The 43,761-nt window shown below is 69.2% G+C and carries 64 protein-coding genes (1 of these 64 running past the window's edge); 55 read left to right on the top strand and 9 right to left on the bottom strand.

Features of this window, described 5'->3' with window-relative positions:
* The 34 genes from ACFYOY_RS35995 to ACFYOY_RS36160 form a co-directional block, all read left to right on the top strand.
* Positions 1-520, top strand: partial view of a hypothetical protein gene (locus tag ACFYOY_RS35995; protein WP_388591748.1) — the 3' portion only. Its footprint begins 242 nt before the window's first position; 520 of the gene's 762 nt are visible here — the last part of the coding sequence; its start codon lies off the left edge, out of view; its stop codon occupies positions 518-520.
* A gap of 305 nt (positions 521-825) precedes the next feature.
* The gene (locus tag ACFYOY_RS36000; protein ID WP_388591750.1) at positions 826-1,281 is read left to right on the top strand and encodes a hypothetical protein; all 456 of its coding nucleotides are present in this window, start codon (positions 826-828) and stop codon (positions 1,279-1,281) included.
* 122 nt (positions 1,282-1,403) lie between these two features.
* Entirely contained in the window at positions 1,404-1,682 is a 279-nt protein-coding gene (locus ACFYOY_RS36005) for a hypothetical protein (protein WP_388591752.1), read from the top strand.
* A 373-nt stretch (positions 1,683-2,055) separates the two neighbouring features.
* Positions 2,056-2,538 carry a hypothetical protein gene (locus tag ACFYOY_RS36010; protein WP_388591754.1) on the top strand — a complete coding sequence of 161 codons (483 nt, stop codon included), beginning with the start codon at positions 2,056-2,058 and terminating at the stop codon, positions 2,536-2,538.
* 91 nt (positions 2,539-2,629) lie between these two features.
* Positions 2,630-3,124 (top strand): hypothetical protein, encoded by a 495-nt coding sequence (locus tag ACFYOY_RS36015; RefSeq protein WP_388591756.1) that lies wholly within the window; start codon positions 2,630-2,632, stop codon positions 3,122-3,124.
* Positions 3,125-3,152: 28 nt separating this feature from the next.
* Positions 3,153-3,281 carry a hypothetical protein gene (locus ACFYOY_RS36020; protein ID WP_388591758.1) on the top strand — a complete coding sequence of 43 codons (129 nt, stop codon included), beginning with the start codon at positions 3,153-3,155 and terminating at the stop codon, positions 3,279-3,281.
* Between the two features lie 147 nt (positions 3,282-3,428).
* A complete protein-coding gene (locus ACFYOY_RS36025) occupies positions 3,429-3,704 on the top strand; it encodes a hypothetical protein (RefSeq protein WP_388591760.1) in 276 nt (91 codons plus the stop codon).
* A gap of 128 nt (positions 3,705-3,832) precedes the next feature.
* A complete protein-coding gene (locus tag ACFYOY_RS36030) occupies positions 3,833-4,141 on the top strand; it encodes a hypothetical protein (protein WP_388591762.1) in 309 nt (102 codons plus the stop codon).
* Between the two features lie 56 nt (positions 4,142-4,197).
* Positions 4,198-4,404 carry a hypothetical protein gene (locus tag ACFYOY_RS36035; RefSeq protein ID WP_388591764.1) on the top strand — a complete coding sequence of 69 codons (207 nt, stop codon included), beginning with the start codon at positions 4,198-4,200 and terminating at the stop codon, positions 4,402-4,404.
* A 91-nt stretch (positions 4,405-4,495) separates the two neighbouring features.
* On the top strand, positions 4,496-4,708 hold the full coding sequence (locus ACFYOY_RS36040) for a hypothetical protein (RefSeq protein ID WP_388591766.1): 213 nt from the start codon (positions 4,496-4,498) through the stop codon (positions 4,706-4,708).
* 18 nt (positions 4,709-4,726) lie between these two features.
* Positions 4,727-5,137 carry a hypothetical protein gene (locus ACFYOY_RS36045; RefSeq protein WP_388591768.1) on the top strand — a complete coding sequence of 137 codons (411 nt, stop codon included), beginning with the start codon at positions 4,727-4,729 and terminating at the stop codon, positions 5,135-5,137.
* A 3-nt stretch (positions 5,138-5,140) separates the two neighbouring features.
* The gene (locus tag ACFYOY_RS36050) at positions 5,141-5,782 is read left to right on the top strand and encodes a hypothetical protein (RefSeq protein ID WP_388591770.1); all 642 of its coding nucleotides are present in this window, start codon (positions 5,141-5,143) and stop codon (positions 5,780-5,782) included.
* Between the two features lie 308 nt (positions 5,783-6,090).
* Positions 6,091-6,675: an AAA family ATPase gene (locus ACFYOY_RS36055; RefSeq protein ID WP_388591772.1), complete on the top strand. Its 585-nt coding sequence runs from the start codon at positions 6,091-6,093 to the stop codon at positions 6,673-6,675.
* 90 nt (positions 6,676-6,765) lie between these two features.
* Positions 6,766-7,479, top strand: a complete 714-nt coding sequence (locus tag ACFYOY_RS36060; RefSeq protein ID WP_388591774.1) for a hypothetical protein — start codon at positions 6,766-6,768, stop codon at positions 7,477-7,479.
* Positions 7,479-7,751: a hypothetical protein gene (locus tag ACFYOY_RS36065; RefSeq protein WP_388591776.1), complete on the top strand. Its 273-nt coding sequence runs from the start codon at positions 7,479-7,481 to the stop codon at positions 7,749-7,751. Before ACFYOY_RS36060 ends, ACFYOY_RS36065 begins: the two co-directional genes overlap by 1 nt.
* A 92-nt stretch (positions 7,752-7,843) precedes the next feature.
* Positions 7,844-8,086, top strand: a complete 243-nt coding sequence (locus ACFYOY_RS36070) for a hypothetical protein (RefSeq protein ID WP_364013902.1) — start codon at positions 7,844-7,846, stop codon at positions 8,084-8,086.
* A complete protein-coding gene (locus ACFYOY_RS36075) occupies positions 8,083-8,574 on the top strand; it encodes a hypothetical protein (protein ID WP_388591778.1) in 492 nt (163 codons plus the stop codon). The genes ACFYOY_RS36070 and ACFYOY_RS36075 overlap by 4 nt, the downstream gene beginning before the upstream one ends.
* Positions 8,571-8,831 carry a WhiB family transcriptional regulator gene (locus ACFYOY_RS36080; protein ID WP_388591780.1) on the top strand — a complete coding sequence of 87 codons (261 nt, stop codon included), beginning with the start codon at positions 8,571-8,573 and terminating at the stop codon, positions 8,829-8,831. The genes ACFYOY_RS36075 and ACFYOY_RS36080 overlap by 4 nt, the downstream gene beginning before the upstream one ends.
* A gap of 260 nt (positions 8,832-9,091) precedes the next feature.
* Entirely contained in the window at positions 9,092-10,243 is a 1,152-nt protein-coding gene (locus ACFYOY_RS36085) for a hypothetical protein (RefSeq protein WP_388591782.1), read from the top strand.
* A 14-nt stretch (positions 10,244-10,257) separates the two neighbouring features.
* The gene (gene dnaN / locus ACFYOY_RS36090; protein ID WP_388591784.1) at positions 10,258-11,397 is read left to right on the top strand and encodes a DNA polymerase III subunit beta; all 1,140 of its coding nucleotides are present in this window, start codon (positions 10,258-10,260) and stop codon (positions 11,395-11,397) included.
* Positions 11,398-11,488: 91 nt separating this feature from the next.
* Positions 11,489-12,178 carry a hypothetical protein gene (locus ACFYOY_RS36095; protein ID WP_388591786.1) on the top strand — a complete coding sequence of 230 codons (690 nt, stop codon included), beginning with the start codon at positions 11,489-11,491 and terminating at the stop codon, positions 12,176-12,178.
* A 169-nt stretch (positions 12,179-12,347) separates the two neighbouring features.
* Positions 12,348-12,647 carry a hypothetical protein gene (locus tag ACFYOY_RS36100; RefSeq protein ID WP_388591788.1) on the top strand — a complete coding sequence of 100 codons (300 nt, stop codon included), beginning with the start codon at positions 12,348-12,350 and terminating at the stop codon, positions 12,645-12,647.
* A gap of 171 nt (positions 12,648-12,818) precedes the next feature.
* Positions 12,819-13,154, top strand: a complete 336-nt coding sequence (locus tag ACFYOY_RS36105) for a hypothetical protein (RefSeq protein WP_388591790.1) — start codon at positions 12,819-12,821, stop codon at positions 13,152-13,154.
* Between the two features lie 133 nt (positions 13,155-13,287).
* Positions 13,288-13,638, top strand: a complete 351-nt coding sequence (locus ACFYOY_RS36110) for a hypothetical protein (protein WP_388591792.1) — start codon at positions 13,288-13,290, stop codon at positions 13,636-13,638.
* Positions 13,639-13,734: 96 nt separating this feature from the next.
* Complete coding sequence (locus tag ACFYOY_RS36115; protein WP_388591794.1) at positions 13,735-14,475, top strand: NUDIX domain-containing protein; 741 nt, start codon at positions 13,735-13,737, stop codon at positions 14,473-14,475.
* 97 nt (positions 14,476-14,572) lie between these two features.
* On the top strand, positions 14,573-14,848 hold the full coding sequence (locus tag ACFYOY_RS36120) for a hypothetical protein (RefSeq protein ID WP_388591796.1): 276 nt from the start codon (positions 14,573-14,575) through the stop codon (positions 14,846-14,848).
* A 376-nt stretch (positions 14,849-15,224) separates the two neighbouring features.
* Positions 15,225-15,554: a PadR family transcriptional regulator gene (locus ACFYOY_RS36125; RefSeq protein ID WP_388591798.1), complete on the top strand. Its 330-nt coding sequence runs from the start codon at positions 15,225-15,227 to the stop codon at positions 15,552-15,554.
* Complete coding sequence (locus ACFYOY_RS36130; protein ID WP_388591800.1) at positions 15,551-16,339, top strand: hypothetical protein; 789 nt, start codon at positions 15,551-15,553, stop codon at positions 16,337-16,339. Before ACFYOY_RS36125 ends, ACFYOY_RS36130 begins: the two co-directional genes overlap by 4 nt.
* Positions 16,340-16,438: 99 nt before the next feature.
* Entirely contained in the window at positions 16,439-16,699 is a 261-nt protein-coding gene (locus ACFYOY_RS36135) for a hypothetical protein (RefSeq protein WP_388591802.1), read from the top strand.
* Positions 16,700-16,701: 2 nt separating this feature from the next.
* Positions 16,702-17,073, top strand: a complete 372-nt coding sequence (locus ACFYOY_RS36140) for a fic family toxin-antitoxin system, toxin component (RefSeq protein ID WP_388591871.1) — start codon at positions 16,702-16,704, stop codon at positions 17,071-17,073.
* 345 nt (positions 17,074-17,418) lie between these two features.
* Entirely contained in the window at positions 17,419-17,859 is a 441-nt protein-coding gene (locus ACFYOY_RS36145) for a hypothetical protein (protein ID WP_388591804.1), read from the top strand.
* A 25-nt stretch (positions 17,860-17,884) separates the two neighbouring features.
* Positions 17,885-18,937 (top strand): DUF6292 family protein, encoded by a 1,053-nt coding sequence (locus tag ACFYOY_RS36150; RefSeq protein ID WP_388591806.1) that lies wholly within the window; start codon positions 17,885-17,887, stop codon positions 18,935-18,937.
* Positions 18,934-19,227: a hypothetical protein gene (locus ACFYOY_RS36155; RefSeq protein WP_388591808.1), complete on the top strand. Its 294-nt coding sequence runs from the start codon at positions 18,934-18,936 to the stop codon at positions 19,225-19,227. Before ACFYOY_RS36150 ends, ACFYOY_RS36155 begins: the two co-directional genes overlap by 4 nt.
* 79 nt (positions 19,228-19,306) lie before the next feature.
* Positions 19,307-19,771, top strand: coding sequence for a hypothetical protein (locus ACFYOY_RS36160; RefSeq protein ID WP_388591810.1), 465 nt, complete (start codon positions 19,307-19,309; stop codon positions 19,769-19,771).
* A gap of 230 nt (positions 19,772-20,001) precedes the next feature.
* Here the strand turns inward: ACFYOY_RS36160 and ACFYOY_RS36165 are convergent, their stop codons facing one another.
* The 3 genes from ACFYOY_RS36165 to ACFYOY_RS36175 form a co-directional block, all read right to left on the bottom strand.
* Positions 20,002-20,346 (bottom strand): hypothetical protein, encoded by a 345-nt coding sequence (locus ACFYOY_RS36165; RefSeq protein WP_388591812.1) that lies wholly within the window; start codon positions 20,344-20,346, stop codon positions 20,002-20,004.
* Positions 20,347-20,355: 9 nt separating this feature from the next.
* The gene (locus ACFYOY_RS36170; protein ID WP_388591814.1) at positions 20,356-20,541 is read right to left on the bottom strand and encodes a hypothetical protein; all 186 of its coding nucleotides are present in this window, start codon (positions 20,539-20,541) and stop codon (positions 20,356-20,358) included.
* Positions 20,542-20,689: 148 nt separating this feature from the next.
* Entirely contained in the window at positions 20,690-21,160 is a 471-nt protein-coding gene (locus tag ACFYOY_RS36175; protein ID WP_388591816.1) for a DUF6233 domain-containing protein, read from the bottom strand.
* Positions 21,161-21,601: 441 nt separating this feature from the next.
* On the opposite strand from ACFYOY_RS36175, the gene ACFYOY_RS36180 reads away from it, so the two are divergent.
* From ACFYOY_RS36180 to ACFYOY_RS36200, 5 genes are all read left to right on the top strand, one after another.
* Entirely contained in the window at positions 21,602-23,191 is a 1,590-nt protein-coding gene (locus ACFYOY_RS36180) for a hypothetical protein (RefSeq protein WP_388591818.1), read from the top strand.
* A gap of 185 nt (positions 23,192-23,376) precedes the next feature.
* Positions 23,377-24,933 carry a hypothetical protein gene (locus ACFYOY_RS36185; RefSeq protein WP_388591820.1) on the top strand — a complete coding sequence of 519 codons (1,557 nt, stop codon included), beginning with the start codon at positions 23,377-23,379 and terminating at the stop codon, positions 24,931-24,933.
* An 87-nt stretch (positions 24,934-25,020) separates the two neighbouring features.
* Entirely contained in the window at positions 25,021-25,398 is a 378-nt protein-coding gene (locus tag ACFYOY_RS36190) for a DUF6409 family protein (protein ID WP_388591822.1), read from the top strand.
* 121 nt (positions 25,399-25,519) lie between these two features.
* Positions 25,520-26,788 carry a phosphoadenosine phosphosulfate reductase family protein gene (locus tag ACFYOY_RS36195; RefSeq protein WP_388591824.1) on the top strand — a complete coding sequence of 423 codons (1,269 nt, stop codon included), beginning with the start codon at positions 25,520-25,522 and terminating at the stop codon, positions 26,786-26,788.
* Between the two features lie 654 nt (positions 26,789-27,442).
* On the top strand, positions 27,443-28,438 hold the full coding sequence (locus ACFYOY_RS36200) for a hypothetical protein (protein ID WP_388591826.1): 996 nt from the start codon (positions 27,443-27,445) through the stop codon (positions 28,436-28,438).
* Here the strand turns inward: ACFYOY_RS36200 and ACFYOY_RS36205 are convergent.
* Positions 28,345-29,928: a hypothetical protein gene (locus ACFYOY_RS36205; RefSeq protein ID WP_388591828.1), complete on the bottom strand. Its 1,584-nt coding sequence runs from the start codon at positions 29,926-29,928 to the stop codon at positions 28,345-28,347. The genes ACFYOY_RS36200 and ACFYOY_RS36205 overlap by 94 nt on opposite strands.
* Before the next feature lie 347 nt (positions 29,929-30,275).
* On the opposite strand from ACFYOY_RS36205, the gene ACFYOY_RS36210 reads away from it, so the two are divergent.
* Positions 30,276-30,905, top strand: a complete 630-nt coding sequence (locus ACFYOY_RS36210) for a hypothetical protein (protein ID WP_388591873.1) — start codon at positions 30,276-30,278, stop codon at positions 30,903-30,905.
* Positions 30,906-31,153: 248 nt separating this feature from the next.
* A complete protein-coding gene (locus tag ACFYOY_RS36215; RefSeq protein ID WP_388591829.1) occupies positions 31,154-31,597 on the top strand; it encodes a DUF6884 domain-containing protein in 444 nt (147 codons plus the stop codon).
* 136 nt (positions 31,598-31,733) lie between these two features.
* On the opposite strand, the gene ACFYOY_RS36220 is transcribed toward ACFYOY_RS36215, so the two are convergent.
* The gene (locus ACFYOY_RS36220) at positions 31,734-32,519 is read right to left on the bottom strand and encodes a bifunctional DNA primase/polymerase (RefSeq protein WP_388591831.1); all 786 of its coding nucleotides are present in this window, start codon (positions 32,517-32,519) and stop codon (positions 31,734-31,736) included.
* The gene (locus ACFYOY_RS36225; RefSeq protein ID WP_388591833.1) at positions 32,516-32,956 is read right to left on the bottom strand and encodes a hypothetical protein; all 441 of its coding nucleotides are present in this window, start codon (positions 32,954-32,956) and stop codon (positions 32,516-32,518) included. Before ACFYOY_RS36225 ends, ACFYOY_RS36220 begins: the two co-directional genes overlap by 4 nt.
* A gap of 572 nt (positions 32,957-33,528) precedes the next feature.
* Between ACFYOY_RS36225 and ACFYOY_RS36230 the strand changes: the two genes are divergently transcribed.
* From ACFYOY_RS36230 to ACFYOY_RS36250, 5 genes are all read left to right on the top strand, one after another.
* A complete protein-coding gene (locus ACFYOY_RS36230; protein WP_388591835.1) occupies positions 33,529-34,194 on the top strand; it encodes a hypothetical protein in 666 nt (221 codons plus the stop codon).
* A gap of 58 nt (positions 34,195-34,252) precedes the next feature.
* Positions 34,253-34,753 (top strand): hypothetical protein, encoded by a 501-nt coding sequence (locus ACFYOY_RS36235; protein ID WP_388591837.1) that lies wholly within the window; start codon positions 34,253-34,255, stop codon positions 34,751-34,753.
* Positions 34,754-34,829: 76 nt separating this feature from the next.
* On the top strand, positions 34,830-35,504 hold the full coding sequence (locus tag ACFYOY_RS36240; protein WP_388591839.1) for a hypothetical protein: 675 nt from the start codon (positions 34,830-34,832) through the stop codon (positions 35,502-35,504).
* 69 nt (positions 35,505-35,573) lie between these two features.
* Complete coding sequence (locus tag ACFYOY_RS36245) at positions 35,574-35,879, top strand: hypothetical protein (RefSeq protein ID WP_388591841.1); 306 nt, start codon at positions 35,574-35,576, stop codon at positions 35,877-35,879.
* An 80-nt stretch (positions 35,880-35,959) separates the two neighbouring features.
* Positions 35,960-36,178: a hypothetical protein gene (locus tag ACFYOY_RS36250; protein ID WP_388591843.1), complete on the top strand. Its 219-nt coding sequence runs from the start codon at positions 35,960-35,962 to the stop codon at positions 36,176-36,178.
* A 25-nt stretch (positions 36,179-36,203) separates the two neighbouring features.
* Here ACFYOY_RS36250 and ACFYOY_RS36255 read toward each other — a convergent pair whose 3' ends face one another.
* The 3 genes from ACFYOY_RS36255 to ACFYOY_RS36265 form a co-directional block, all read right to left on the bottom strand.
* Positions 36,204-36,332, bottom strand: a complete 129-nt coding sequence (locus tag ACFYOY_RS36255; RefSeq protein WP_388591845.1) for a hypothetical protein — start codon at positions 36,330-36,332, stop codon at positions 36,204-36,206.
* On the bottom strand, positions 36,329-36,712 hold the full coding sequence (locus ACFYOY_RS36260) for a hypothetical protein (RefSeq protein WP_388591847.1): 384 nt from the start codon (positions 36,710-36,712) through the stop codon (positions 36,329-36,331). Before ACFYOY_RS36260 ends, ACFYOY_RS36255 begins: the two co-directional genes overlap by 4 nt.
* 154 nt (positions 36,713-36,866) lie before the next feature.
* Complete coding sequence (locus ACFYOY_RS36265; RefSeq protein ID WP_388591849.1) at positions 36,867-37,403, bottom strand: hypothetical protein; 537 nt, start codon at positions 37,401-37,403, stop codon at positions 36,867-36,869.
* 261 nt (positions 37,404-37,664) lie between these two features.
* Between ACFYOY_RS36265 and ACFYOY_RS36270 the strand changes: the two genes are divergently transcribed.
* From ACFYOY_RS36270 to ACFYOY_RS36310, 9 genes are all read left to right on the top strand, one after another.
* Positions 37,665-38,051, top strand: a complete 387-nt coding sequence (locus ACFYOY_RS36270; RefSeq protein WP_388591851.1) for a DUF3846 domain-containing protein — start codon at positions 37,665-37,667, stop codon at positions 38,049-38,051.
* Between the two features lie 70 nt (positions 38,052-38,121).
* Entirely contained in the window at positions 38,122-38,391 is a 270-nt protein-coding gene (locus tag ACFYOY_RS36275; RefSeq protein WP_364013762.1) for a hypothetical protein, read from the top strand.
* Positions 38,388-38,966, top strand: a complete 579-nt coding sequence (locus tag ACFYOY_RS36280) for a hypothetical protein (RefSeq protein WP_388591853.1) — start codon at positions 38,388-38,390, stop codon at positions 38,964-38,966. The genes ACFYOY_RS36275 and ACFYOY_RS36280 overlap by 4 nt, the downstream gene beginning before the upstream one ends.
* A 415-nt stretch (positions 38,967-39,381) precedes the next feature.
* A complete protein-coding gene (locus ACFYOY_RS36285) occupies positions 39,382-39,558 on the top strand; it encodes a hypothetical protein (RefSeq protein WP_388591855.1) in 177 nt (58 codons plus the stop codon).
* A 2-nt stretch (positions 39,559-39,560) separates the two neighbouring features.
* Positions 39,561-40,610, top strand: a complete 1,050-nt coding sequence (locus ACFYOY_RS36290) for a hypothetical protein (RefSeq protein WP_388591857.1) — start codon at positions 39,561-39,563, stop codon at positions 40,608-40,610.
* An 866-nt stretch (positions 40,611-41,476) separates the two neighbouring features.
* A complete protein-coding gene (locus ACFYOY_RS36295) occupies positions 41,477-41,860 on the top strand; it encodes a WYL domain-containing protein (protein ID WP_364013750.1) in 384 nt (127 codons plus the stop codon).
* Positions 41,861-41,938: 78 nt separating this feature from the next.
* The gene (locus tag ACFYOY_RS36300) at positions 41,939-42,343 is read left to right on the top strand and encodes a hypothetical protein (RefSeq protein ID WP_388591859.1); all 405 of its coding nucleotides are present in this window, start codon (positions 41,939-41,941) and stop codon (positions 42,341-42,343) included.
* 183 nt (positions 42,344-42,526) lie between these two features.
* Positions 42,527-42,877, top strand: a complete 351-nt coding sequence (locus ACFYOY_RS36305) for a DUF3846 domain-containing protein (protein ID WP_388591861.1) — start codon at positions 42,527-42,529, stop codon at positions 42,875-42,877.
* 128 nt (positions 42,878-43,005) lie between these two features.
* Positions 43,006-43,761, top strand: a 756-nt coding sequence (locus tag ACFYOY_RS36310) for a hypothetical protein (protein WP_388591863.1), incomplete at its 3' end; no start/stop codon positions are given.

A 43,761-nucleotide genomic window follows, 5' to 3' on the forward strand; every position in this document is an offset into this window, starting at 1 on the left:
GCACCGACGACATGCCCTGGGTCATCGACGCCGGATTCGGCGAGGACCCCCCGTCATCGACTACGCCGCCGACCTCGCCGCCGCGGCCAAGTACACGGCCAAGTTCGCCAAGCGCAGGGCCAAGAGCCGGATCAAGCGCCCGCTCCGCAAGGCGAAGAAGAAGGCCCTGAACCTCGCCTTCACGCCCGTTGCTGCCGCGCTCCATGGCACCTGGGCGCTCCAGGCCGGAGGTGCGCCGGAGACCCCGGCGAAGCCCGCGAAGAAGAGTGGCTCGAGGGGCAGGAAGGGCCAGTCTGGGATGAAGATCCCCTCGGTGGTCAAGTACCGCGAGGCGTACGGCATGCCCGCACCGCAGAAGGGCCTGGTCTGCGAGGACACCGGCCGCATCACCGCGCCCGGTGTCAGCATCGCCTGTACCGAGTGTCCCGGCCCCGCCGCTGTGGCGATGGCCGCTGCCGAGCGCAAGGCGGTCCGTGTGCGGTCCGCCTCCAACTCCGGTTCCCGGCTGGGGCCGAGATGATCCGGCGCCTGTCAGCCCCAATAACCTCGACTCACTCTATGCATAGTCTTGAAATGAATTCTCCTAGTCTGCATTATGGAGCGGGGTTCAACGCACTCCCACCGAGCCCCTCGCCCAGGCCCACGACACAGACCGACTCCAGGCCACAACCACCGGGAGCAGAACGTGATACACCCCGCCCAGGCCAAACAGCCCCCCGCCAGCGGTAACCCCAGCCGGTCGGCACAGCCCGCCGCCTCACCACCCGAGCGCTGCGCCAGATCATCCGGTTCAGCGACCCCGCCGCCACCGCCACCATCGCCGTCATGGCGATCCTGTGGATCAGCCACACCGGCCCGGCATGGATCGCCACCGCCGACGACTGGACGATCGTGACCTACAGCATCGGCATCGCCGCCGCCAGGGTCGTGCTCGACGTCATCGCCGAGGGGCTCATCGACCTGGTCGACCCCGACCGCTGGGACGGAGGCATCGCCTATGCAATCGCCGAGGGCCTGAGGCAACTGCGCACCGACATCACCATGGGTGCTGACCCCGACGAGGTCCTGGACAGCCTCCGCACCAGCGACCTGGTGCCCGAGCTGCTCGAGATACTCCGTGCCCTCAGCACCCAGTACGGCGCACGCGGCGACGAGGACGAGAAGCAGCGGCTGCTCGCCGCCGTGCTGCACCTGCGCCACGCCGACCAGAACATCGGCTACGGCCCCGACCAGGTCGCCGCACTCCACGCAGCCACCGCTGACGAGACCAGCCTGCGATAGCTACGCCCCGGGGACGGCGTCCAGGTCGCCAAACTCAGCCACCGTCCCCGGGCCTCCCAACCCGCTCCAACCGGAGCAGGGGGCCGGAACCATCGTCCCTCACACCGCGAGGAGCAAGCCACATGACCCCCCGATCCGAGAACACCGCCGAGAGCAGCAAAGACCAGGCCCGCCGGGAGCTGGAGAAGGGCCTGGAGGCCGCCAAGGCCAAGCGCGACAAGGTCTTCGACGACACCGACAAGCTCCGCGCGAACGCCGAAGCCGACTACTGGAGGACCATCGACGCCCTGCTGACCGGCGCCTACCACGGCGCGAAGACCGATGCGGTCAACTTCCTCGGCGTCACCCGTGACCACATCCTCAAGCAGACCAAGAGGCACCGCACGCAGACCACCAAGTAGCACCGCTCACGCACGCTCCCGGGGCCGGCCGCCAGGTCGCCAACCACTCAGCCGACCGCCCCGTGCCCTCCCAACCCGCACCACCTCAGCAGACAGGAAGGCTTCGCCATGCCCGCATCCGCCGCGACCACCGCGCCGCGGACCTTCTGGTCCGACGCGGCCCTCGCCGCCGCGGTCGACGCAGCCTTCGCCGAAGCACTCGCCGAAGAACTGGCCGCCGCCCTCGCCGACGACACCCCAGACAGCACCGGAATCGCCCTTCCGGACACCAACACCCTCATCGCACAGGCGGGAGTCCTCCCCGGGCCCTGCCCGCCCGACCCGCGCGTCCACCCAGGTGATCCGCGGCACCGTCTACGGCACGGTCACCGCCATGACGATCACGGAGGACGGCCGGGTCATCACCGGTGGCGGCACCGCGACGGTGTCCAGCGGGGTCGAGGTGCTGATCACCCTGCCCGCCGGGTCCGGGGTCCAGATGCGGTCCCACAACGCCGGCCTGACGGTCACCGGCGTCCTCGCCGCGCTCGACCTGGACACCCACAACGGCGGCCTGACCGTCGGCATCGTCGGCCGGATCCAGGTCCGCGGCCACAACGGCGACAACGACCTGCAAAGCGTGACCGAGTGGGCCGACATCGAGACCCACAACGGCAGCACCTACATCGGCAGCTACGGCGGCGGCGCCGCCCGGCTGATCACACACAACGGCAACGTCGACCTCGCCGCCTCGCCCGCCGCGACCGGCCGCATCGAGGCCCGCGCCCACAACGGCAACATCCGACTGCGCGGCGTCTCCAACCGCCCCGACCTGGACGTCGTTACCAACACCCGCAACGGCCACGTCAGCAAGTAGCCACGCCCCGGGACGGCCGCCATCCCAGCCAAGGAAAACCGACCGCCCCGGGCCCTGCCCATCCCGAAACAACGGAACAAGGAGAACCACAATGACGCATCGCGCAGCGAAGTTCACGACCGCCTACGCCCTGCTCCGCGCGGCCGCCGACGTCGCCGACCACTGGGTCCAATCCGACTACTGCGCCCAGGCCAAGGGCGCCAGCGACTCCGCCCCGGTCACCACCACCAACGAGAAGACTGACGAAAAGAGGAAGAACGGCACCGCCGAGGGCCGCCGGGCCTGCGCATGGCACTGCGTCACCTACACCGCCACCCAGGGCCTGGTCCTGATGGCTGGCTCTCGCGCCGTTGGTGTCCGGCTGCACCCGGGCGCCGTCGCTGGCGCCCTGGCCCTCAGCGGCATCACCCACTACATCGCGGACCGCCGCGTACCCAACGGTGTCCTGCAGTGCCTAGCCAAGCGCCTCGGCAAGGAGCGCTTTTTCAAGCTCGCCGACCACGGCATGAACGGCGCGTACGCCCTCGACCAGGCATGGCACCACGGGGCCGAGACCCTCGCCGCGCTCATCGCGGCCGCCAAGTAGGAAAGCCGCTGACCCGGAGGAGCCTGCGATGTTCCTGCCTCTACTGATCGCCGCGGTGCTCTACTCCGTCGGGATGGCCGTCTCCCTATGGGCGATCTCCGTCCCGACCGACAGGGAGGAGGTGCACATGGGCCGCAAGGACAGCCACACCCCCTAACCACCCCTCGGGCGGGGCCCAAGCCGAGCTGAGAGGCGCCGGCCCCGCCACCCCGGACCTGGCCACACGGCGAGACCCGCCAGCACCCCTGGCGTGCCGAGCACGACCAGCACCACCCCAACCACCTCGCCATCAGAAAGGCAACTCATGGCCACCGTCACCAACACCCTCGACACCACCGCCGATCAGACCGCCGCTCCGGAGGAGGTGTATTTCGAGATCGTCACCCTCGACGGCGCCGTCTACCGCAAGGGCCATCCCACGCCCCACGGCATGGTCACGACGACGACCGGCGCCAACATCAAGACCGTCGTCCAGTCCTACTCGGAGGTCGGGGACTGGATCGAGATCGGACTGACCGACGGATACGCGATCAGCTTCCCCGAGACGCGCATCGCCCGCCTCATCACACACACCGTCTGAGCCCCTCTACTGGCAAGGGCTCCGGCCCCGCCCCCGCCCCCGGCCCGGCAAGGCCCGGGCCCATCAGACCCCCGCTGGTGGGCGCCGAGCAAGACCAGATCACCCCAACCCGACCAGGGAGAAACCACATGACCACCGCTGAGACCATCACCACCCTCACCTTCGAGCAGATCATCAACCGCTACGCCGAGAAGGTCGCCGTCGTCGCCGACGAGACACCCGCCACCGACCTGGACGAGTTCATCGGCCAGCTGGAGATCGCCAGCGAGAACCTGGACGACACCGGGATCGACAGCGACGACGTGGACGCCGCCGCGACCCTGCTCGCCGAGGCCCGCACCAGCGACGGCAGCGAGCAGCAGGTCCTCCTGAACAGGGCGGGTCAGCGTCTGTTGAACGCCTCGGGGTTTCTCGACGACTACGAGCTGATGCTCTGACCCTGCTCCGACCCAGCCCACCCCGCCCACCAAGTCACTGACCAGGAAGGAACCTCATGAACCTTAAGCGCGGCCAGGAAGCCACCGTCACCAACCCGTTCCAGCCCACCGGTCACAAGGGCGGCGAGACCGGCGTCGTCGTCGCCACCAGCACGCCTGTCGTCGGCGGGACCCCGGTCGACCTGGTCCAGATCCAGGAGGACTCCACCGGTGGCCTGTCCACGGTCTACGCCGAGGAGATCACCCGCACCCGCAAGGACTGACGGCTGCCCGATCCGCCGGTCCCGTACCGGCGGTGAGGAGAACCGCCAGCCCACCCACCGCCCGCCCGCACCACAACCCGAGGAGCCCGCCATGGACCACCCCCGCGCCACCACCGCCGACTGGTACTCCCTCACCCAGATCCTCGGCCACTCCAGCAATTGGCCCGAGCACTGGCACGCCATCCTCGCTCAGCACGGCCAGGCCGCGCTCCTCCAGCAGGCTTCCCGCGACCTCGCCACCGGGGTCAGGAGCAGCGGCGACGAGCACACGCCCATCCAGCTCACCCGCCACGTTTCCGCCTGAAGTCCCGGAGCCCACACCGTGACCACACTCAACGACGCCGACAAGGCCCGGCAGCTCGCTGACGAAGCCCACGCTGTCCTCTTGCAGGCCGACCACGACCGCGCGCCCCACCTCCTCATCGCCCTGGCCAAGGTCTACACCGACCTCGCCAAACTCACCGCGTGTCCCGTCATCCCCCAGGGGACCAAGCTCGCCTTCCACAACCAGGCCGGAGCACTCGTCACCGTCACCAGGACGCAGACCCACACCGGCCACACCGCGTACTCGTGGGCCTGTCACGGCTGCGGCACCGAAGACCCGGGCTACATCGCCCGGATCCGCTCCAAGAACGACGCCGAGCAGCACGCTGCCGAGTGCACCGCTCTCCAGATCACCACCCGATCCACTCCGACGGCCTGCCTGACCAGCCCTCAAGCGGAAGGAGCCTGAGACATGACGGACCGCCTCACCGGTGTCCCCGGCCTCGTTGTCGAACCTGCGCCGCCGCTGTTCCCCGACCACCCCGACGCCTGCTTCGTCATCCACACCGCATCCAACCGCCGCCTGCCGGCAACGTGGGTGAGTACGGCGGCGGCACAGCAATTCGTCGCGGCAATCCGGGGCATGGCCGACTGGACCGACGCGAACGTGACCGGCACGTCGGCACTCGCCCAGGCCATCGATGAGCACGACGGCACGTGGGACGTCTACGGCGCACCGCGGCTGCCCACCCCGCCCTACGTGCCCACTACCACCGAGATCGCCGATCTCCTCGCCCAGGCCCTCGACGTGATCACGGTCAATGGCTGGTGGCAGGGTGAGGCTTTCGACACCGACCAGGAGGACGAGGAGGGCCTGGCCCCGGAACAGTGCCGTGTAGGTGTCCGGGGAGCCATCCACATCGCCGCGGAGGGGCATCCGCGTCCTCCCGAGGCATACGAGCCGAGCATCCTCGCCTCTGCCGCGACGGCGGCTCTGGCGGAAACGCTCGGGGCGGACGTCACCGTCTGGAATGACGCCGCCGGCCGCACCGTCGATGAACTCCACGCCGCGGTGACCCGCACGGTCGACCGCCTGCGCGCGATGGCCCGGTGAGCATGCCGACGCTGACCGCCAACGGGCGTCAAGCCACCAACGTCAACATCCACACTCGCTGATCAGGAAGTTGCCATGGCCAGTTGGTATGAGATCACCCCGCGCGGCCAAGAGGTCAAGGCCCCGGATCCCGGCCCGGTCAACCCGGCGGGAGTCGCGCCCGGTACGTGGGGCCGCACCGGGAAGCGCCCTCCGGACAACCCCGCTGGTGCCTCCAGGCCCCGCCGCCTGCGCAAGCCGAAAGCATCCTGACCGCCGCAGCCCGGTACTCCGAGCTGGGCCCGGCACCGCGACCGAACGGAGTTCTCATGACCTCTTCCAGCCTCATGGCCAACTCGATCGATACCACGCACGGGCTGTACGTGCCGGTCGGCGCCGCCGGATCCGGCAAGAGCACCCTGTCCAGGGCGTGGCCGGCCGACGCTGTCCTCTCCCTCGATGCCTTCCGCGAGATGGTGGCCGGCGATGCGGGGGACCAGAGCGCCACCCCGGATGCGGTCGCCGTCCTGGAGCTGATCCTGGAGGCCCGGCTGGCGCGGCAGCTGGGGTGCTATGTCGACGCGACCAACGCGAAGGCGGCCGACCGGGCCAAGCTCGTCGCCGCCGCTCGTCGGCACAACGTTCCGCTCATCGCCATCCGGATGGAGACCTCGCTGGCGGAGTGCCAGCGGCGTAATGCCCGGCGGCCTGCCAACCGCCGTGTTCCGAAGGAGATCGTGGGCAGCCAGTACGGGCTGGCTGCCTCCTTCGACCATGCGGCCGAGGGCTTCGACCGGATCATCAGCTCCCACGTCATAGCCGCCCTGTCTGCCTGCCGCTTGGACTCGGCCTCTCCGGGCGCGACCGCTGCAGAGGGCCTCACGATAGACAATGGTGATCGATGTAGGTTATAGTTTTCTTGATGGGTGATGGAAGTCGCCCGCCTCTCCCTGAACCCCGGACGGCGCTCGACCGCCCGACCTCCGATGGACCAGGAGAACCACGTGACTATTCCCAGCAACCCCCCGGAGCTGATCCAACCGGCCCATCCCGATTGGCTCACCGCCATCCGCGACCGCGTTCAGGCCGCCCACGACGACCCCTTCTTCGTGACCGACTGCGAGGGCGACCTCTCCGTCTGGCGCCAGTCCGCTCTCACCCACGTCACCCGCAACAGCGAAGGCGAGATCACCGGCTGGTCCACCCCGCCCAGCTATAAGGTCACCGACCACATCCTCGAGATCGAGCTGGACACCTGGGACCCCGGCGAGGACCCGCTCGATGACCAGCGCCGCACCGACATCCACGACCTGGTCACCGCCCGGGACCACGACAGGCCGCGCATCCTCGCCCACATCAACCAGCTCCAGCAGCGCCTGGACCGCGCCGAGGCCGCACTGCCCGGCATCACGCAGCTGGTCCCCGGCAAGCCGGTGAAGGCCACCATCTACCGGGCCGAGCACAGCGAGGACCTGGTCACCCTCGGCCACTACACCAACCGCGACGCTGCCCGCGCCCACGGCGAGGACATGGCCAAGCACGACACCAAGCAGCCGGGCCTCACCCCGGGCTGGATCCCCGACAACGGCAGCCCCGACGCCGCCGAGGAACTGTCGGTGTTCGGGCCCGGCGAGGACGACGAAGACATCACCGGCTACGTCGTCGTTCCCGTCACCGCCACCTCCGTGTACGAGCCCGATGCGCAGGCCGAGGACTGATGAGCCGCACCATGTGGGAGATCGACGTCCCCATCCAGCACCGCGACGACACCCAACGTCCGCGAGGCGTGCACGTCTTCACCGGCCTCGCCGAGGACGGTAACGCCGCCATAGCCGCCGCCCTGCGCGTCTGCGAGATCGCCCAGCTGCACGCCATGTCGGACCAGCCGATCCCCACCGGCATCTGCCGCGCCGACTGGTCCGCCCGCGGGTTGCGTCCCGACTGGGAGCTCCGGTGGGAGGAAGCCGAAAAGAGGCCGATCCTCCTTTGACAACGCCCCGGGACGGCCGCACCTGGCCTGAGAAACCGTCGGCCGTCCCGGGCCCCTCACCCCGCAACAGCGTGGAGAAGGAGAAACCCATCATGCCCGTTTCCGTTCGTGTCCGGCGCCCCGACGCCGCAGTGGCCGCCATCCTGCGGACCATCGGCCAGCGCACCCGCTCCACCAGCTTCAGCTTCGTGTGCAAGCCCTGCGCGGTCAGCTGGGCAGGAGCCGAGAGCGACTGCTGGTCCTGCGGCCGCCCCGCCAGCTCCAAGCACGCCTACAACTCCTCCGCCCTCCAGGTTCTCCTGGCGGCCGTCGAGGTCAGGAAGGTCGGCCCGTGACCTACCTCAAGTTCCTGACCGACCTCATCGGCGCCTCGGCCCTCGGCGACCACCTCACAGCCGCCGTCCAGGACCTCATCGACCGCGAACACCTCGACTCCGCTGATGCCTACCAGCGGATCACCGAGCAGGCCGACGTCGGCGACCCGGCCGTCATCGCCGCCACCCGCCAGACCTGGGTCCGCCGCCCGGACATCGACCCCGACGAAGCCCCCGTCCGGCGGCTGTACATCCTTGAGCGCACCGACACAGGCATCTTCGTCACCGACCTCGACCTCGACGCGGCCCCCGACTCCTACGACGACGGCGACGCCTGCGCCCTCCCCGAGAAGGACCTGGCGCTCAACGACCACTCGGCCGGGGCCGAGCTCGGCGTCGACCTGCTGGACCTGTACCAGCTCGAGGCATGGGAGCCCTTCGAGCTCCTACTCCCGACCGTCGGGGTGCTGGGCAACGTGCGGCCGCAGGAGTGGGAGAAGCCGTCATGAGCCGCCGCGCACCGTACCCGCGCCTCACCGGCAGCGAACCGTGCCGAGCCGACCCCGAGCTGTTCTTCTCCAAGAAAGACGACGACCGCAAAGAGGCCCAGCTGCTGTGCGGGTCCTGCCGTGTGCAGGAGCAGTGCCTGGCCTGGGCGCTCGACAACCCCTCCAAGACCCACTACGGCGTCTGGGTCGGAACCAGCCGGAACGATCGCAATCGCCTGCGCCGCGAATTCCGAGCTGCAGCTGAGGAGTCCACATGATCACCGGAAACCCCCGCGACACAACACCGGCCGGCCGAAGCATCCGACATCGGGCTGCACCGGACGGACCGGATACGTCGCACGCTGCAGCGCCTGCACCTGGCGCCAGACCGACAGCACCAGGGCCGCTCTGGAAACACGAGGGCGACTGCCATCTGCGCACTCACCTCACCGCCTCCGCCCCCAACCGCTGAAACCCACCCCGGGCGGCCGACTATCTCCCGACGCCCGGACACCCGCCACACATAGGAAGGACCGTGGTGACCGCCTCATCCGCAACCCTCGGCTCCCGCACCCACTCCCTGGACTGGTTACGCACCAGCTCCCTTGGCTCCGACACCGGCGTGGCCGAGCTGGCCGAGCACCTCATGGCCACGCACCCCGAACTGCCCTGCGTCGATCTTCACATCAGCGCAGCAATCCGCCCCATGCCCGGCCAGCCCACCCACAGCCTCAACGTCGTCCTCGCCGACGGCGACACCGCCGCCGTGGCCACCTGGGCCACCACCCTCGGCGTTCAGATGACCGTCGAGGGGGCCTGCCACACCTTCCGCACCACGATCAACGGCGTCGGCCTGCGGGCCATCGCCATCGTCCCCGAGGACCAGTACCCCATGGACGCCGCGGCGTTCACCCTCACCGAAGCCGACTTCGGCCTCACCCTCCACGGCGTACCGCTCATCGAGCTCGGCGAGGAAGGCGGCTGGCTGGTGGCTCTCGGCCACGTCCCGGCCCGCCAGTTCGCCGCCGCCGTCAGTGCCTGGCCGCGTGCCATGTACGACACGCGCTACCTCCCCGACCCCCAGACGCTCTCCCGGAACCCCTCGCTGGCACCGCAGTACGCCTGGGGCCGCGGAGAGGCATACCCCACCCGCTCCGACTGCCGATTCTCCCTGTGCGAGCGCGGCGCGCCGCGTGCCGTCCCCGTCACCCACGTGCGGGTCGACGGCGTGAGGGTCGAGGACCGCGCTGCGCTGGAGCGCTGCCCGGCGTGCGGCCGGGCCAGCCGCAGCACGAAGGAGCAGTGGCTGCCCGGCCGCTACGACTACATGGGCCAGGTCCACACCTGCTCCCGTTGCCAGCAGCAATGGCCGGCACTCGATTTCGGCAAGGACCCGGCCTTCCACGCCAGCAGCCAGGAGATCGCCGTATGCCGCGCGTGCGGATGCACTGACACCGCAGCCTGCGACGGCGGTTGCTGGTGGGCACCGAACCCTCTGGGGATCGATCTGTGCAGCGCCTGCTACACCGCGGCGCCCGCCCGAGCGTGGGAGGAGATGGCCGCCGCCGGATACGGCAGCCCCGACTCCACCCCCGGCCGCGACAGCTGGCTGGTCATCCAGGCCATGCGCGGCGTACCCGTCCCCGAAGCCGCCCAGCAGTGGGCCACCCGCATCGACACCGCCGTCTGAAAGGACCCCACGTCATGAAGTTCCGCATCGACCTCGCCCCGCTCGCCGCCGCCGTCGCCGACGCGGCCCGCGCCCTGCCCAGCCGGCCGCCCGTCGCCGCCCTGTCCGCCGTCAAGCTGGAAGCCACCGGCAGCCAGCTGACTGTCGCCGCGTTCGACTACGAGGTCTCGGCCAAGGCCACCACGGACGCCGACGTCACCGACGGCGGCACCGTCCTGGTCCCCGGCCGCCTGCTGGTCGACATCACCCGCACCCTCAAGGGCAAGCACCCGATCGACATCGAACTGGACGGCTCCAGCCTGGTCAGCATCACCTCAGGCAACATCCGCTACACCCTGCACACCCTGCCGCAGGAGGAATACCCGGCCCTTCCCCAGCCCGGCGACGCATCCGGCACCGTGACCGGCAACGACCTCAACCAGGCGGTCGCGCAGGTCGCCGCTGCCGCCGGCCGCGACGACACCCTGCCCATCCTGACCGGCGTTCAGCTCACCGTCACCGACGGCAAACTCACCCTGGCCGCCACCGACCGCTACCGCTTCGCCGTCCGCACCATCTCCTGGAAGCCCACCAGCGACACCACCAGCGGCCAGGCCCTCGTCCCTGCCAAAGCCCTGCTGGACGCCTCCAAGATGTTCGCCGACGCCGAGCAGGCCGACCTCGCCCTCCCCGCCAGCCAGGGTGTCCTCGGCATGTCCGGCCCTTCCCGCAGCACCACCATGCGAGCGCTGGACGGCCAGCTGCCCGACTACAAGAAGCTGTGGCCCACCGAGTTCGCCGGCACCGCCATCGTCGACCGGGACGAGCTCATCGCCGCGGTCAAGCGCGTCGCTGTCGTCGCCGAACGCAACACCCCCGTCCGGCTCCACTTCAGCCCGGGCGTACTGTCGCTGACCGCCGGCAGCAGCGACGACGCGCAGGCCCGTGACCGGATCGACGCTCACTTCGACACCGTGACCGGCGCCCCGCTCACCATCGGCTTCAACCCCGGTTTCCTGCTGGACGGCCTCGATGCCCTCGGCACCCACTCCATCCAGTTCGGCATCGTCGGCCCGGGCAAGCCCGCGGTGCTCAACGGCCTCGACAAGGACGGCAACGACCTGGGCGACGACGCGCTCACCTACCTGATCATGCCGATCCGACTCCCCAGCTGACCCCGCCCCGGGGCGGCCGCCAGGTCGCCAACCATTCAGCCGGCCGCCCCGGGCCTCCCAACCAACCCCGCCGACAGGACAGGACCCACCCGTGGCCATCGCCATCTCCGCCTCAACGCCGACCGAGGAAGCCGACTCGCCAGTCCACCCCGCCTACGACCCGACACCTTCCATCCCGCGGCTGCTGACCGAGCTGGTGCAGGAAGAGTTCTGGACCCGGTACGCCACCATCCGCGGCGACAACACCTTCACCCCCGACTACACCGCCGACCGCAAACGCACCGCCCTGCTGCTGCGCGCCGTCATCGCCGACCTGGTCGCCCTCGCCGCCCCGGACGACGCTCAGCACGCCGCCGATGCCGCGGCCGCGGCCAACGCGCTGCGCCGGGCCGACTGGCAGATGACCCTGCCCGCCCAGGCCGCCCGGGACTGGCTGCGAGGCCAGTACCAGCGGCACCTCGAAGACAACGACCCGCACCCGCCGAACTGCCCCGGCGGCTGCAGCGGAGCCGGGTTCGTGGTCGAACCGGTCATCTGGCAGAACGACGGCGGCCCCGTCCACGAGGAGCCCATGGCCTGCCACCGCGGCGAGGAGGATGACCCGCACGCGGCCGACTGCGCCGGCTGCCACGGCACCGGCAAGACGTACGACGCCGAGTTCAGTGAGTACAGCGTCTGCGACAGGTACACCCCCGACCCCGCCTACGAGCCCGTCCCCGCCCACCATGACGACCCGTGGGTGAGCACTGCCACCGGCCATTTCGACGAGTCCCCCTTCTAGATGTGCTGGTGGTTGGCGCCACGGCCGCGATGACTGGCGGTCGGGCTCGAGGAGATCCTCAGCGTGGCCGTGCGCTCAATGTCCTGAGACACCACATCTAGAGCCCGTTCCCTCTACGACTGGCCGGGCCTGGCCAATGGCTGGCCAGGCCCGGCCCTTCGGAGGACCGATGAGCCTCGTGCCCCGCACCGTCTACGTCGTCAGCTGCGACAGCTGCGGCGCCACCTTCCATGCTCAAGGACTTGACGAAGACTACGAATTGACCCTTCCCACCCAGCGGCTGGACCCGGCCTGGGCTGAGGACATGGTCAGCCGAGGCTGGATCGTCACCTCCCGGCACCTGTGCCCCCTCTGCGTGCAGGCGAGGGGGGACGCCTTCATGGAGCGCCTCGAGCTTGAGCACACGAACCTCCCCCTCTTCGATCTACCCGTCCACCGCCCCGGCCCTGGCGATGCAGATCCGGCATGACCGAGATTCTTTCTGCATACTCTTGAAATGCATACCTGGAGAATGCATTATGGGGTTGTTGGGAGAACCAGCACCACCGCTCCCGGCGATGTCGAGGCGCACGTCATTTGCTGCCGTCGCCCGCACCCTCTGACCACGGCCCATCACCACCTCAAGACACCGGAGGAACGCGTGTCGCAGGAAATCGCCCGCATCACCGCCATCGAGACCGCCGTCGACCAGGGCCGCGCCGACGCCGATAGCGAGCTGGCCTACTACGCCCCCGCCGCAGCAGCCGCGCTGAATCTGCTCGCCGAGGCGGTCAACCGCGGCGGTGCCGACCACGACACCGTCGTCCAGGCCCTCAAGGCCGCGGGCGTGCACACCGCCTTCGCCGCCGTCCTGGACGCCGCGGCCGACGCTGTCACCGAGGGCATGGACGATCCCTTCGACTTCGACGACCGCCTGCACTCCGAAAACCTGCAAGCCGCGGCCGGCCAGGTCCGCGACGCCTTCCACTGGCTGTAGGCATCCGCCCCGCCGGCGAGCCGCACTCTCCGCCTGACCATCACCAGACCGGCCCGCACCGTGCCGCCACCCCGAACAGACGGGACGGTCTCACAACCACCCATCGCGCCAACGCCTTCGAGAGGACACCCTCATGCACGACACCGTCCGCACCGCCGAACAGATCGTGCTCATCGAGGGCACACGGACCTACGTGGCCGGGATGGGGCCCACCGACCTCACCAGTCCCACAGTGGTCACCGGTCACCTGACGGCAGCCAAGGCACTGCTCACACAGATCGCCAACGCTTTCGCGACGGGCGCCGCGGACGACGTCGTCCGCACCGCCGACCAGGCCGAGGCCATCGAAGCCGTCCGCGTGTACGCCGCCAAGAACGCACCGGTCGACACGGCCAACGTCGGCCAGATGGTTGGGCACCTCATGGACGCCGAGGGGCTCCTCGTGAAGCTCGTCGCCACGTTCAAGGAGCCTGCCACCACCTGACGCCAGCCACGATTCAACTGTTCTGAACCCTGTTACGAAGCTGGCCCTCACCTACGTGAGACGGGCCGCACCCACCAGCCCGACCAGGAGAGAAACATGAACGAGACCCTCTACGCCTCGATCGACCACCCCGGCGTGACCGTGCCCGAGGACCGGCGCTGCTGGTCGGTGAGCTGGCCGGGGTACGCACCGGTTGAGATCACGCCGCCCGAGCTGCGGCCACTGGCGCTGACCCAGCACGTGCCCGGCTGGGTGGTCGACCGGGACCCCACGCCCGACCTGGTGCACGACTGGGAGCAGCGCCAGGCCAACGCACTCGTGCCGTTCGCCGTCGATGCGCGGGGCTGGCCGCTCCATCCGCACGGGCGCACCGGGCGCACCGGACGGAATTTGGGCAAGTGGGCAGAGAATGCCGCCGCCGACCCCATCGTGGTCGCCGGGGGGTGGGTGCTGCTGATCACCCGCGACGACATCGGGGTGGAGGCGATCCCGGGCGGCATGGTCGACCCGGACGAGACGCTCCCGGCCGCGCTGCGGCGCGAGCTGCGCGAGGAGACCGGCGTCGACCTCGCCGACCAGCAGTCCATCATCCTCGGCCGCCAGGTCGTCGACGACTGGCGCAACACCGACCACGCCTGGGTCGCGTCCACCAGCGCGCTCTACCAGCTGCCCGAGCAGGTCACCGCCACCGCCGGTAGCGACGCCACGGACGCGGGCTGGTGGCCGTTCGGCTCCCTCGAGCAGCTGGAAGCAGCGGTCACCGCGGCCGGGCGCACCCTCTACGCCGCGCACCGCCCGCTGCTGCTGCGCGCCCTCGAATACCTCAACCAGAAGTGAGACGGCCATCCTCGACCACCTCACCGCCCTGCGCCGCGAGAACCTCGCGGGCCCGTGGGTGACCACCACCGAACCGGCCCCCAAGGAGAGCTGACCGATGTTCGAGAAGCGCCGTGCCCGCCGCGAGGCCCGGGCCCGCCACCGTCATGTCATGAACGCCGCCCTGGACTTGGTGGGCATGTTCGGGGACCACTCCGCCACCTCGGCCGACCTGATCGCCCTGGTCTTCGGCCAGCACGCCATCGAGATCGGCGAGGACGAGGCGGCCCGCTACCTGGACGCCGCCAGGGTCACCCGGGGCCAGCGCCTGTCCGCCGGGAACGAGCGGGAGGACCAGGACGAGCCCGCTGAGGAGCCCCGGCCCATCGGCTGACCCCGCCCCGGGGCGGCCGCCAGGTCGCCAACCACTCAGCCGGTCGCCCCGGGCCTCCCAACCAACTCCGGGGCGAAAGGACAGCCGCTGGCCATGGTCTCTGTCCCGCGCAGGGCAGAGACCATGGGGCCCTCGTCTGGTGCCGTCAAACCACAGTGGGCTGGTACGGCGCGAGACGGAGGTCCTCCCCGGATCCGGGGAGGACCTCGTCTACATCAACGAGCGCGAATGCCAGCGTCCACCCTGACGTTGCCTGGCTCAATCCGTCGGCGGCCAGTCGGCCTTGGCCGACTCGAGGGCGGTTCTCCGACCAGACATCCAGGGCGCTTCCGGAGAATGCCTGCAGACCTATCTCTAGCTAGGTAGAGTTTCCCGCATGTCTTATCCATTCCGTGTGACGGACGCGACTGTGGATGTCCTGGGCGTGCTTCTCGCTGGTGACGACGACTTGTACGGGCTGAAGATCGCTCAGCTGATCGGCCGCCCGACCGGGAGCGTGGTGCCGATCCTGCGGCGGCTCGAAGGCTGCGGGTGGGTTACCAGCACCTGGGAGCAATCAAACGAACGAACAGGGCCGCGGCGTCGCTTCTACCAACTCAGCGCAGAGCATGCGGCTGGTGCCAACGCCCTTGTGGCGGAGCGGCGACCGGCTCCAGCGACCCCCAAGCACGTTCCCCTGCGGCCGGGCTGGGTGAGCGGCAGGTGAGTACCGAACTATCCCTCTTCCTTCTCGGCTCGGTGCTCCTGCCCATGCTGCTCGCGGAGGTAACCGACTGCTTGCCCTGGATGGCGCGACGCCTGGCGCACTGGGCGGCCGGACGGCTGGGAGAACCGGCCGCTATCGAACGCTACCGGGAAGAGTGGGCAGCAGAACTTGCCGAGCTGCCCGGTAAATGGGTGCGGTTATTCCACGCTGTCTCATACGTGATCTACCTGCCCCAGACGCGTAAGGCTGTGCGTGCCACGGAGGTTCGGGCGGATCGTCAAACTATCTTCATGTCGAAGACGGCCCTTGCCCGCCACGTTTCAGCTACTCACGTCGCGGCGAAGCTGGCCGAAGCCAGGTGGTCGGGAGGTGTGTACATTCTCGCAGGGGCCGCGAACATGCACACCGTGCATGAGGCTTTGAAAACCGCGGGCCGACGCGTGCTGATGATCGATGTCCAGGCGATTCTTGTGCAGGGAGCACAGACGAGCGGCTGGGACCTGATCCTCACGGATCTGGCGCGCGACTATGGCATGGTGCTCGTCGACGGCGTTGGAGCTGACGATCTACAGCATCTTCGGCAGCTCCGGATGCCCTGCCCGGTCCTGGTGAGCTGCCCGGAGGCGGCCGATGCGGGAGTGCCGGAAACGCCTCGAATCAGGTGGCTGGAAAACGAACCGTCTGCCCAGGAAATCATGTTTCCTACAGAAATTTCCTTCGGGAGGATCGACGAAGCAGCGGGTGAAGCACGGTTCGATGATCCGATCGGCATCACGTGGACCTGACCGCCGTGGACGGAAGGCCCGGCGGTGACTGGACCCGCGTGCGTGGAGGAATCCAGCAGAACCCATCCACTCCTGCTACCACCCTGCTACCTTTGAGATATGAGTAGCGACAGGAAGCAGACCCAGATCCGGCTGGCACCGCATGTGCTCGCCGTCGGCAAGGACGCCGCCGCCGCCCGCGGCCTGGACTTCAACAAATACGTGGAGCGCCTCATCGCCGAGGACACCACGGGGGTCCGGGCGGCGGGCATGGCCGCCGCGCAGCGCCTCATCGATGATCACGGCGACTTCCTCGCCGATCTGGAGGCTGGTCTCGACGCGCAGCACGCCGCCGCCGGCCCCCGGGACGCCGCTGCGTGAGCATGTCCCTGTACGTCGACCTGTCCTGGATCCTGGAAGCCGCTGAACGCGCCGGCCAACGCGACCCCGCGGCCGATGACCTCGGCGTGCCCATCGCGGCCGTGGCCCGCCATCGCGCGGAACTGCTCGAGCAGCCGGTGTATGACGGGCCCTACGTCCGTGCTGCCGCTCTGGTCCACACCCTTGGCCGGTGCCGCTGGCTCGAGCGCTCCAACCTCACGGTCGCCTGCGCCGTCGCCGTGATGTACCTGAACGCCAGCGGTATTCCCGTTGACCCCACCCGCGACCAGCTCACCACCCTGGCCCGGGAGCTCTACGATCCGCGCTGCACCGCCGTCCGCGTCGCCGAGCAGCTGCGCACCTGGAAGCCCTGAGCGCGCCGGTCTTCGTCTGGCCCGACGGGCTACCGCGTCTCCGGGCTGTGGGGGTCGGTGCTTCGCTACGCAGAGTGCAGACATGTAAGGGGCCGACGCCCAATCCGCCGAAGCGGGTGGCAAGGGCGCCGGCCAACCGAAAACACACACTCCGCGAGGAGCCCGTCAAAACCCACTTGGCGAGAAGCTCGAGAAGGCGGTCTCACCGTCGAGTCTATCCGCACGGCGCTGTGGGCGGTATGTGCTCCTTGATGATGGTGATGTAGTAAGGGTATTGTTTTCACGTCGCACACGTGTGGTGGCAGCACGCCGGCACCGAAAGCACCTCAGCAAGGAGCAGCCCACATGCCCGTCTACCTCGCCTGGAACGGCACCGGCGGCGTCACCCAGGAACTCAAGGCTCCTACCGTCGCCGACGCGGTGACACGCGCCGCCGGCCGCGTCCATCTCGCCTGGCCGTCCACGGCCGCCGCCGCGAGCACCGAACTCGACCAGATCGCCCGCGCCCTGGCGGACCGCGGCGTCACCACGCAGCGCCACGACACCGGACTCGTCCTGTGCGAGCCCAGCCACACTGTCGACACCCATGTCCTCACCACGCGCCGTGCCCCGCACGCCCTGTACGTCATCACCGCCATGGGCGTGGTCCCGCTCACCCATGCCGCCATCGTCCTCGCCTACCTCCAGTCGGCGATCGCGGCCGCCGCCCGCGGCTGCGACGGATGCCACGCAGAGCCCGGAGAGCCATGTCTGCCCAACTGTCTGCCGGACCCCTCCACTGCCTAACGCCCGATCGAAGGAGAAAAGAAAGATGATCCGCGCCGGACGCCTCGAGCGCGTACAGACCATGGCTGACCTGGCCGCTCGGCTGGGCATGCCGCTGGGTACCTTCCGGAACAAGAAGCCGCACACCCAAGAAGGACACCCAGCCCCCATCAGCTCCCCGGACTCCCGGGCTCTGCTGTGGGACAGCGAGCAGACGGACGCCTTCTATGCCGGAGAGCCCGTTCCGGCACTGACGGATGCTGACGACGACGAGGACCTGCTGGACCGGCACGAGGCCGCGGCCGAGGTGGGCGTGGAGCCGGGCAGTTGGAACGGGTACAAGAGCGCCCCGCAGCTAGCCGAGCACGTCGTCATGGTCGGCGGTACGGAGCACTGGCCGCGCGGTGTGGTCCGCCAGTTCAAGGAAGGCCGCCCCGGCCGCGGTGCCGGCGGTGGCCGCCGCACCGGCAGCGGCGACATGGTCCCGCGAGACCAGCTTCTGCCGCGGATCGCCGAGCTGCTCGACGACAACCCGGCGATTACCGTCACGGAGGCCGCCGACGAGCTGGGCGTGGCGAAGTTCCCCACCGCCCAGGCCGGCCTCGCGCAGGTGCGGGGCCGGCGGATCGCCGACCTGATCGAGACCGACCCTGACCTCACCCCGCTGCAGGCCGCCGAGCGACTCGGATACCCGCGCGTCACACACCGCGGTGCCGCGGTCGTCGCGGAGGCCGAGCTGCGCGCCCGCCGGGCACGCCCGTACGTGCAGCAAGTAGCCGACGCCCTGGCCCAGGCCGACGTCGCTCAGCAGGCCGAGATCGAGGTGCGCCAGCTGGCCGGCGGCTACCTGGCATCCGCCATCATCCTCGGCAGTGACCAGCGTGTGCCGGCGCTGGTGTGGGACGAGCGGTACGGATGGCGTACGGCGACCAACCGGCGCCACCCGATCGGCAAGGACACCGGCACCGCACCGGAAGGCGAGGGCATCCGCTATCTCGGCAGCAGCGCGCAGCCGAAGCCGGCCGAGCTCCTCGAGGCGCTCACCGACAGCCGGAGGGGCTCCAAGCGGCCCAAGGCTTTTCCGGAGGAGAACGCATGAACCAGCCCGCCGACATCGCTTCCCTGGTAGCCGCTCTGCAGCAACTGGTTGACGCTTACACCACGGACGAGGACGACGCTCCGCGCGCAACGCTCGCGCTGGAGTCCGGCGATGAACGCCATGCCGTCCCACTCCAGCCAGGTCAGGTCGAGTGGCTGACCACGCTCATCCAGAACGAGGCCGCCACCTGCCGTAATGCGCACGTGGGCGGAAACGGCGAGTGCGGGCACTGCGGGAACACCCCTCGAGGCATCGAAGCCGTGAGCGACGCCGTGGACTGGAGCGGCTGAACTGCGCACACGAACAGGAAACAGGAAACAGCCGACTCCAACTACCACCGCCCCAGGGCGGAATGGAGGATGAATCAGCATGGAGACAACACCACAAGACCTCAGCAGCCTGTACGACGACCGCCACGTCCAGAGCGTCATCACCTCCTACGGTGACGGGCACCACGACGCGCCACGAGGCACCGCCTTACTGGTCGACACTCGAGTTCTGCGCAACCCGCCCGAGGACCCGGAGGTCCGCGAGCGGATGCTGCACAAGACCGGGCTGGACCCGGAGGTCCGCCAGTACGTCATGGCCACCCCCGGCGCGAAGGAATTGGTCGAGCAGAACGCCGAGAAGGCCCGCATCCTGTTGGAGACCGACACGCTCCGCCGCTGGGCCGGGTCGCCCCAGCGGTACCGAGTCGACATCCACGTGGTCTGCGGGGGCGGCCGCCACCGATCCGTCGCCGTCGCCGAGGAGATCGGCGCCTGGCTGCGAGCCACAGGGATCGGCTGCGAGGTGGAGCACCGCCATATCGACCGCCCGATCCTGCCCCAGTGACCCGCATCGTCACAGCCACGGCCCTCGGGAGCACTCCAATTGCCCCCGAGGGCCTGCCGCGTACCGTACCTGCCTCGTAGCCTCACCAGCTGGGCTTGCTCACGAGTTGCGTCGCCGCGCGTACCGGCAGGGGCGGCGACAAGGGCCCTGAAGCCGGTGACGTCGAGCTGCGGCTGGCATGAGGACGGGCCCTGGGCGCCCGACCGCCCAGGGCCCGTCCTGCCCTCGTGCTACACCGACGCCGAGCCGCGCTCACAGTCGACGAGAACCCGCGCCACGTCCTTCTCCAGCTCGACGATCCACCCATCGTTGAGCCGAGCGCTGGCGAACTTGTCCGCCACGAAATCAGCAGCGACCGGCTCGTGGGCGTCCACCGAGGTCACGAACACCCCCGGTTCCTGACGCGGCCAGTCCAGCCGCACCCGGGCGAAGCGCCCGTCCTGCAGCAGCACGATCACCGTGCGCACCGCGCCGATGCCGTCGACCTCGCGGTGCTTCACGTCGCGCATCAGCCAGCACCACTGACCGTCCACCTGCCGGTACTTTCTGCCCTCACGCCCGGTCACGGTGCCCACCGGGGACGGCTATACGACGTGAAGGAACTGCGCGGTCTCTCGCCGCGCGTACGGGCCCAGCCTCTTCACCGCGTCGCCCGCCAGTGCCAGCAGCCGCTGCCGGGTGCGCTCCTGCCGCTGCTGCTTCTCCCGCTGCTCGGCATCCTCCGCATCCCGCCTCGCGCGAGCCTTCTCGATCTCATCATCCAGCGCCATACGCCGACGGTAGCCGCAGCCGCCGATGCCGAGACCTGATCCGGTCAACTCGCTGTCGCCAGGGGTGATCGGGACATTCGGTGACGCGTTCCGGTCGGACGCTGTGAGGCTACTTGCCATGTAAAACCGCTTTTGCAGAGGCAAGGGTTCAGCGCCGGAGTGCCCGATCCGGGCGGCACACGTCGCATATATCCACGCCCTGCTGGGCGAGCAGACCGATCGCGTCCTCGGTGGTGATCCGCGCGTGCTCTCCTTTGGCCTGCCAGCAGTCGCGGCGGTGAAGACGGCGCGTCGGATCGTCGTCCGCGTACTGGTGCAGCTTCTGGAGCGCCCACTGCCGCCCGGCGATCGCGCCATCCCGGGGGACGGTGCTGTAGTCCTCGCCGGGGATGGGGGTGACCTGGTCGGCGGCCAAAGTGATCACGGTGGGTGCCCCGGTCGGGCGGCTGCGGCCTTCGGTGTCCTCGAAGCGTGTTGGGAGGATCGCTTCGGCTTCGAGCCACCACTGTCCGTCTGTGCTGCGGGTCCATCCGGTGGCGATCACGTCCAGTTCCTGGCCGTCTGGGAGCACGGCTCGCACCCATGGCCCGGCCTTCGACCGCCACTCCTCCGTATCCACGATTCGGATTCTAGTTCGAATACGTGGATGAGGAGGCCCGGCTGTGGCTCATCCGGTCTGCTGACGCGGACAAGGGCAGGGAGGGTGCCGAGAAGGCGTTGGGGCGCCTGTTTCTCCGACGCACCGGAGGAGTCCGGCGGAGCCGGGCGGCCAGAGCAAGGGTGGGTGGCCCCGTGTCGGGCCGCCGATCGGTGTGGCGTTCCCGCGGGAGCTGCTGGCGCGGATCGACGCCGCGGTCAAGCGGGAAGCGGTCAGCCGGGCGGAGTGACTGCGTCGTGTCGCTGATGCGAACGCCTGGCTGGTCGGATTCGCGCCTATTGGTCCCGCGAGGGCGCGTACAGAGCGAACGCATCGTGAGTAGTGCATGGTATAGTTTTCTCGTTGGTCGGCGGTGGCAGTCGGCCAACAACACCGATGCACACACCAACCACGGAGCGCCCCATGACAGACACGGCCAAGCCCCGCCCGGTCACCATCGAGACGGGCATCGACACACATCTAGCGAACACCGCGCCCGCCCCCGCCCAGGTCGGCAACGGCAACGCCGTTCACTACGTGCGCAAGGACGCATTCCACGCCCACACGATCGGCTGTAACCGCAGGGTGTCCCGGGAACTGACCGAGCAGCAGGCCGCCGGCCGCAAGGAGTGCGGCTCCTGCAAGCGGGCCACGGAAGCCCTGGCCGCCGAGCAGCCGACCGAGCAGGCCCCCGCCGCCGAGGCCGCCCCGGAGTGGCGCACCCTCAAGGGAGTGGGCGCGAACGGCGCCTTCGTGGTCTACGGCGAACTGCACGAGGTGCGCGGCAAGCTGGTGTTCCGCTCGTGGGGTACCCGGCAGGAGGTCAAGGGCGACCCCCACACCTTCACCCGCCAGTGGACCGAGCGCGGCGGGTACCGGTACCTGGAGGACACCGAGGGGCGCACCGCGGAGTTCTCCGGTGGCGTGGCCACCAAGTGCTGGGTGGTCGACGACGCCCCGCCCGCCGCGCCCGCCGCGCCCGCCGACGAGCCTGCCGTCTCGGCCGAGGACGCCGAGGCTGCCAAGGTCGCCGACATCGAGCGGCGCGTGCGCCCCCTCGATGCCGACACCACCACGCCGAAGACCATGTTCGACCCCGAGCTGACCTACTACGCCGATGGCACCCCCGTGGTCATGCGTGCCAAGGGCATCGAGCGCACCGGCAGCACGTTCGGCATGGCGGACGGGGCCGCGTATGCCTACCAGGCCGTGCGTTGGGACGACGGCGGCGCCGACCTGGTCGCCCCCCACGTCCTCCACCGTGCCGAGGCGCACCGCCAGGAGCTGGTGACCGAGGTTGCCGCGCGCATCCTCGTCCTGAGCAGCCACATCACCGCCCACGCGTTCCAGCCGGTCGACCAGCCGGACGGCGAGCGCATCGCCTGGACGTTCCGCACTGGCCGCGGCGCCCGCGCCCGCTACCACTGGGCATCCGTCCGCAACGTCATCAGCCTGGGCGACGGCAGCGAGTACCGGTGGCAGGCCGAGCAGGCCGCCCGCCTCGCCCGCCGCACCGGCCTGGACGAGGCGCCCATGCCCGAGCACATCGCCCTGGTGACCGCGGAGCCCGACGAGACCCTGGAGCGCATGGTCACCGCCCTGGACCAGGACACCGTCTACGTCAAGGAGGATGGCGCGGGCCGTTGGGTGGTCAAGCGTGGCGGCACCTTCCTGGGCACGGTCCATGACGAGGACGCCCGCATGCGCCGCGGCCGTTTCGCCGCCTGGGCCCCCTACTCGGAGCGTCGCGACGGCATCGTGGGGTTCTTCCACGACATGGACGCCGCCCGGGACGCCGTGGCCAAGGCGTGGCCCGTGGAGCTCGCCGAGATCGCTGGCGAGTTGGGCGTGCCGGTCGCCCAGGTGCTGGAGGTCGCCGAGCAGGTTGACCAGGAATGGAGGGCTGAGGGGCGCCGCGCGGTCCTGCGCGCCGAGGCGTACACCGGCACGGACAGCCGGGTGACCCAGGCCGCCGCCGCCGAAGTGCGCCAGCGCCTGGAGCTCGCCGGATAGCGGTGCCTCGCCCGGGGGCTGGCGAGCTGCCAGCCCCCGCAGTCGCCTCGCATCGACACCTTCCGTGCGGCCGCGACACCCCGCAGAGCCCGCGAAGCAACTGCGCGAGCCCCAGCGCGACGCCGCCGCGCCCGCCTTCGCGGAAACCACACCCGTGCCATCTGATCTACCCCGGAGTCCAGTGCATGCCTGCCCGTATTTCCGAGGCTCAGCTCCCTCCCGCCGCCGCAGCCCCCCTGGTACCTGCCACGTTCCGCCCCAAGCGCCCCACGGTCCTCTCATACGGACTCGGTGCCGATTCCACCGCCATCCTGCTGATGTTCCTGGCCGATCCGGCTGCGCACGGCCTGGAACCGGACCTGTCCGACCTCATCGTCGTCCACGCCGTCACCGGGGATGAGTTCAGTGATTCGCTGGACTACGTCAACCGCCTGGTCCTGCCGCTGCTGCGAGCTCATTCGGTGCGCCTGGCACAGGTCTGTCGAGGCGGAAAGAGCGATACCGACGGCGTCCTGGTCCTGGACGACTCCCGCGCCCCGCGCCGCATCCACTCCGCTGGCCCCTGGCGTCTGTCCGACGAGCTGCGCACGGCCGGCACTGTGCCGCAGCTGGCAAACGGACAGCGCCGGTGCTCCATCCGATTCAAGGGATGGGTCCTCGACAACTGGGCCGCCGCCGAGTTCGGCGAGCAGACCTACCGTCGCGTCATCGGCTACCACGCCGATGAGCTCGGCCGTGCGGAGAAGGACTCCGTCATCCAGCGCCGCCTGAACACCGAAGCCGGACGCACCATCTGCCAACCGCACTACCCGTTGATCCTGGCCCGCATGGACCGGGCCGCGGTGGAGACCCTCGTGCTCGACCGCCTGGGGGAGCCCATCAAGAAGTCGTACTGCGCCATGTGCCCGTTCTCCGGCGTCTGCGCCTCCCGCGACCGCCACGAGGAGCGGCTCCGAGCCCACCCGCACGTCGCCGCTGAGGTCCTCCGCCTGGAGTACGTCTCCATGGCGCTCAACGAGCGGATGTCTCTGTACGGGCCCGCCGGATCGCTCTACCGGCGGCTCACCGAGGACGGCCGCAACCGCGAGGTCCTGGAGGCATTCGAAGCCGGCCTGGACCAGACCCCGTACGCCGTCTACGAGGTCCGCCGCATCACCTTCGTCGGCCGCACGAAGGCATGCCGCGACTGGCACGGCCCGAAGTGCACCTCGCCGAAGTGGTGGTGCACCCGCGAGCGCACCACCCGCTGCCGGCGCATCCACGCCCACGCCGCCTTCGAGATCAATCTGGCAGGCGCTCGCATCCCGTCCGAGCTGCGCTGCGACGGACCGGAAGGCTGCCGCGGCAAGCTGAAGAAGGGCCAGTCCTGGAGGTCCGTCCGCACCATCTACGAAGGCCCACGCGACCAGGCCGAGCTCATCGTGACCCGCTACGCGGACCTCTACCCCGATCGCGTCCGGCTGCGCACCGGCGAGACATCCCACATCCGCCGCGCCCACTACTTCGAAACGGATGGCCTGCCGAGTGCCGAGGGGTTCCTCGTCGCCGCACCCGCCGGAGTCCTCGACAAGCAGCGGGCGGGGTTCGAGACGCGTTGGAACGACATGACCGGCGGTGCGGGGACCGCGTTCCGTCCGCTGCGGGATCTCCCGCGGGCGGCGCCCCGGCGCCGGAAGTCGTCGGCAGGTCCTGTCCCGGTGCGCCGGGCCAAAGTGATCGGTGACGTCGTGCTGATCGCATGACGTACGTGATGTGAGTAGTTTATAGTTGTCTTGTTGTTGGGCTTTCCGGCAACGCCTTCCCCTCACCTCTCATGAAGGAACTCCCACATGGCCATTGCCGTCAGTCCCCACCCGCCGAACGTCCTGGCGGCAGGCACGGTCGTGCGCTGTTGGCACTGGGTCGATGGACGGAACCTCGGCGTGCGCAAAGCCATCGTGCTCGGCTCCTACAGCGTGTACAACCCGGCCGCCTGCTACTGGATGTGGTTCTACACCCTGGGTCCGGCAAGCCGCGATGAGCACACCGTCTGCCACTCCTTCCCCCGAGAGATCACCACCGTGGGCACCGTCGAGGACATGTCCGAGCGCATGCTGGCCAAGGTCGTCGCGGGCCTGGCCGACTTCCCCGAAGCCTCCGCTGTGCGGGACCGCGCGGCCGCCCTCGTCGACCACCTCCGCAAAGCCCGCCTCGCCCGGCGGCGCTGACCACAGCCGGACCGGAAGACCACCAGGCAGACAGGGGCCTGACCAGCCCCACCATCCCTTCGCCAGTGCGGCAGTGGCAGCCGCCCGGCGCCGAAAACACCCACCGCATTGGGGCCGCCCCATGAACATCACCACCCGGTTACACCTGCTGGAAGCCATCCGGCGTGCCGAACAGGCAGTCGCCGCGCGCACCGCCGCCGACCGCGCCTGCACCCGAGCCACCAAGGCCGCCGCCGAGGCGCTCACCGAAACCCGCCGCCACCAGCAACAGCTGGCCGAAACCCCCGCCCCCGACGACACACAGCACGCCCAGGCACTGGAAGCAGCACGGCAGACCTACGCCGACTGCAGCCGACGCCAGCAGGCCGCCAGGGCCAAGGCGGGCCGCGCCGTCGCTGCGGCCCGCGCGGCCAACCGTGGGCTGGCCGCTCTCTACACCCCCCACGCCCGCGGCCGCGCGACCGGCGGCCAGCGGCGGCACGCCGTCGCGGCGAGCCTGCTGGACGAACTGGCCTCCATGCCGCTGGAACTGCTCCGCGCCGCCGACGCCATCCTGGTGCACTCCAGCGCGGGCAAGGATTCACTGGTGATGCTCCACCGCCTGGCGACCTGGGCGGACCAGGCCGGATGCAAAGACAAGATCGTCGTCGTGCACTGCGACCTGGGAGACACCTCCGAATGGCCCGGGGTGCGCGAGCTCGCCGAGCGCCAGGCCGACCGCTACGGACTGCACTTCGTCGCGGTCGACGCCGACGGCGGCCTGCTGGGCCTGGTGGAGAAGCGGGGGATGTTCCCGGACGCCACGCGCAGGCTGTGCACCAGCACGCTGAAACGGGACAAGGCCAACGTCCTGCTCACTGCGATCGTCGCCGCCCTCGGCCTGGACCGGCAGGCGCTCATCATCAACTGCCTGGGCATCCGCGCCGCCGAATCCACCGCCCGTAGCAGGAAGCGCGTGCTGTCCATCGACGCCCGGACCAGCAACGGCAAACGGCTCGTCCTGACCTGGCACCCCATCCACGCCCTCTCCGACACCGAGGTCTGGCAGGAGATCGCCGCCGAGGGCCTGGAGTACCACCCGACCTACGACGCACTGATCCCCCGCCTGTCCTGCGTGTTCTGCGTGCTCGCCGGATTCAGCGTGCTGGTGCGCGCCGTCCGCCTGTGCTGGGCCCTGGGCCTATCGCTACCCGAGCGATACGAAGAGCTCGAAGCCCGGATTGGCCACCGCTTCAAAGAGCAGTACAGCCTCGCAGACGTGATCAAGGAAGCCGCCCGGATCGAAGCCGAGGAAGGCCCGCTCACCTGGCGCCGCGGAGACGCCATCCGCGACCAGCTCGGCGATAACGCCGCCGACGACTACCTCCACCGCCTGGCCCTGGCGGCCTGACCGAGGGAGGGCCCGCCGCGCCGCGGCAGGCCCTCCCGGGGGCCCTGCGACGCGCCAACAGCCCGTACCCAGAGGCGAGCTCCACTTGCCCACCCCAGCCTTACGAAGAGGAACACCCATGGCCAAGGAGCGCGTAAGCGCCGGTCCCGGCATCATCCGCGAGGGCATGCACATCGAGTACCTGCCCGTCTTCCGCCCGGACCCCCGCTCGAATCCCTGCCACGGCGGCACCATCCTGTCCATCGGCACCAAGACGGTCCGCTGGCGCCCCTACAACTGGCACTGCGCCGTCCGCACCTGCCTCGAGGCCATGCGCATCGCCGCCGAAAGGCACCTCGACACAGACCCCCTCAGGCGCTCCCGCGAACCGGCCGTCCCACCCCGCAGTGGCGGGCGTGGAGCCTCGCCCAGCACCGCGACTACGCCGCCGCACACAACGCGCCCATCGAGGCCCCCGCCCACTGTGAGGACGGCGAGCCCCTGCCCGACGAACAGCGACCGCTCCTTGCCCCAGGGATCATCGAGCCGGGCTGGCACATCGAGTACCTGCCCGCGCACCGCCCCGGGCCGCACACCCGGCACGCCTACGGCGGGGCGATCGTCTCCATCGGCCCCAAGACCGTCCGGTGGCGCCCTCACGGCTCCGACTCGGACATGCGCACACCTCTCGAGCACATGCGGATCTCCACGGCGCACATCCCAGCTCACATCACCGTGACCAACACCCTGGCCGGCCGACCGCCCACAAAGTGGGAACTCTCGGTCTGGATCAAGGCCGTGCGCGGGGAGGGCAAGTGGGAGCACACCGGCCGCACCCACCGAAGCATCGCCCGCTACTGGCACGTCCTGGACCCGATCCTCAGGGGGTGGATCGCGGACGGCATCGAGAGCCTGCGCGAGATCACCCAAGACGACGTCAAGCGGGCCATCGCCACCCGTAAGGGGACGCCGGCCCGCACCCGTAAGGGGACGCCGGCCCGCTCGATCCACATCGTCCTGCGGAACGTCTTCCGTGCCCTTCGGCAGGAAAGCGTGATCTTCCGCGATCCCACCCGCGGCCTCGTCTTAGCCGGGATCAACAAGACTCCACCATCCGTGCCCTCGGACCGGCTGGCCGGCGTCCTCAGCCACGCACAAAACGACTTCCAGCGCTTCGTGATGGTGCTGGTCTGCGTCCACGCGCTCAGCGGCACCGACATGCGCCACCTGCTACTTACCGACCTCGACCTCTCCCGTGAGCGCCTCATCGTCCGACGACCCGGCAAACGGCACATCATCTACCTGGACGAACTGACCTACCGCTGCGCCTCCGCGTGGATCCGCGAACGTCACCGACGCTGGCCAGTGACCACCAACCCCCATCTGCTGGTGGACGTTGGACTGCGGTGGACACCACCCACTCGCCCATCGGCACCACGTTCACCAACATCTTCCGGCCCACCGGCCTCAAACGGCCATGCGATACGTCACTGCGGCGCACCCCGAACGCACAGCGAAGCTGCCACGGTGAGAGGGGGCAGCCCTGAGGCCAACCCCCACCACCTGGTGATGGGGCATCAAGCGAGTCGGATGCGGTTCGGTCCCGTCTGTTCCATCTGCATCAGATCGATCCGCCCGTCGGGCAGAGCGACGCAGCCCGGGTGCGGCTGATCGAGACGGTGGATGGCGCCCTGGGCGGCAGGGCAGGCCACCGCAACGACGTCGCGGGCGGCCGTGACGAGCACGAGCCGGCCGAACGGATCGTACGCCGCCCTCGCTCCCTCGCGTTCGTCCTCCCACAGAGCGCTGACCAGCAGCTCGGCTAGCTCTTGGTCCTCGTCCTTGGGGCCGTACCAGGCCAGCGTCCCTACGTAGTCGGCAAGCTCGGGATGTTCGTCCACGGTCAGCTGAAGCGGCCAACCGCCGTGCTTTTGTGCCGCGGCCCGCACCACGATCGGCAGCGTCGCGTCGTTCTCCGCGCACGCGGCCACCAGCGCCTCGCGCACCGGCCCCTCGATGCCAGCGCTATCACGCAGGGCGGCCGCGGCGCGATGCAACCGAAGCCAGTGTGCGATGTTGTCTCCGCCGAAGTCGGCACCGAACGCGGCGAGTTCATCCCTCTGATCCCGAGTGAGCTGGGGGCAACGTCGATCCACCGTTGTGCGTTCCTCCTTGAAGTAGGAGTGGTGGTAGCGAGTGTCGGCCATGACTGCGGCGTTCGCGGTCGTAGTCGCTGCGTCGACAGCGATCGCCGCGGCCCGCAACTCACCGGCCTTCTGAAGCTGTACTGCCCACTCGCGCAGCACCTTCGTACGTTCGACATGGGCAACGAGCTCGTCGGGGTCCCATTCCAGCGCGACGGGGCGTTCGCCTCCCACGTACCGCTCGATGGTCTCCCGCGTGTGGGTGCCTTCCGGATAGAGCTCGACGTCTTCACCCACCAGGTGTGCGAGCTGTGGGAGTCCTGCTCGGATCACGCTCGCGCCTGCAGGCGTGAACAGTCGTGTGTCGGGCCGACGCCAGCGCCCCAGCAGCCCGGTCTGCTGCTCCGGCACGGCAAACGTCAGATACACCAGCGACTGCGGGCCCTCCTCCTTGCTCCAGAAGGGCTCGGCGCGCACGCCCAGGCCGAAGAAGAAGCACCTGCGCGCATCGTCGGGCGTGAGCAGTCCCGCCGCCACGATTTCTTCGGCGATGTGCTGCCCATGGGATCCCACCGTCGGGTACAAGGTCCGCACGTCCATCGCCGAGATCAGGCACACGATGCGCTCGCCACCGTCCGCCGGGCCGCGCCAGATCCGCACATGTACCGAGTACTGGTCCTGGGACCACGGGACGGAGAAGTCCATCACCTGGTCCGTCACCCGTGGCAGCGGCGCTTCGAGAGCGGGCAGGTCGAGCCACATCGGCACCGGGAGCCGCCGCAGCGGGCCGTCGGCAAGCGCTTGGCCTCGTTGCGCGGCGAACAGCCGCACTTCTGTCGGCACCCAAAGCGCCGTTTTCGCGGAGCCTGCGTGGAAGCGCGGGCGGGGAGGCTCGCCGCCGCGCAGCCGTCGACCAATCTCCGTCGCCGAGACGTCGAGCACCTTGGCGACCTGGTTCGCGTTCCACAGTTCCTCGGTCTCGTCCTTCACCGACGTCGCCGACGCACGGTCTGCCATCTGCCCCTCCAAGAAGATCCGTTGCGAAAGTCACACGCTACCGAATGCAGGTTACGTACGTAACCCAATCGCTCGAATGCGTTACTTGCATCAGGAGATGGGTCGCGAGTAGGGAGCGGAGGAGCATTCCCGTCGGAGAACGTCCGCCGGCGCTCCAAGCCGTTCCACGAGGCGATCTCAAAGCTGATCAGCCTCCGCACGCCCGGCGACGCACGGGCGCTGAGTCACTGGTCTGGGCCGAACGGGCGATCCGACCCGGCAGCCCACCTCCTGGCAGGAGCGGCGGCGTTGACCCGTTTGTGGAACTGGGAATCGCGGAGTCGTCCGTCACGATCAAGACCTTGTCGGTGAACGGTAAGCGGATGCCGAAGGGGATCTACGGCCAGCTGCCGCAGCGCTCCTTGCTGGCCGACAGCGACTGCGAGGTGGTGGGCCGCCCCTGGGGCCGTGTCGTGGACCCGAAGTGCTGCCACGACGCCCGGCGCAAGCCGCACTGGCACGTCCTGTACGAGCACGACGGCGAGTTGTTCGTCTGGGTGGCACTGAAGCGGCGGGAGGACGCGACCTGGCACCTTCGGGACGGCGGCTACCAGCCCCGCTCGAAGCAGGGGACGGCTTTCGTGGACGCGTGCCTGCTGGAGACCCATCTGGGGGCCGCCGACTTCTTTCAGGGCAAGGTCTTCAGCCTGGTGCCCGAGGGCGAGCTGGTGACGCTGATCGAGGACATCAAGGTCTATCTGACCTGCTCGAACGAGGCCAACCGGCTCCGGTCCGCCCGCGAGCGGTGGCCAGGCCACCCCAGCGTCGAAGAAGCGGAGAAGGAACTCCGCGCTCTGTACGAGAGGCGGGGCAAGAGCGCCCGCGAGCTGTACCCGGAGCTGGTCGCGGACGTGCAGCAGGTGAAGCAGGCCCGGACCAACTACGTGGCGGCGCTGGAGATGGTGGCCGGGCTGCCTCAGCTGTTCCTCGGCGCCTGAGCGATCACCGCGCCGCGCCCGGCGCGGTGCGGGTGGCGGGCCCTCGCCTCGGCTCGGCCCCGCACGTCCTCGGCGCGGTCTTCGGCGTCCTGGGCGAGAGCGTCCGTCGTACCTGACGGGATGCCGAGCCGCTGTAGCCCCGACGGCCCCGGTATGTACTGCGGACCCGTCGCCGTTAGGCTCATAGATGGCCGAACCAGTGCGGGTTCCGGCCATTCGGCGTCCAGGAATCCGCGAACCTGCGCGCCTTGCCATGCGGTAGCGCCAAGCTGAACTACGCCTCCCCGGCCGGGGATCTCTACACCGGGAGCTATCACCTGGCGTGCCGGCGGGCCGCTGAGGCCCTCACCGCCTCCGGGGGAACCGTCCTGATCCTCTCCGCCGCCCACGGCTTCGTCTCCCTGGACGAACCGCTCAGCCCGTATGAGCGACGGATGGGACAGCCCGGCAGCGTCCAACTCGACACGCTGCGCGCCCAAGCAGACCAGCTCGGCCTCCACCGCGGCTCCCACCTGATCGCCCTCGGCGGCCGCGCTTACGTCAACGCGGTCGCCGCCGTACGGCCGGACGCACTCCGCCCCTTGACCGGCTGTCGCGGGATCGGCGAACAGCGTGCCCGGCTGAGCCGCATCGTTGCCGCCGAGCACCCGCTCCGCCTGGTGGAAGAGCTCGCCGGCATCCGCCGGCGGTGACTCGGCAAACGGGCCCTCAACCGAGGTCCGGTTTGTGGAACCAGCGCAGGTCAGGCAGTGCGGGGGAAGCCTGGCAGACCGACGGTGGACACCGCCGGCGCCAGGCATTCCTTCAACGCTCTGCGTCCAGGGCTGATCAGGGTGTTGCGCGCTGCGGTTGCGGGCGGCCAGTGCGGCATCGAGCTTCCTCGGCGCGGAGCCGGTCGGCGATCCAATCGGGCAGAGGCGCCACAGGCACGTTGTGTTCGACGAGGTACGGCAGGCCGCCGACGAGCGAGCCCGGTCCGACGAGGTAGCCGCCGCTGCGGCGGCCGGGCCCGCGGACGTCGATCCCGGGCCCGAGAGCGCCGGAGCTGCTGCCGATCGTGCAGTCGGCCGGCACCCGGAAGTACAGGTGCAGCCCGCCCGAGGGCGTCGCGACGGTGAACGTGTCCGGCCAGTCGGTGAGTCCTTGGGCGTCGATCTGGGCGCGCAGCGTCGCAGCACCGTTGTGGACCGGGCCGTCGCCGTGGTGGACGTCGAGATCCAAGACGACTACGGCGGAGGCCCGGCAGGCGATGCCGACGTTCCGGCCGCCGTCGAACAGCTCGGGGAGGACGTCCTCGTCGAGCGTGGCCAGCTGCTGCCACCCGGGCTCTGGAACCCGGCCCCCGGCGGGAAGTGGGAAGACCGCGAGGCCCCGCCATACGGCGCTCCGTGCGGCGGTGAGGGCGGTGGGCACGGGGCAGTCGGCGTCCCAGTGCCACAGTTGGGCCGGGTCCCGGCGGTGCTCGGGGCAGTCACCGCGCTCGGTGCCCGCGGCGACGCCCCCGCAGCGCGTCTTCGGGCAGGTGCAGCCGGTGAAGGAACCGCCGAGCACCGTCGTGCCGTGGCGCACAGACCCGCTCGCCTCGATGACGGCCTGGACGTCGCGCACGCTCACGCGGCCTGGTCCTCGTCGTCGTAGCAGATGCACTCGCCGTACGGGTCGCTACCGCCGCCGGCACCACACTCCGGGCAGCCGTAGGGGTCGTAGTCGTCGTCGTAGTCGCCGGTCGCGGCCCGCATCTCCTCGTGCCGCCAGCCGGTGCAGTCGTACTCGCACCCGCAGCCCTTGGTGCACTCCGGGCAGATCACGCCGTACGTCCAGCCACATGTGGTGCACATGACTTTGTTGGCCGGGTCGTTCTGCTGCTGCCGGAGGTAGTCGACGGCTTCCTTGTACGTGTTGATGTCGGCGTACGTCTCCAGGTACTCGACCAGGGTGTCCCGCTCGTCGGCGTCGGGGTGGTCCAGGAGCGCAATGGCGTCGGCGTGCTTGATGCCCAGCTCGTCCTTGAGGTCGGCCAGGGCCTTCTTGCGCGCGTGGTTCTTCGGCATCTCAAGCTCTCGTTTCTGCGGCTCGCGGTGATCCCAGACTCACCGGCCGCCAAGAGCGAGGGCCGGCAGGGGTGATGCGGTGTGGTGGGCGGCTCGGCGCGGGGCACCTTCGGTGTAGCTCGTCCGGTCTGGGCCGAACGCACCGGGCCACGAGCCGGGCCCACAGTCCAACGACTGCAGTCCCGACTCTAGGGGAGGGGACTGACACTCGTGGCGGACGTCCCCGTTGCCGGCCCCCGGCGTGGGCGGTGCTGGCTCGGAGTCAGGCCGACGTGCGACGGCCACTGTCCACCCCCGTAGAGACCCGTACTGACGGAAGAGTCGCAAATCTGACGAAGTTGTGATGCCTGGGACGCGTGAGTCCAGTGGGGTTGGACGGTTGGACGTCCGGGGTGCTTCTCCGGGGGCCGTTTCCGGACCAGGGAAACGGGGTGTGAGCTGCGGAATTTCGGTGGGGAGAGTACAGCCCCGAACCCCCCGACGTGACTCGCATGGGGTATAGTTGTCTTGTTGGTGGGCGGTGGCAGTCAGCCAACACCGAAAACCCGCATTCCAACCCAAGGGAGAACTCTGTGCCGCTACACCCCGATGCTGACCCGCTCGCGGCCAGCACCACCGTCGTGACCTTGCGCCCCGACGGTCTGGTCCGCGACTTCGAGAAGGAGCCCGGCACCTTTCTGGACCTCGCCGAGCTGTTCTCCGGCGCGCCCCCCTACGACACCCTGAGGCTCCGCTACGGCCTGGAGATGCACCACCACCTCGGCAGCACCGAGGCGCCCAACGCCGCCGCATCCCGCCTCGCCGAGCACTGCGGATACGAGCCCATCGACATCCGGGGCACCGTCTGGTTCACCGGCGCCAGCGCCGAGACGGACAGCGCACCCGGCATGGACGACGCAATGTACCTCGAGCTCTTCGAAACGCTCAGTGCCGTCAGCGACACCCACGGGCTGCGCCTGTGGAGCCAGTACCGGCCCCACGAGACGGTCTTCGTCAAGCCCACCGACTACGCCCCGGGGGACACCCTCTGGCTCGGCCAGCCTCACCGCTTCATGCGCCTGGCCGACTACCCGAGCGACTCCGTCACCGCCCAGCTCTTCCCCGGTGCCCAGTACTTCCAGTGCGACGACGGCTTCACGATGGGCGCCACCGCCCCTTCGTACCCGACGCGTGCCGACCAGGCTCCGCCCGGCTACTGGCAGCGCACCGGCCACCAACTGCTGCCCGCCTCCGACTGACCCGCCCGGATGCCCGCCCGGCACGGACCCGGGCGGGACCCGATCAGGGGAGATTCCCATGCACACCACCGTTGACGACTTCGCGGCCGCCCAGGCGGCCACGCTCCATCAGGCACAGGGACTGGCCCGCACGATCGCCGACACCCTCACCGCGATGTACCCGACCGCCGCCTACCTGGCCCTGGAGCGGGACGAGGACGACCGCGACCACCTGTGGCTCCACAGCATCCGGGACATCACCGGTCACATCCTGTGGGACACCGCATCCTCCTCACCCCTGCCCGCTCTCGCCGATGCCGAGCTGCGGCAGGCGTGGGGCCAGATGGACCCCTGCGTGCCCAGCAATCTGGGGGACTTGATCAACAGCCTGGCAGCAGTCGGCGCCCTCTTCGACTTCCTTCCGGATGCGGTCGCCCACGAGGACGACCCGAAGGATCCCGATCCTGACCTGCTCTGCCTGACGCTGAGCGACCAGGCCGAACCCGGGCTCTGGTGGTGGGACGGCGACGCGCTCCTGCGCCCGTACAGCGCCCCTCGGCCCGCCACACCCCACAACTGACCCGGGCCACCACCGCCCACCTGCCGCCGTGCCCCAGCAACAGCACCGGGTGCGGCCCCATAGGAGACAACCGACCATGACCCTCAGCGCATCCGCCGGTCCCCTCACCCCCATGCCGCTGCGCCTCACCGTCACCACAGAGATCACGTATTCCTGGCGGCACAACGTGCCCGTCCCCGTCGCCCTGGCCGACTCTCCCTCCCAGCTGGCCGACTGGCTGACCCAGCACGAAGAAGGGTGGGTGGAGGACTGGGACCCGGACGACGCCGACACCGCCGAACACGGAGCCTGCTCGCTCACCGTCGATGCGGTCGAGATCCGCGACCCGGCCGTTGACCCCGACCGCATCCCGCCGACCTATGCCGAGCTCCACCAGCAAGCCCTCACCAACACCATGTACGCGGCGATGCAGCTTCTCCGGGCCGAACTGCCGACCCTGCGCATGACCGAGCTGCCGCACCCGAGCAATCGGCCTGGCGCGGCCGACGACGACTGGGAGGCGGTCGCTTCCTGGGATGGACCTGTCTCAGGACACGTCACGATCACCAACGGCACCCGCTTCTGCTTCGAGACTGGTCACCTGGACGAACGCCTCGCCGACCAGATCGCAGACAACGCTGACGAGGTCTGCGACACAGAACGCGTCTGGGCCCTGAACCGCAAAGGCGTCGTAGAGATCGGCAACCTCATCGTGAGCGAAGCAGCCGAGGTCGCCCGGATCCTCGCCCGGCACAACGCCACCGCCGCATGACCGGCCCCGCCCGGCCGGGCGGTCGCGGCTCTGCTCTCCCTCCCCACCACCAGCGAAAGGCAGGAGCAAATGCTCCGCACTGACGGCTCTGACAGCACCACGACCCTGAACACGGACAGCGCCGAGACAGACTCCGGCATACAGGACGAGACCACCGTGACCGTTGAGCTGACCGTCACCGAGGAAGTGACGTACGAGTTCAACGCCGAGGTGGCGGTACCGTCCCACACGGTCAACGATCCAGGGGCTCTGCGCGACTACCTCGACGACAACGAAGACCTCTGGCTCGACGAACTCGACCCGACCGGCAAGAACGCCTGCCTCTGCATCAACGAGCGCAGCCTGGACAGCGCCTCGGTGGTCCTGGCCGCATGACCTCTCAGCTGGCCGCCGGGCCATGCCGGCGGCCAGCTCACCGGCACCAAGCACCCGCCCCGACGCCGAAGCAGGAAGTCGTGACGACCCCCTACCGCATCACCTGGGAAATCGAGCTTGAGGCAGACAACCCCGTTCACGCAGCCCGCCAAGCGCTCGCCCTCCACCGCGAGCCCCGATCATGGGCAACCGTCTTCACCATCCACCCTCACGGTGACACCCAGGCGCTGATCGTCGACCTGGACCCCAAGCACCTCGACCCGTCAGGCAACGGCACGCCGCGCGTCACGCCCGTCTAACCAGCATCGTTGATCACTACGCAGTTCACCTGGGAGCGCCGAACAGGAGTCGGGCCGGGTGGGCGAGTTCGGCACGTGCACGCTCGCCGATGCCGTGGGCGGCGTTGCCGGCCAGGGCGAGGGCGTCGTACTCAGAACCGGAGGCTGACGTCACATCCAAGCGCTAGCCACATAGGAGTGAGTCGGCCCGTCGCCACCAGCAATGGCCGTCCACCCACCCCCGCGCGGCAAGCTGCCGTGCTCGGAAAGGTAGGTAGGCATCCACGCCTCCGCATCGCGTGCCACTGCGTGCACCAAGGCGGTGCCCGGCGGGAACATCCGGTCGGCCACGACACATGCCATGCGCAGCGCCTCGGACATCGACGGGATCTCCGTCACCCGCGTATGCATGCTCTCCGGGGTGCCCCTGCCCATCACGGTGACCTGCCACTGTGAACTCGTCCGGACGTAGTCGGCGAGTGCCTCGGGGGCATTCGCCATCCGCTCGTGCGCCGAGGCCGCCGTGACCGTGGAGGGGCCCGTCAAGGTCACCATGACCCCAGGCATCGCCTCGACATGCCCATCCGACACCGGCCCCAGATTCCTCGGCCTGCGCGGCTTGTTCGCCTTGTCCCGTCCCATGAGCGGCTCAACGACCAGCCGCCGGATACGTTGCCGTGCACGGCGCGTGATGTCGGAAGCCGACCAGTCACTCCTCCGGCTTCTCCTGCGCGTCGCCGATGACGACGCGCAGGTCATGGATGCCTTGCAGGATGTCGATGAGAGCTTCCTCTGCTCCGCCCAGAGCGCGCCGGGTTGCCTCTACATCCCCGTGCTCCGCGGCCAGTTGGGCACTGAGTGCGTACACCGCGGTGGTCACTGCGGCGAAGGCGGCATCCCGGCCTGGCGGCGGTTGGTCTTCGCCGGATTCTGAGACCTGGATCGCAGTGCGCTGGAGCCGGTTCGTCAGCACGTTGGCCGCGAGGCCCGGGTCGGGGCCCACCTGCGACGACCAGCCGAGCACAGTGTCGAGGACATCCTCGATCTCTTCTTCTTCGGCCAACCGCGTCGCGGCGGTGATCTCCAGCTCCGTGGTGGCCAGCAGACTGCCCAGAAGGTGAAGTCGGTCCTCTTCCTGTGGCCCCTCGGGGCGCAGGACTGGATCAGTCACAGGCTCAGCCCCAAGGGCCACCAAGGCCCGATACACCTGATCCGCGCTGGCTGGATGCTCGCTGCTGATGCTCACATCCTCCAGCATCACCTCACGAAGCCGGGACGTCTGGCACCCACACCGTCGCGGCACCCGGACGGCCAAGCGTCGCATCAGCGCGTCCTTGACCTCCGACTTGTACCACCTTTGATACTCCTCGTGACGATCAGCTGAAGAAGCACAACGAGAGGGCGGCATGCTGCAGGTTCGTGATCTATGAATGGTATAGTTGTCTTGTTGGTCGGTGGTGGCAGCCGCCCAGCACCGGAAACCCGCTCCGCTTCAAAGGGGACAACTATGACGACCGCGACGGTCAACGAAACCTTCGCCCTCTGGGTGCCGCCCACCGGCAAGTTCCGCTTGGTCCACTGGCACACCATCAGAACCCCGCAGAACGCCCTGTGCTCCGACACGGTCCGTCCGGTAACCCTCACCAGCGAGCTGACCATGTGGACGGATGAGGGCGCCAGCCCGCTGCGCCTCCCCCGAAACCCCCGCGCCTCGGGGCTGCTGATCGCCTACCAGCCCCACCCGGGCGACTACTTCGGCGACGCCCTCTTCACCGGCGCCACCGACGTCAGCGGCGACGTGGTCCACGGGCTCACCTTCGATCAGGCCATCACGCTGATCGACCTCTACGTCCTAGGCGTCACTGCCTCCGCGACCGGGCCTCAGGACCACTGACACCAGGTCAACCCGGGCCCCGGGGAATTCCCGGGGGCCCGGGCCAAATCAAAAACCCGAGAAGGAACACGTGAGGAAATACACGATCATCGGCGACTGGTACAGCGTGGAAGACCTCGCCCCGTCATTCACGATCGTCACCGAAGGCGAAACCTACGAAGAAGCCCAAACGAATGCCGCGACGACCCTTCTGGAATACAACCCCCAGCGTGCGGAAGGCGAGAACGGCGAGACCCCCGAAACGCTCTGGGGAGGCGACAACGGCGCCTACATCATCGCCGCATTCGAGGGGGACCTCAGCGACCAGCTCGTCCAAGGCACATACGGGCTGATCGCATGACCACCCTGGCCACCCAGACCTACACCGTCATCGGCCTCACCTCGGACCTCGACGACACCGAACTGTCCATCGCCGCCGTCCTGCCCGGCCCTGTCACCGACCAGATCGAACCGCTCTCCACCAGCGAGAAGGACTTCACCCGCTGGGCTGAAGAGTTCGACGCACCCGACCCCGACACGGCGGCCGCGCTGGCCTACGAGCACTGCGCCACCACCACGCCGAGACCGCGACCCAGCGAAACGGCCGGTGACTACGTGCAGCGGGTCCTGAAGGAATCCGGGATCGCCTCCCACGAGGACGGGCACGCGAGTGCCGGTTGCTTCTGGATAGTCGTCGTCACCCCCGGCGGCGGAGAGATCTGGATCAACGGCCTGGACGGACAGGAAAACCTGGTCCACTACCCACCCGCCGCGCACTGCGGCTGGCTCGTCTGCTCGTACCCGGATCCGGACGACTCGAGCATCTTCTCCGTCCTGCACGAGGGCGGCAGCACTGACCTCGTCGCCGACACAGCCGCCGCGCTCGAGGCCATCCGTGCAGAGCTGGAGGCCCAGGCGGCCACCCGACCCACCTAGCTGTTCCCCGCTCACGAGGGGGGAGTTGTTCGAACGGCGCAGGCCCGCACCACTCGGTGCGGGCCTGCGCCGGGTTGGGGCCGATCAACTCGGCTCATCCTCATCCCTCGGCTGGCGGCGTAGACGTTGCGGTGCACGGTGCCGCCCGGCGATCCCGGCACCATACGCAAGGGGGATTGCCCTCGCGTTGCGCGAAGGGGTTGCCCGTGTGTTCTCACCGGGCCGCCGACGGACCCCCGGGCCAGCCGCCTCCTGACGTCCTTGCCCGAGTTGGCATGCGAACCCCGCGAGGTTTTTCACGGTTCGCGTTCCGCGGTGTGGCCAGATGGGAGTGCAGACCGCCCCGCTCCTCCCAGCGGGGCGACTCTGCACTGCCGGAAAGGCCGGCAGGACACCTGGAGAAAGGAACTCGTGCGTGAACACCGACGTCCTCGGGCCCGGCGGTGGCGACGACCCGCGCCTGCCCATTGCGCTGCTGGTAGCTGCTGTCGCAGCCGCGGCCGCAGTGAGCGAGGCGTGGGCGAGCGGGGTGGGAACAGCGGCCGCCGTCTACGCCGTCATCACCGCCAGCAGCCAGGACCGGAGGAGCTGACCGTGGCCCGATCGAAGCCATCCGCCGCCGAGCTGGCCCTCGTGGCCGAAGTCGAGAGGCAGGGAGGCACCGTCACCCCGACGCAGCTGGAGCGGTGGCGTCAGCAGGCGTGGCTGCCCCGGACACGGGAATGGTTCAGCCCCGGCTCCTCCACGCTCCGGCCCGACGTCGTGCTGCGCGCCGTACAGCTCGCCGGCTACTCACGAGCTGGCCGCAGCATCGGGTGGGTCGGCTGGGTGTTCTGGGCAGTCGACGACACCGCGGACAGCGCAGCCAGGCTCCGAGCCGCCCTACTCAAGCCCCTGCGGCGGCCGTTTACACGAGCGGGAATCGAGCAGGTCCCCGAGGGCGATTCGGATGCGGCATTCCAGGCACGGCAGGAGGCGGTTGCCCGGCTGCTGCAGGGCCGGCAATCCCGTCGGCGAGACCTCGATGGGACCCTGCGCGCGGCCGCCGCCGACGCCCAGGTCGACCTGCCGCGCTCGCCAGCGCACTCGATACCGAACCTGCGCCACCGGGCCATGCTGGAACTGGGCGCGCAGCTGGGAGTCGGCGGCGTAGCCGATATCGGCTTCGAGGGCCTGATGGAGGCGGCCGAACGTCTCGGGGCGGACCAGGCAGAAATCGATCGACTCCGTGAGACCCACCGGCGGGCCCAACTCGCCGGCGTCGACATACTGGCGGACTATCCCTTCATCACGCAGGGCCTCCCCGGCATGCTCCGGGCCGTCGAGACAGCTGACGACCAACTGCTGTGCGCGGCGGTGCGAGCCTGCACGGCGGCATCATCGACCCTGTGGGAGGTACTGAAGCGGGCAAGGGACAACCCAGAGCTCCTGTTATGGCTGATGAGCCATGTGATGTGGGACAAGTGGGTTCGCCACAGTGGATTCGTGCCGGACGGAGTGGCTGGCGAGGCCGCGCTCGCTCTGAGCACCGTCTACTTCTTGACGGACCCGGACTGGGCCCAGGACCTCGGCCGCTTCGTGCAGGACATGCACACCGTGCTGCACGACACGCACCCATCCCGCGCACAGCGACCGTCTCCATAGCCTGCGGGCAGTGCAGCGGCAGAGCGGCCTGGTGCCACCAGACCGAGAGCCCGGCTGTACACATAGCTGCGGCGCTGCCACCTGAGGCTCGCATTGCCTCGCCGCGCCGACGCGGATCCGGCCCGGCGGCCGACCGCCGCGTCCGGGTGGCTTGGTCCTCCTCCTGGCGTTCCCGCGGCGCCTGGGGGCCGGCCGCGCCGAGCTCGATGTGCGCGCACCGGGTTCGCCCGCCCGCGGCCGCCGGCGGTGAGCCCCGGCACGGCTGCTGCTTTGGGGGCGGTGGTGGGCGCTTCTGACGCAGAGGCAGGGGTCCGGCTGCACGCGGCCCAGGATCCGCACCGCAGCCCCCTTTCCACCGCATCGGAAGCCCAGGCCGCGCTCCGGCGGGATTGGCCGGACGGGGGTGCACCGAGAGTTGCACGGACCGTTGGCTGCACAGGCGCATCCAGAGTTGCACCGTAGGTACTGCCGAGGGTGTGAGCCCCCTTTCCGCGATCTTGAGTGTTTTGCCTGGTCAAGCGTGCTGGGCAAGCCTGTTCCGCTCACCGACACCTCTTCTCCGCGGTAGTCGGAAAGAGGTTGGTGGGGTTCTCCGGGGTGGCCGAGGAAGCGGCCGGCCGTTGCGGCGCGAGTAGCCGCGCCCGGTGGGCGGCCCGGTGAGCGACAGCGCCGTGGCGGGCCGAGGGGGTGGGGCCGGGCCGGGTGCCCCAGCGATGTCGCTCAGGGGTCGGATGTTGGAGAAACCCGAGGTCAGATGGTGTTTCCCTCTTCCATGACGTGATGCTGAGAGGTTATAGTTGTCTTGTTGGTTCGGCGGTGGCAGTCGATCAACACCGAAAACACGCCCCATTGCTGGGAGATCACGCATGCCCAACACCATGAAGCACACCGCTCGCCAGTCCCCCACCCGCACCCTGGCGACTCTGATCCGCGCTATGGACGACCAACGGGCCGTCACCATCACCTACATCAGCAGCGACGGTGAGGAGTCGGTGCGCACCATCGAGATCCATGACATTCGCACCACCCGGGCGGGCCGGATCATCATCCGGGCGATGTGCCGCATGCGCGGTGAGATGCGCACGTTCCACCCCGCACAGATCGTCACTTACACGGTCCATCGCATGGGCTTCGCGATGGACGCTCCGGCGGACGAGACCCCCTCCACACACATGGCCAAGACCCCCCGGCGGTTGATCTCCCTGGAACTCGACCGCGACTACCCGGACCCCGTGGCCCTGGCCGCGTAAGCGGCACGGGCCCCGAAAGAGGCCCCTCAGGCAGCCAGCCAGAGCCCCAAGGACGACACTTCAACACCAGGGAAGGTCATGCCGAACACTAACGACCGCCGCAACCTCTCCGCCGTTCCCGCCCCGGCCCCCGAGCCTGAGCAGGAGATGCCCTACACCGAAGCGGAGATGGAAGACGCCATGGGGCACCTGCTGGCCCGCATGACGCCCCTGACGCGCCGCACGGGACGGAAGATCGAAGAGATCATCGAGTCCGAGATCTTTGGACTCCTCGCGCTGGCCTACATCGCCGCGCTCCGCAAGAACCCTCCGGCCGGAGAAATCGACGCGCTCGCCTTCTCCTACTACGTCCGCATGCTCGCCAGTGCCCCCGAGGGCTTCGACGACGTCACGGACCTGATCGTCCTCGACAGCATCCAATGGTGCGCCCCCGCGCTCGATGCCGAGGCGCAAACCCGCGCGCTGCGCGCCGTCCAGGACTGACCCGCTTCCTGGGGCGCGTACGCCCCTGTGCGTCCCGTTCCGGCGATCGCTGCGCCCCCGAGGGACCGGGACACGCGGGCAACCCCATAGACGATCGTGATCTATAGAAGTTATAGTTGTCTTGTTGGTCGGCGGTGGCAGTCGGCCAACACCGAAAACACACCTGCACGAACGGAGTCACCCATGACCAGCACTCCTGGCGCCCTTCTCGTCACGCCCGAGGTGGACATCGTCCCGATCGGCCTTCCCGCTACTCCTGAGGAGCAGCTCACGGTTATGTACTCCCTGCTCCGTTGCCACTTCGTGGACGTCGTGCGTCTTACCGACCAGATGGACATGTGGCTGGACGACGGAGGGGCCTACACCCAGCCGGTCAACAAGCTGGCAACGGTGCTGGCCATGCGCTTCGGGCGCACGTCGCAGCCGTACTACGGGCCCGTGATGCTGGCTGGCCGTGACGCCAAGGGCGACACCGTACCGCTCAGCAGGGACAAGCTCACGGCACTGCTCACCAGCATCGAAGACCTGCTCTGAGCCCCACAGCCGGAGCAGCCACAAGGCTGCTCCGGCCCCCGGGACGCGACTCGTGCGCCCCGTTCCGGCGGTGGGGGAGTGGCACCCCCACCGCCACCGAAGACACCTGCGAGAAGGGACACCCCACGATGCCGAGCAGTGCCGAATGCGTCAGCCAGACGGTCAGGATCCTGGAGCTGTCGGCCCGCGTTGCCGAGTCCGGTCACATTACGCACCTGCCAGTGAAGATCACCCCCGTCGGTTGGGCAGCCTGGTATCGGGGGGACTGGCAGCTTGTGGCGCAGACACGCATGAACGACGAAGTACGGCGCCTGAAGACCGAGATCGAGACGGCCGAGCCTCCGGCTGACGTAGCCCACCTTTGGCCGTCCGCGCAGGAGTGGCGAGCGTCCACGGTTCGTACCGCCATGGACGATGCGTATGAGCGGGTGGTGGAGGAGATGCGCCGTGAGGCTCTGACCGCTATCGACGCCAAGGCGGCTGACTTCCTGTCGGTGGAGTGGGTTGAGTCGACTGCACCGTATCTGGTTCAGGGTGAGTGGACGGTTACGGTGTCGGTCCGGGGGACTGACCATGCGGCTGTACGGGACGCGTTCGCGGCCAGCTTGGACAGCAGGCGCGATGAGATCGTGGCAGACGCTCAGAAGCGCATTCCGCGCATTTCTGGGACGTTCCCCGCGCCTCGCGACACTCCGGAGAAGGTGCGGAAGGCATGGCGGCGGGATCGTCGGAAGGGGACTGTTCCGAAGCCTGCTTCGGGTGCGTTTGCGCCTGGTGGTTGGGTGAGGTGGCAGCACCCTGAGAGTGGCGAGATGCTGACAGGCATCGTTTCCAGGTGGTTGCAGGGTGAGCGGACCGATTCGGCTCGGCGCACGGTGTTCCCC

The organism is Streptomyces sp. NPDC007875 (assembly GCF_042868035.1).
GTDB lineage: Bacteria > Actinomycetota > Actinomycetes > Streptomycetales > Streptomycetaceae > Streptomyces > Streptomyces antimycoticus.

Excerpts from the sequence above, each read along its gene's own strand:
- ACFYOY_RS36240 (WP_388591839.1), top strand. The coding sequence starts at position 34,830 with ATGACCCTCAGCGCATCCGCCGGTCCCCTCACCCCCATGCCGCTGCGC.
- ACFYOY_RS36135 (WP_388591802.1), top strand. The coding sequence starts at position 16,439 with ATGAGTAGCGACAGGAAGCAGACCCAGATCCGGCTGGCACCGCATGTG.
- ACFYOY_RS36000 (WP_388591750.1), top strand. The coding sequence starts at position 826 with ATGGCGATCCTGTGGATCAGCCACACCGGCCCGGCATGGATCGCCACC.
- ACFYOY_RS36120 (WP_388591796.1), top strand. The coding sequence starts at position 14,573 with ATGTTCGAGAAGCGCCGTGCCCGCCGCGAGGCCCGGGCCCGCCACCGT.
- ACFYOY_RS36050 (WP_388591770.1), top strand. The coding sequence starts at position 5,141 with ATGACGGACCGCCTCACCGGTGTCCCCGGCCTCGTTGTCGAACCTGCG.
- ACFYOY_RS36065 (WP_388591776.1), top strand. The coding sequence starts at position 7,479 with ATGAGCCGCACCATGTGGGAGATCGACGTCCCCATCCAGCACCGCGAC.
- ACFYOY_RS36225 (WP_388591833.1), bottom strand. The coding sequence starts at position 32,956 with ATGCCGAAGAACCACGCGCGCAAGAAGGCCCTGGCCGACCTCAAGGAC.
- ACFYOY_RS36070 (WP_364013902.1), top strand. The coding sequence starts at position 7,844 with ATGCCCGTTTCCGTTCGTGTCCGGCGCCCCGACGCCGCAGTGGCCGCC.
- ACFYOY_RS36035 (WP_388591764.1), top strand. The coding sequence starts at position 4,198 with ATGAACCTTAAGCGCGGCCAGGAAGCCACCGTCACCAACCCGTTCCAG.
- ACFYOY_RS36030 (WP_388591762.1), top strand. The coding sequence starts at position 3,833 with ATGACCACCGCTGAGACCATCACCACCCTCACCTTCGAGCAGATCATC.
- ACFYOY_RS36020 (WP_388591758.1), top strand. The coding sequence starts at position 3,153 with ATGTTCCTGCCTCTACTGATCGCCGCGGTGCTCTACTCCGTCGGGATG.
- ACFYOY_RS36245 (WP_388591841.1), top strand. The coding sequence starts at position 35,574 with ATGCTCCGCACTGACGGCTCTGACAGCACCACGACCCTGAACACGGAC.
- ACFYOY_RS36195 (WP_388591824.1), top strand. The coding sequence starts at position 25,520 with ATGAACATCACCACCCGGTTACACCTGCTGGAAGCCATCCGGCGTGCC.
- ACFYOY_RS36125 (WP_388591798.1), top strand. The coding sequence starts at position 15,225 with ATGTCTTATCCATTCCGTGTGACGGACGCGACTGTGGATGTCCTGGGC.
- ACFYOY_RS36110 (WP_388591792.1), top strand. The coding sequence starts at position 13,288 with ATGCACGACACCGTCCGCACCGCCGAACAGATCGTGCTCATCGAGGGC.
- ACFYOY_RS36280 (WP_388591853.1), top strand. The coding sequence starts at position 38,388 with ATGACCACCCTGGCCACCCAGACCTACACCGTCATCGGCCTCACCTCG.
- ACFYOY_RS36190 (WP_388591822.1), top strand. The coding sequence starts at position 25,021 with ATGGCCATTGCCGTCAGTCCCCACCCGCCGAACGTCCTGGCGGCAGGC.
- ACFYOY_RS36005 (WP_388591752.1), top strand. The coding sequence starts at position 1,404 with ATGACCCCCCGATCCGAGAACACCGCCGAGAGCAGCAAAGACCAGGCC.
- ACFYOY_RS36055 (WP_388591772.1), top strand. The coding sequence starts at position 6,091 with ATGACCTCTTCCAGCCTCATGGCCAACTCGATCGATACCACGCACGGG.
- ACFYOY_RS36100 (WP_388591788.1), top strand. The coding sequence starts at position 12,348 with ATGAGCCTCGTGCCCCGCACCGTCTACGTCGTCAGCTGCGACAGCTGC.
- ACFYOY_RS36295 (WP_364013750.1), top strand. The coding sequence starts at position 41,477 with ATGCCCAACACCATGAAGCACACCGCTCGCCAGTCCCCCACCCGCACC.
- ACFYOY_RS36040 (WP_388591766.1), top strand. The coding sequence starts at position 4,496 with ATGGACCACCCCCGCGCCACCACCGCCGACTGGTACTCCCTCACCCAG.
- ACFYOY_RS36205 (WP_388591828.1), bottom strand. The coding sequence starts at position 29,928 with ATGGCAGACCGTGCGTCGGCGACGTCGGTGAAGGACGAGACCGAGGAA.
- ACFYOY_RS36235 (WP_388591837.1), top strand. The coding sequence starts at position 34,253 with ATGCACACCACCGTTGACGACTTCGCGGCCGCCCAGGCGGCCACGCTC.
- ACFYOY_RS36150 (WP_388591806.1), top strand. The coding sequence starts at position 17,885 with ATGATCCGCGCCGGACGCCTCGAGCGCGTACAGACCATGGCTGACCTG.
- ACFYOY_RS36305 (WP_388591861.1), top strand. The coding sequence starts at position 42,527 with ATGACCAGCACTCCTGGCGCCCTTCTCGTCACGCCCGAGGTGGACATC.
- ACFYOY_RS36025 (WP_388591760.1), top strand. The coding sequence starts at position 3,429 with ATGGCCACCGTCACCAACACCCTCGACACCACCGCCGATCAGACCGCC.
- ACFYOY_RS36260 (WP_388591847.1), bottom strand. The coding sequence starts at position 36,712 with ATGGTGACCTTGACGGGCCCCTCCACGGTCACGGCGGCCTCGGCGCAC.
- ACFYOY_RS36270 (WP_388591851.1), top strand. The coding sequence starts at position 37,665 with ATGACGACCGCGACGGTCAACGAAACCTTCGCCCTCTGGGTGCCGCCC.
- ACFYOY_RS36185 (WP_388591820.1), top strand. The coding sequence starts at position 23,377 with ATGCCTGCCCGTATTTCCGAGGCTCAGCTCCCTCCCGCCGCCGCAGCC.
- ACFYOY_RS36015 (WP_388591756.1), top strand. The coding sequence starts at position 2,630 with ATGACGCATCGCGCAGCGAAGTTCACGACCGCCTACGCCCTGCTCCGC.
- ACFYOY_RS36160 (WP_388591810.1), top strand. The coding sequence starts at position 19,307 with ATGGAGACAACACCACAAGACCTCAGCAGCCTGTACGACGACCGCCAC.
- ACFYOY_RS36155 (WP_388591808.1), top strand. The coding sequence starts at position 18,934 with ATGAACCAGCCCGCCGACATCGCTTCCCTGGTAGCCGCTCTGCAGCAA.
- ACFYOY_RS36170 (WP_388591814.1), bottom strand. The coding sequence starts at position 20,541 with ATGGCGCTGGATGATGAGATCGAGAAGGCTCGCGCGAGGCGGGATGCG.
- ACFYOY_RS36010 (WP_388591754.1), top strand. The coding sequence starts at position 2,056 with ATGACGATCACGGAGGACGGCCGGGTCATCACCGGTGGCGGCACCGCG.
- ACFYOY_RS36200 (WP_388591826.1), top strand. The coding sequence starts at position 27,443 with ATGCGCACACCTCTCGAGCACATGCGGATCTCCACGGCGCACATCCCA.
- dnaN (WP_388591784.1), top strand. The coding sequence starts at position 10,258 with ATGAAGTTCCGCATCGACCTCGCCCCGCTCGCCGCCGCCGTCGCCGAC.
- ACFYOY_RS36080 (WP_388591780.1), top strand. The coding sequence starts at position 8,571 with ATGAGCCGCCGCGCACCGTACCCGCGCCTCACCGGCAGCGAACCGTGC.
- ACFYOY_RS36140 (WP_388591871.1), top strand. The coding sequence starts at position 16,702 with ATGTCCCTGTACGTCGACCTGTCCTGGATCCTGGAAGCCGCTGAACGC.
- ACFYOY_RS36145 (WP_388591804.1), top strand. The coding sequence starts at position 17,419 with ATGCCCGTCTACCTCGCCTGGAACGGCACCGGCGGCGTCACCCAGGAA.
- ACFYOY_RS36115 (WP_388591794.1), top strand. The coding sequence starts at position 13,735 with ATGAACGAGACCCTCTACGCCTCGATCGACCACCCCGGCGTGACCGTG.
- ACFYOY_RS36180 (WP_388591818.1), top strand. The coding sequence starts at position 21,602 with ATGACAGACACGGCCAAGCCCCGCCCGGTCACCATCGAGACGGGCATC.
- ACFYOY_RS36300 (WP_388591859.1), top strand. The coding sequence starts at position 41,939 with ATGCCGAACACTAACGACCGCCGCAACCTCTCCGCCGTTCCCGCCCCG.